This window comes from Sodalis sp. C49 (assembly GCF_046352915.1).
Classification (GTDB): Bacteria; Pseudomonadota; Gammaproteobacteria; order Enterobacterales; family Enterobacteriaceae; genus Acerihabitans.
This window is the reverse complement of sequence record NZ_CP163303.1, coordinates 3,458,186-3,515,284: the sequence shown is the minus strand read 5'-3', so window position 1 is coordinate 3,515,284 and position 57,099 is coordinate 3,458,186. Positions and strand designations below refer to the sequence as shown.

The 57,099-nt window shown below is 56.6% G+C and carries 57 protein-coding genes (1 of these 57 running past the window's edge); 22 read left to right on the top strand and 35 right to left on the bottom strand.

Annotation, left to right across the window (positions count from 1 at the left end):
• Positions 1–29: 29 nt before the first annotated feature.
• Both rph and pyrE read left to right on the top strand, forming a co-directional pair.
• Entirely contained in the window at positions 30–746 is a 717-nt protein-coding gene (gene rph, locus ABUK12_RS15805; RefSeq protein ID WP_410012750.1) for a ribonuclease PH, read from the top strand.
• A 52-nt stretch (positions 747–798) separates the two neighbouring features.
• Positions 799–1,440 (top strand): orotate phosphoribosyltransferase, encoded by a 642-nt coding sequence (gene pyrE / locus ABUK12_RS15800; RefSeq protein WP_410012749.1) that lies wholly within the window; start codon positions 799–801, stop codon positions 1,438–1,440.
• A 94-nt stretch (positions 1,441–1,534) separates the two neighbouring features.
• Here pyrE and slmA read toward each other — a convergent pair whose 3' ends face one another.
• From slmA to coaBC, 3 genes are all read right to left on the bottom strand, one after another.
• Complete coding sequence (gene slmA / locus ABUK12_RS15795; RefSeq protein ID WP_410012748.1) at positions 1,535–2,131, bottom strand: nucleoid occlusion factor SlmA; 597 nt, start codon at positions 2,129–2,131, stop codon at positions 1,535–1,537.
• 127 nt (positions 2,132–2,258) lie between these two features.
• Positions 2,259–2,717 (bottom strand): dUTP diphosphatase, encoded by a 459-nt coding sequence (dut, locus tag ABUK12_RS15790; protein WP_410012747.1) that lies wholly within the window; start codon positions 2,715–2,717, stop codon positions 2,259–2,261.
• A complete protein-coding gene (gene coaBC / locus ABUK12_RS15785; RefSeq protein WP_410012746.1) occupies positions 2,695–3,909 on the bottom strand; it encodes a bifunctional phosphopantothenoylcysteine decarboxylase/phosphopantothenate--cysteine ligase CoaBC in 1,215 nt (404 codons plus the stop codon). The genes dut and coaBC overlap by 23 nt, the downstream gene beginning before the upstream one ends.
• Positions 3,910–4,095: 186 nt before the next feature.
• On the opposite strand from coaBC, the gene radC reads away from it, so the two are divergent.
• The 4 genes from radC to mutM all read left to right on the top strand — a co-directional run bounded on the left by radC (position 4,096) and on the right by mutM (position 6,410).
• Positions 4,096–4,782, top strand: coding sequence for a RadC family protein (gene radC, locus ABUK12_RS15780; RefSeq protein WP_410012745.1), 687 nt, complete (start codon positions 4,096–4,098; stop codon positions 4,780–4,782).
• A gap of 240 nt (positions 4,783–5,022) precedes the next feature.
• Positions 5,023–5,259, top strand: a complete 237-nt coding sequence (rpmB, locus tag ABUK12_RS15775) for a 50S ribosomal protein L28 (protein WP_132924257.1) — start codon at positions 5,023–5,025, stop codon at positions 5,257–5,259.
• 11 nt (positions 5,260–5,270) lie between these two features.
• Entirely contained in the window at positions 5,271–5,438 is a 168-nt protein-coding gene (gene rpmG, locus ABUK12_RS15770) for a 50S ribosomal protein L33 (RefSeq protein ID WP_012882902.1), read from the top strand.
• 162 nt (positions 5,439–5,600) lie between these two features.
• Positions 5,601–6,410 (top strand): bifunctional DNA-formamidopyrimidine glycosylase/DNA-(apurinic or apyrimidinic site) lyase, encoded by an 810-nt coding sequence (gene mutM, locus ABUK12_RS15765; RefSeq protein ID WP_410012744.1) that lies wholly within the window; start codon positions 5,601–5,603, stop codon positions 6,408–6,410.
• A 1-nt stretch (position 6,411) separates the two neighbouring features.
• On the opposite strand, the gene coaD is transcribed toward mutM, so the two are convergent.
• The 16 genes from coaD to envC all read right to left on the bottom strand — a co-directional run bounded on the left by coaD (position 6,412) and on the right by envC (position 23,452).
• Complete coding sequence (gene coaD, locus ABUK12_RS15760) at positions 6,412–6,894, bottom strand: pantetheine-phosphate adenylyltransferase (RefSeq protein ID WP_410012743.1); 483 nt, start codon at positions 6,892–6,894, stop codon at positions 6,412–6,414.
• The gene (locus tag ABUK12_RS15755) at positions 6,894–7,673 is read right to left on the bottom strand and encodes a glycosyltransferase family 2 protein (RefSeq protein WP_410012742.1); all 780 of its coding nucleotides are present in this window, start codon (positions 7,671–7,673) and stop codon (positions 6,894–6,896) included. Before ABUK12_RS15755 ends, coaD begins: the two co-directional genes overlap by 1 nt.
• Entirely contained in the window at positions 7,674–8,942 is a 1,269-nt protein-coding gene (waaA, locus tag ABUK12_RS15750) for a lipid IV(A) 3-deoxy-D-manno-octulosonic acid transferase (protein WP_410012741.1), read from the bottom strand.
• Between the two features lie 128 nt (positions 8,943–9,070).
• Entirely contained in the window at positions 9,071–10,201 is a 1,131-nt protein-coding gene (locus tag ABUK12_RS15745; protein ID WP_410016662.1) for a glycosyltransferase family 4 protein, read from the bottom strand.
• Positions 10,202–10,211: 10 nt separating this feature from the next.
• Complete coding sequence (gene rfaQ, locus ABUK12_RS15740) at positions 10,212–11,297, bottom strand: putative lipopolysaccharide heptosyltransferase III (RefSeq protein ID WP_410012740.1); 1,086 nt, start codon at positions 11,295–11,297, stop codon at positions 10,212–10,214.
• Positions 11,298–11,353: 56 nt separating this feature from the next.
• Positions 11,354–12,358 (bottom strand): glycosyltransferase, encoded by a 1,005-nt coding sequence (locus tag ABUK12_RS15735; protein ID WP_410012739.1) that lies wholly within the window; start codon positions 12,356–12,358, stop codon positions 11,354–11,356.
• Between the two features lie 66 nt (positions 12,359–12,424).
• Positions 12,425–13,747 carry an O-antigen ligase family protein gene (locus ABUK12_RS15730; RefSeq protein WP_410012738.1) on the bottom strand — a complete coding sequence of 441 codons (1,323 nt, stop codon included), beginning with the start codon at positions 13,745–13,747 and terminating at the stop codon, positions 12,425–12,427.
• Entirely contained in the window at positions 13,744–14,751 is a 1,008-nt protein-coding gene (locus ABUK12_RS15725) for a glycosyltransferase family 8 protein (RefSeq protein WP_410012737.1), read from the bottom strand. The genes ABUK12_RS15730 and ABUK12_RS15725 overlap by 4 nt, the downstream gene beginning before the upstream one ends.
• On the bottom strand, positions 14,744–15,835 hold the full coding sequence (locus tag ABUK12_RS15720; protein ID WP_410012736.1) for a glycosyltransferase family 9 protein: 1,092 nt from the start codon (positions 15,833–15,835) through the stop codon (positions 14,744–14,746). The genes ABUK12_RS15725 and ABUK12_RS15720 overlap by 8 nt, the downstream gene beginning before the upstream one ends.
• The gene (rfaC, locus tag ABUK12_RS15715; protein ID WP_410012735.1) at positions 15,835–16,830 is read right to left on the bottom strand and encodes a lipopolysaccharide heptosyltransferase RfaC; all 996 of its coding nucleotides are present in this window, start codon (positions 16,828–16,830) and stop codon (positions 15,835–15,837) included. The genes ABUK12_RS15720 and rfaC overlap by 1 nt, the downstream gene beginning before the upstream one ends.
• Positions 16,830–17,879, bottom strand: coding sequence for an ADP-heptose--LPS heptosyltransferase RfaF (gene rfaF, locus ABUK12_RS15710; RefSeq protein WP_410012734.1), 1,050 nt, complete (start codon positions 17,877–17,879; stop codon positions 16,830–16,832). Before rfaF ends, rfaC begins: the two co-directional genes overlap by 1 nt.
• A gap of 27 nt (positions 17,880–17,906) precedes the next feature.
• On the bottom strand, positions 17,907–18,839 hold the full coding sequence (gene rfaD / locus ABUK12_RS15705) for an ADP-glyceromanno-heptose 6-epimerase (RefSeq protein WP_410012733.1): 933 nt from the start codon (positions 18,837–18,839) through the stop codon (positions 17,907–17,909).
• A gap of 142 nt (positions 18,840–18,981) precedes the next feature.
• Positions 18,982–19,899, bottom strand: a complete 918-nt coding sequence (locus ABUK12_RS15700; RefSeq protein WP_410012732.1) for a hypothetical protein — start codon at positions 19,897–19,899, stop codon at positions 18,982–18,984.
• Positions 19,900–19,906: 7 nt separating this feature from the next.
• A complete protein-coding gene (locus tag ABUK12_RS15695) occupies positions 19,907–21,124 on the bottom strand; it encodes a glycosyltransferase (protein ID WP_410016661.1) in 1,218 nt (405 codons plus the stop codon).
• Between the two features lie 95 nt (positions 21,125–21,219).
• Positions 21,220–22,152, bottom strand: a complete 933-nt coding sequence (locus tag ABUK12_RS15690) for a divergent polysaccharide deacetylase family protein (protein ID WP_410012731.1) — start codon at positions 22,150–22,152, stop codon at positions 21,220–21,222.
• Between the two features lies 1 nt (position 22,153).
• The gene (gene envC / locus ABUK12_RS15685) at positions 22,154–23,452 is read right to left on the bottom strand and encodes a murein hydrolase activator EnvC (protein WP_410012730.1); all 1,299 of its coding nucleotides are present in this window, start codon (positions 23,450–23,452) and stop codon (positions 22,154–22,156) included.
• A gap of 240 nt (positions 23,453–23,692) precedes the next feature.
• Between envC and ABUK12_RS15680 the strand changes: the two genes are divergently transcribed.
• From ABUK12_RS15680 to cysE, 5 genes are read left to right on the top strand one after another with little or no spacing between them, the layout of a single operon-like run.
• Positions 23,693–24,124, top strand: a complete 432-nt coding sequence (locus tag ABUK12_RS15680; protein WP_410012729.1) for a rhodanese-like domain-containing protein — start codon at positions 23,693–23,695, stop codon at positions 24,122–24,124.
• Positions 24,125–24,147: 23 nt separating this feature from the next.
• Positions 24,148–24,399: a glutaredoxin 3 gene (gene grxC / locus ABUK12_RS15675; RefSeq protein ID WP_331122111.1), complete on the top strand. Its 252-nt coding sequence runs from the start codon at positions 24,148–24,150 to the stop codon at positions 24,397–24,399.
• Between the two features lie 57 nt (positions 24,400–24,456).
• Positions 24,457–24,927, top strand: coding sequence for a protein-export chaperone SecB (gene secB, locus ABUK12_RS15670; protein ID WP_410012728.1), 471 nt, complete (start codon positions 24,457–24,459; stop codon positions 24,925–24,927).
• A gap of 2 nt (positions 24,928–24,929) precedes the next feature.
• Entirely contained in the window at positions 24,930–25,946 is a 1,017-nt protein-coding gene (gene gpsA / locus ABUK12_RS15665) for an NAD(P)H-dependent glycerol-3-phosphate dehydrogenase (RefSeq protein ID WP_410012727.1), read from the top strand.
• Positions 25,947–25,989: 43 nt separating this feature from the next.
• A complete protein-coding gene (gene cysE, locus ABUK12_RS15660) occupies positions 25,990–26,805 on the top strand; it encodes a serine O-acetyltransferase (protein WP_410012726.1) in 816 nt (271 codons plus the stop codon).
• Positions 26,806–26,818: 13 nt separating this feature from the next.
• On the opposite strand, the gene trmL is transcribed toward cysE, so the two are convergent.
• From trmL to cpxR, 3 genes are all read right to left on the bottom strand, one after another.
• The gene (gene trmL, locus ABUK12_RS15655) at positions 26,819–27,286 is read right to left on the bottom strand and encodes a tRNA (uridine(34)/cytosine(34)/5-carboxymethylaminomethyluridine(34)-2'-O)-methyltransferase TrmL (RefSeq protein ID WP_410012725.1); all 468 of its coding nucleotides are present in this window, start codon (positions 27,284–27,286) and stop codon (positions 26,819–26,821) included.
• 75 nt (positions 27,287–27,361) lie between these two features.
• Entirely contained in the window at positions 27,362–28,771 is a 1,410-nt protein-coding gene (cpxA, locus tag ABUK12_RS15650) for an envelope stress sensor histidine kinase CpxA (RefSeq protein ID WP_410012724.1), read from the bottom strand.
• A complete protein-coding gene (gene cpxR, locus ABUK12_RS15645; RefSeq protein ID WP_410012723.1) occupies positions 28,768–29,466 on the bottom strand; it encodes an envelope stress response regulator transcription factor CpxR in 699 nt (232 codons plus the stop codon). Before cpxR ends, cpxA begins: the two co-directional genes overlap by 4 nt.
• Positions 29,467–29,614: 148 nt before the next feature.
• Here cpxR and cpxP point away from each other — a divergent pair, with 148 nt between their 5' ends.
• From cpxP to rbsR, 10 genes are all read left to right on the top strand, one after another.
• On the top strand, positions 29,615–30,106 hold the full coding sequence (gene cpxP / locus ABUK12_RS15640; RefSeq protein WP_410012722.1) for a cell-envelope stress modulator CpxP: 492 nt from the start codon (positions 29,615–29,617) through the stop codon (positions 30,104–30,106).
• A gap of 523 nt (positions 30,107–30,629) precedes the next feature.
• Complete coding sequence (pfkA, locus tag ABUK12_RS15635) at positions 30,630–31,592, top strand: 6-phosphofructokinase (protein WP_410012721.1); 963 nt, start codon at positions 30,630–30,632, stop codon at positions 31,590–31,592.
• Between the two features lie 338 nt (positions 31,593–31,930).
• Positions 31,931–32,920, top strand: a complete 990-nt coding sequence (locus ABUK12_RS15630) for a sulfate ABC transporter substrate-binding protein (protein ID WP_410012720.1) — start codon at positions 31,931–31,933, stop codon at positions 32,918–32,920.
• A 334-nt stretch (positions 32,921–33,254) separates the two neighbouring features.
• A complete protein-coding gene (locus tag ABUK12_RS15625; RefSeq protein ID WP_410012719.1) occupies positions 33,255–36,032 on the top strand; it encodes a hypothetical protein in 2,778 nt (925 codons plus the stop codon).
• Positions 36,033–36,229: 197 nt separating this feature from the next.
• Positions 36,230–36,649, top strand: coding sequence for a D-ribose pyranase (gene rbsD / locus ABUK12_RS15620; protein ID WP_410012718.1), 420 nt, complete (start codon positions 36,230–36,232; stop codon positions 36,647–36,649).
• Between the two features lie 7 nt (positions 36,650–36,656).
• A complete protein-coding gene (gene rbsA, locus ABUK12_RS15615; RefSeq protein ID WP_410012717.1) occupies positions 36,657–38,168 on the top strand; it encodes a ribose ABC transporter ATP-binding protein RbsA in 1,512 nt (503 codons plus the stop codon).
• Complete coding sequence (gene rbsC / locus ABUK12_RS15610; protein ID WP_410012716.1) at positions 38,168–39,136, top strand: ribose ABC transporter permease; 969 nt, start codon at positions 38,168–38,170, stop codon at positions 39,134–39,136. Before rbsA ends, rbsC begins: the two co-directional genes overlap by 1 nt.
• A 23-nt stretch (positions 39,137–39,159) precedes the next feature.
• On the top strand, positions 39,160–40,047 hold the full coding sequence (gene rbsB / locus ABUK12_RS15605) for a ribose ABC transporter substrate-binding protein RbsB (protein ID WP_410012715.1): 888 nt from the start codon (positions 39,160–39,162) through the stop codon (positions 40,045–40,047).
• Positions 40,048–40,124: 77 nt separating this feature from the next.
• The gene (rbsK, locus tag ABUK12_RS15600; protein ID WP_410012714.1) at positions 40,125–41,045 is read left to right on the top strand and encodes a ribokinase; all 921 of its coding nucleotides are present in this window, start codon (positions 40,125–40,127) and stop codon (positions 41,043–41,045) included.
• 8 nt (positions 41,046–41,053) lie between these two features.
• Positions 41,054–42,055 (top strand): ribose operon transcriptional repressor RbsR, encoded by a 1,002-nt coding sequence (gene rbsR / locus ABUK12_RS15595; RefSeq protein ID WP_410012713.1) that lies wholly within the window; start codon positions 41,054–41,056, stop codon positions 42,053–42,055.
• Positions 42,056–42,188: 133 nt separating this feature from the next.
• Here rbsR and tpiA read toward each other — a convergent pair whose 3' ends face one another.
• The 6 genes from tpiA to ABUK12_RS15565 all read right to left on the bottom strand — a co-directional run bounded on the left by tpiA (position 42,189) and on the right by ABUK12_RS15565 (position 48,254).
• The gene (gene tpiA, locus ABUK12_RS15590; RefSeq protein WP_410012712.1) at positions 42,189–42,956 is read right to left on the bottom strand and encodes a triose-phosphate isomerase; all 768 of its coding nucleotides are present in this window, start codon (positions 42,954–42,956) and stop codon (positions 42,189–42,191) included.
• Between the two features lie 124 nt (positions 42,957–43,080).
• A complete protein-coding gene (locus tag ABUK12_RS15585) occupies positions 43,081–43,674 on the bottom strand; it encodes a DUF1454 family protein (protein WP_410012711.1) in 594 nt (197 codons plus the stop codon).
• Between the two features lie 46 nt (positions 43,675–43,720).
• Positions 43,721–44,467, bottom strand: coding sequence for a ferredoxin--NADP(+) reductase (gene fpr, locus ABUK12_RS15580; RefSeq protein ID WP_410012710.1), 747 nt, complete (start codon positions 44,465–44,467; stop codon positions 43,721–43,723).
• A gap of 240 nt (positions 44,468–44,707) precedes the next feature.
• Entirely contained in the window at positions 44,708–45,718 is a 1,011-nt protein-coding gene (gene glpX / locus ABUK12_RS15575; protein ID WP_410012709.1) for a class II fructose-bisphosphatase, read from the bottom strand.
• 124 nt (positions 45,719–45,842) lie between these two features.
• Complete coding sequence (gene glpK, locus ABUK12_RS15570) at positions 45,843–47,357, bottom strand: glycerol kinase GlpK (RefSeq protein ID WP_410012708.1); 1,515 nt, start codon at positions 47,355–47,357, stop codon at positions 45,843–45,845.
• Positions 47,358–47,396: 39 nt separating this feature from the next.
• Positions 47,397–48,254: an MIP/aquaporin family protein gene (locus ABUK12_RS15565; RefSeq protein WP_410012707.1), complete on the bottom strand. Its 858-nt coding sequence runs from the start codon at positions 48,252–48,254 to the stop codon at positions 47,397–47,399.
• A 504-nt stretch (positions 48,255–48,758) separates the two neighbouring features.
• Between ABUK12_RS15565 and zapB the strand changes: the two genes are divergently transcribed.
• Positions 48,759–48,998, top strand: a complete 240-nt coding sequence (zapB, locus tag ABUK12_RS15560; protein ID WP_410012706.1) for a cell division protein ZapB — start codon at positions 48,759–48,761, stop codon at positions 48,996–48,998.
• Between the two features lie 61 nt (positions 48,999–49,059).
• Here zapB and rraA read toward each other — a convergent pair whose 3' ends face one another.
• From rraA to priA, 7 genes are all read right to left on the bottom strand, one after another.
• Entirely contained in the window at positions 49,060–49,545 is a 486-nt protein-coding gene (gene rraA, locus ABUK12_RS15555) for a ribonuclease E activity regulator RraA (protein WP_162367566.1), read from the bottom strand.
• 100 nt (positions 49,546–49,645) lie between these two features.
• The gene (locus tag ABUK12_RS15550) at positions 49,646–50,563 is read right to left on the bottom strand and encodes a 1,4-dihydroxy-2-naphthoate polyprenyltransferase (protein ID WP_410012705.1); all 918 of its coding nucleotides are present in this window, start codon (positions 50,561–50,563) and stop codon (positions 49,646–49,648) included.
• Between the two features lie 93 nt (positions 50,564–50,656).
• Entirely contained in the window at positions 50,657–51,988 is a 1,332-nt protein-coding gene (hslU, locus tag ABUK12_RS15545) for an HslU--HslV peptidase ATPase subunit (RefSeq protein ID WP_410012704.1), read from the bottom strand.
• Positions 51,981–52,529: an ATP-dependent protease subunit HslV gene (gene hslV, locus ABUK12_RS15540; RefSeq protein ID WP_410012703.1), complete on the bottom strand. Its 549-nt coding sequence runs from the start codon at positions 52,527–52,529 to the stop codon at positions 51,981–51,983. Before hslV ends, hslU begins: the two co-directional genes overlap by 8 nt.
• 88 nt (positions 52,530–52,617) lie before the next feature.
• The gene (ftsN, locus tag ABUK12_RS15535) at positions 52,618–53,754 is read right to left on the bottom strand and encodes a cell division protein FtsN (RefSeq protein ID WP_410012702.1); all 1,137 of its coding nucleotides are present in this window, start codon (positions 53,752–53,754) and stop codon (positions 52,618–52,620) included.
• Between the two features lie 79 nt (positions 53,755–53,833).
• Complete coding sequence (gene cytR, locus ABUK12_RS15530) at positions 53,834–54,877, bottom strand: DNA-binding transcriptional regulator CytR (RefSeq protein ID WP_410012701.1); 1,044 nt, start codon at positions 54,875–54,877, stop codon at positions 53,834–53,836.
• A gap of 252 nt (positions 54,878–55,129) precedes the next feature.
• Positions 55,130–57,099, bottom strand: the 3' portion of a protein-coding gene (gene priA, locus ABUK12_RS15525; RefSeq protein WP_410012700.1) for a primosomal protein N'. 226 nt of this gene lie beyond the right edge of the window; 1,970 of the gene's 2,196 nt are visible here — the last part of the coding sequence; its start codon lies off the right edge, out of view — the gene reads right to left on this strand; its stop codon occupies positions 55,130–55,132.

The following is a 57,099-nucleotide window of genomic DNA, read 5'->3' as shown; positions in this document are numbered from 1 at the left end:
ATACACGAAATACCAGCCCGGAGAGAGCCATGCGTCCAGCAGGCAGAAACATTCAGCAAGTCCGTCCCGTCACCATTATCCGCCATTTTACCAAGCACGCCGAAGGTTCGGTGCTGATTGAATTCGGCGAGACCCGGGTGCTGTGCACCGCCACGGTGGAGGAGGGCGTGCCGCGTTTTCTGAAAGGCCAGGGCCAGGGCTGGATCACCGCCGAGTACGGCATGCTGCCGCGCGCCACCCATACCCGTAACGCCCGCGAGGCGTCCCGCGGCAAGCAGGGCGGCCGCACCCTGGAAATCCAGCGCCTGATTGCGCGCTCGCTGCGCGCCGCGGTGGACTTGAAGAAGCTTGGCGAATATACCATTACCCTCGACTGCGATGTGTTGCAGGCCGACGGCGGCACCCGCACCGCGTCCATTACCGGCGCCTGCGTGGCGCTGGCCGACGCCCTGGCGGTAATGCAGAAAAAGGGCCAGCTCAAGACCAGCCCGTTTAAGGGATTTGTCGCGGCTATCTCCGTCGGCATCGTGGCGGGAGAAGCGCGCTGCGATCTGGAATATGTGGAAGACTCGGTCGCCGAAACCGACATGAATGTGGTGATGATGGAAGACGGCCGCATGATTGAAGTGCAGGGCACCGCCGAAGGCGAACCCTTCAGCCAGGAAGAGCTCATCACCCTGCTGGAGCTGGCCCGCGGCGGCATAGAAACGTTAATCCAGGCGCAAAAAGCCGCCCTGGCCGGGTAAAGGCCGGTAATATCGGGCGGCGTTAGTCGCCCCGTTGTGAGGAGTGGTAGCCGTGAAAGCGTATCAGCGTGAGTTTATCGAGTTTGCTTTAAATAAACAGGTCTTGAAATTCGGCGAATTTACGCTGAAGTCGGGCCGGATAAGTCCTTATTTTTTTAACGCCGGACTGTTTAATACCGGTCGCGACCTGGCGCTGCTCGGGCGTTTTTACGCCGCCGCGCTGATGGATTCCGGCATCGATTTTGATTTGGTGTTCGGTCCGGCCTATAAAGGCATCCCCATCGCCACCACCACGGTCGTGGCGCTGGCGGAACACTTTGAGCGCGACGTGCCCTACTGCTTCAACCGCAAGGAAGCTAAGAACCACGGCGAGGGCGGCAGCCTGGTCGGCAGCCCGCTGCAGGGCAAGATTATGCTGGTGGACGACGTTATCACCGCCGGCACCGCCATCCGCGAATCCATGGCGATTATCGAGGCCCATAAGGCGCAGCTGGCCGGCGTGCTGATTTCCCTCGACCGGCAGGAAAAAGGCCGGGCCGAGATCTCGGCGATACAGGAAGTGGAACGCGATTACCATTGCCGGGTGATCGCTATCGTCACGCTGCGCGATCTTATCGATTACCTGGAAGAGAAAAGCGAATTGGCCGATCACCTGGCGGCGGTGCGCGCCTATCAGCGTCAATATGGTGTCTAAGTTAACCCGGCGGGCAAAACAGTGTAACAATCGGCTGCCGCCGGACCATGCCGCGCGCTAAGGGCTCAGCGCCGAAAAGCGCGGCTGGACCCGCTCAGCGCAGCTGGGCTACCAGCAGCGGCCAGCGCACGTCGAACTCATGCATCGGCGAATAGCGGAACTCAGTACGCACGAAACGCGACAGCATGCCCTCGCAGTACGCCAGCAGCTGGCTGGCCAGCAGGGCCTCATCCAGTTCGAACGCCTGTCCTTCCCGTAATTTCCGCTCGCGCAGCACCTGGCGCAGCTGCACTTCGATACGCTCATACAGCTGGTTAATCCGGCCCTGCAACCGGTCCTGCTCAAACATCAGCGCATGACCGGTCATGATGCGGGTCAGCCCCGGGTTGCGTTCGGCAAAACCCAGGATCAGCTGCAGAATCAGGCGCAGACGATTAAGGGTGTCCTTTTCATCTTGCAGGATCAGGTTGATACGGGAAATCAGGCTATCTTCGATAAACTCAATCAGGCTGTCGAACATCCGCGTTTTGCTGGGAAAGTGGCGATACAGCGCCGCTTCCGAAACGCCGACGGTGGCCGCCAGCTTGGCGGTGGTGATACGTTGGCTGCCGTCGCCGGATTCAAGCATTTGCGCCAATGCCTGAAGAATCTCCTCGCGGCGATTACGTTTCGTATTCTTTTTTTCTACCATGCCGAATAGGTCCCTGAGTAACAACATCAATAATGAATTAACATCAGGCATCGGCCGTAACAGCATGATGTGTTACGGCGTTAAAAGAGTGAATTGTCGATGCCGGGGAAGATCCGCCTGTTAACGCCTACTGGCGGCCGGAATGGCCGAAACCGCCTTCCCCGCGGGAGCTGGCGGTAAACTCGTCGACGACGTTGAATTCCACCTGGACGATGGGTACAAACACCATTTGCGCCAGGCGTTCTCCCGGTTCGATGGTGAACACATGCTGGCCGCGATTCCAGACGGATACCATCAGCGGTCCCTGGTAATCCGAATCGATGAGCCCCACCAGATTGCCCAGCACGATGCCGTGCTTATGGCCCAGCCCTGAACGGGGCAGCACCACTGCCGCCAGGCCGGTATCGGCGATATGTACCGCCAGGCCGGTGGGGATAAGGGTGGTTTCACCGGGCGCCAGCACCACGGCGTCGTCGATACAGGCGCGTAAATCCAGCCCGGCGGAGCCCGTCGTGGCATAGGCGGGCAAGGGGAAACGATCGCCTATGCGGCTATCGAGGATCTTAAGGTCGATTTTTTTCATCATAACGGCTGACAATCTCGTCAATTAAACGTTGACCAAGCAGGGACTTATCGCTTAGCGGTAACCGGGTATCCCCGTCTTGCCAAAACAGATGCAGCGCGTTGGTCTCGCTGTTAAAACCCTGTCCCGGCTGGGAAACATCATTGGCGCAAATCAAATCCATATTTTTCGCCGCGCGTTTGCGCCGGGCGTATTCTTCCATATTCTGGGTTTCAGCGGCAAATCCGACCACATAGGGACGATGTTGCGTTAGCGCGCCGACGCTTGCCACGATATCCGGGTTCTTGATCATCCTGATGGTGATTTCCTCACCCCGGGTTTTGATTTTTTCCTCCGCCGGCTCGGCCGCGCGGTAATCCGCCACGGCGGCGCAGCCGATAAAGATGTGCTGATTGCCGATGTCTTTCATCACCGCATCCAGCATTTCCTGCGCGGTGGTGACATTGACGCGCCAGACGCCGGTCGGCGTGGGTAAATTCACCGGGCCGGTCACCAGCGTGACGTGGGCGCCTTTCCGGGCCGCCGCCATGGCGATGGCGTAACCCATCTTGCCGGAGCTATGGTTGCTGATATAGCGCACCGGATCGAGGGCTTCGCGGGTGGGGCCGGCGGTCACCATGATATTGAGATGTTCCAACGAGCGATCGACGGTAAAATGCCGGCGCGCCAGATCGACCAGATCCAGGGGATCGAGCATCCTGCCCGGGCCGATGTCGCCGCAGGCCTGGCTGCCGATATCCGGACCCCAGAGCAATACGCCGCGGGACTCCAGGGTGCGCAGGTTGGCCTGGGTAGCCGGCGCCCGGTACATTTGCTGGTTCATGGCCGGCGCTATGGCTATCCTGGCGGCGGTGGCCAGGCAAACGGTGGTGAGCAAATCGTTGGCCATGCCCGCGGCGATACGGGCCATCAGATCGGCGCTGGCGGGGGCAATCAGGACCAGATCCGCCCATTTGCCCAGCTCGATATGGCCCATGGCCGCTTCGGCGGCGGGGTCGAGCAGATCGTCGGAAACAGTATGGCCCGATACCGCCTGCATTGTCAGCGGAGTAATAAACGCCTTGGCCGCGGGCGTCATGACCACCCGCACATCCGCGCCCCTGTCGCGCAGACGGCGCACGAGTTCAGGGCTTTTATAGGCTGCGATGCCACCGCTCACACCCAGCACAATATGCTTGCCGGCAAGTTCCGTCATTTCGGTTGTCCGCTTGTAAGCTTAAGTAAAAAGCATTTTATCATAACCCTTCCGAGAACAGGCATCTCTCTCGTCAAGAAGCACCCAGTGTTAAATTGCAGCGCCGGCCGCAACTTCTCTTTTACCGCGTCGAACCGGGCCGCGCATGGTGGCATGATAGGCGGGCGGATGAACGGAGGCGGGCGGATGGAAGAGCAGCATAAGGTGAAAGGATGGCGCGATAAACTGGCGCCGCGCGAGAAATTACTGTTGTTCGGCCCGGCAATGCTCAGCGATGCGGAGCTGCTGGCGCTGTTCCTGCGTACCGGCGTGCCGGGCATGCACGTTATGCAATATGCCGAAAGCCTGCTGGCGCGGTTCGGCTCCGTCCATAAACTCATCACGGCGGACCGGCAGACCCTTTGCGCCGTCAAGGGACTGGGCAATTCTAAATACGCCCAGTTGCAGGCCATCGGCGAGATGGCGCATCGTTTTTATTGCTCCCATCTGATGCGCGAAAACGCCATGACCAGCCCGGAGATCACCCGCGGCTACCTGCAATTATTACTGGCGCGCCGGGAGCGCGAAGTCTTCGTGGTCATGTTCCTGGATAACCAGCACCGCCTGATTAGCCATCAGGAGATGTTCCAGGGCACGGTGAACAGCGTTGAGGTGCATCCGCGTGAAATCCTGCGCGAGGCGCTTAAAGTCAATGCGGCGGCGATAATTTTAGCGCACAATCATCCGTCGGGAAAAGCCGAACCCAGCCGCGCCGATCGGGATGTAACCGATCTGGTGGTCAAAGCGTGCTTGTTCCTGGATATCCGGGTACTCGATCATTTGGTCATTGGGGCGGGAGAATACGTCTCTTTTGCCGAAAAAGGGTGGTTGTGAGACGCTTTCCTGCGATCCTCCGGGATCTTTAGTTGCGCGGGACTTGAGCACTTGCGCTTCAAAGCGTATACTACGCCACCTTTGAGAATCCTGGGTGTAGCGTTGAGAGCCTATCTCAGCAGATTTAAATCTGTTGAAAGTCTCTCCTCAGTGAATGTGCTGAGATGGGCTCTAAAGCCTGACGAGGCGGCTAACACCTTTTTACGAAGCTCGAGCTGATTAGATTTTTGGAGAATAGACATGTCCCGAGTCTGCCAAGTTACCGGCAAGCGCCCGGTGAGCGGCAACAACCGCTCCCACGCAATGAATGCGACCAAACGCCGTTTTCTGCCTAACCTGCACTCTCACCGTTTTTGGGTTGAGAGCGAAAAACGCTTTGTTACGCTGCGTGTATCTGCTAAAGGTATGCGTGTGATTGATAAGAAGGGCATCGAAACGGTCTTGACCGATTTGCGTGCCCGCGGTGAAAAGTATTAAGGAACTGAATCATGGCTAAAGGTGTTCGCGAGAAGATCAAGCTGGTTTCTTCTGCTGGTACTGGTCACTACTATACCACTACGAAGAATAAACGTACCAAACCGGAAAAGTTGGAATTGAAAAAATTCGATCCGGTTGTACGCCAGCACGTACTTTACAAAGAAGCTAAAATCAAATAATTTTAGCGGATTGCAAAAAACCCGGCCCCGGCCGGGTTTTTTTATGACGTGTTTTGCAGGCGTTTTGTTGAAAAGGGCAATTGTGCTTCGCGCTCTTTATCATCATGTTATTTTACCTGAGCAACATGTGCCTGCGCGGCATTAAAAAACAACAGGTGGTATATGCCAGAACTCCCCGAGGTGGAAACCAGCCGGCGCGGCATAGAGCCTTGGGTCGCCGGTCAGCATATTGTCCGGGCGGTGGTGCGCAACGCGCGCCTGCGCTGGCCGGTGTCCGACGAAATCATCGCCCTGCGCGACCGTCTGGTCATCAGCGTGCAGCGGCGGGCCAAATATCTGCTGCTGGAGCTTGGCGACGGCTGGATCATTATCCACCTGGGTATGTCCGGCAGCCTGCGTGTCTTGCCGCAGCCGGCGGCGCCGGAAAAACATGACCATGTGGATCTGCTGATGAGCAACGGCTGCACCATCCGCTATACCGATCCCAGGCGTTTCGGCGCCTGGCTGTGGAGCGCCGATCTGGCCACCAGCCGCGTGCTCGCGCATCTGGGGCCGGAGCCGCTGAGCGATGAATTCAATGGCCGCTGGCTGTTCGGCAAATCACGCAATAAGCGCACGCCGGTCAAACCCTGGCTGATGGATAATAAACTGGTGGTGGGCGTGGGCAATATCTATGCCAGCGAGTCGCTGTTTGTGGCGGGCATCTTGCCCGGGCGCCCCGCCGGTTCGCTGACCGAGGCCGAGTCCGGGCTGCTGGCGGAAACCATCAAGGCGGTATTGCTGCGCTCCATAGCGCAGGGCGGCACCACGCTGCGCGATTTTATGCAAACGGACGGCAAGCCCGGCTATTTTGTGCAGGAACTGCAGGTCTATGGGCGCGGGGGAGAAAGCTGCCGGGTATGCGGGACACCGATCCAGACGGCGAAGCACGGCCAGCGCAGCACCTTCTTTTGCCCCCACTGCCAGCATTGAGTCAGGGCTGCAGGCGCGCGTTGACTTCCCGGGCGATAGGGTCCGGCAGGAAATGATCGACGTTGCCGCCGTGCAGGGCGACCTCTTTGACCAGCGTCGATGAGATATAAGACCACGCCTGGGCCGGCATCAGGAACACGCTTTCCAGTTCCGGCATCAGGTGCTGGTTCATCTTGGCCAGCTGCATTTCATATTCGAAATCCGATACCGCCCGCAGTCCGCGCACCAGGATATTGGCCTGCTGCTGGCGGGCAAAGTTGGCCATCAAATCGCTAAAACCAATAACCTCGACGTTGGGCAAATGGCCGGTAACCTGCCGGGCCAGGTCGACGCGTTCCTCAAGGGAAAACAGCGGCTTTTTGCTCGGACTGTAGGCAATGGCCAGGATCACGTGGTCGAACATCTTCGCGGCGCGGGTCACCAAATCGAGATGGCCGTTGGTGAGCGGATCAAAGGTGCCCGGATAAATGGCTTTGGTTGTCATCAGGCTTCTCTCTTGATAGTGCGGCCAAGCGCCCACAGGGCGGCATACTTATTAAATGTATACTGCGCGTTCACTATTGCCAGCAACAAACCCTGCTTGCCGTCCAGAAAACCGGCGCGGAGCAGCCAGGTCTTGATAAACGCGCCGAGCGTATGTCCGATGATGGCGAAAAAACCACATTTTTTATTTTGCCGGTGGCGCTCAAGCGCCCAGGCCTCGGCATATTGCAGCTGTTTGCGCTGGAAGGCCATCAGATCGCGGCAGGTAAGATGTTGCAGGCAACCTTCAAGTTTGACGACCCGTGCGCTGCCGATATCCAGGGATTCATGCACCGGATTATCGTTGTAGCGAAAGTGTTCGCGGGCATACAGCCGTACCACCCGATCCGGATACCAGCCGCTGTGGCGCATAAAGCGGCCGAGAAACAGGTTGGAGCGCGCGCAGCTGTAAACGGTATCAGGTTGGGGGGGCAGGCGGATTATCTGTTCAATGGCGCGCTTGAGGCCGGGTGTTACCCGTTCATCGGCGTCGAGCATCAGGATAAAATCGCCGGTGGCGTACCCCTGCGCGCGCTGGCGCTGTTTGCCGAAGCCCGGCCACCCTTCGGCTTCAAAAACCCGGGCGCCGGCCTGCAGGGCGATGTGGCGCGTCGAGTCGGTGCTGGATGAGTCCAGCACCACGATTTCGTCCGCCCATTGCACCGATGCCAGGCAGTCCGGCAGCAGCCCGGCTTCGTTACGGGTAATGAGCACCACCGACAGACGCGTTTGCGACGGCATTTATTGACTCCGCTGTGGCAGGTATGGCTCCAGCAAGTGTAGCAGCCGCTGCAGGGCGCCCTGGTTTTGGTGCAACACTTCCACCGCGTGACGGCCGTAATACAGGCGATAATCTTCGTCGGTCAGCAGGGTAGTGATTTCCTTGACCAGCGTCGGGACGTCGGTCACGGTAATCAATCCCCCGGCTTCGGCAAGCTTGCCGCAGATGTCCTTGAAATTGATGGTATGGGGGCCCATCAGCACCGGGATGGCATGGGCCGCGGCCTCCAGCGGATTATGGCCGCCGCGCTCGACCAGGCTGCCGCCGACAAAGGCCAGATCGGCAATACCGTACAGCAGCATCAGCTCGCCCATGGTGTCGCCGATCACCACCTGCGTATCATGAGCGGGAATATCGCCGGAGCTGCGTAATATCGAGGTTAAACCGGCCTTTTGCGTCATTTCCCGCGCCACCGGGAAGCGTTCCGGATGGCGCGGCACCAGGATCAGCAGCAGATCGGGAAAGGCGGCCAGCAGCTGGCGATGGGCCTGCAGGAGAAGGGTTTCCTCACCTTCGTGGGTGCTGGTGGCAATCCATACCGGGCGGCGCGACGCCCACTGGCGCCGCAGCGTCAGCGCCCGCGCCGCCAGTTCCGGGGTGACTGATATATCGAATTTCAGGCTGCCGGTGACGGCCAGCTGGTTTCGTTTCAGCCCCAGTTGCAGAAAGCGGTCGCCGTCTTCCTGGGTTTGCGCGGCGATAAGCGTAATCCGCTCCATGATCCGGGCGATAAACGTGCTGAATTTTTTGTAACCGGCGGCGGAGCGGGCGGATAAACGCGCGTTGGCGACCACCAGGGGGATTTTACGTTTGTGCAGGGCTTTGATCAGGTTAGGCCAAAGTTCGGTTTCCATCACGATAACCAGCTTGGGATTCACCTGGTTCAGGAAACGGTTCATGGCCCCCGGCAGATCGTAGGGCAAATAAACATGGTGCACATCCTTGCCGAAGGCGGACTGGACCCGCTCCGAGCCGGTGGGCGTCATGGTGGTGACGGTAATGGGCAAAAATGGGTAACGGTGGCGCAGTGCGCGCACCAAAGGTATCGCCGCCAGGGTCTCGCCGACCGATACCGAATGCAGCATAATGCCGCCGGGTTTTACCTTGCCCTTGCAATATCCGTAGCGTTCAGCCCAGCGGCGGCGATATGCCGGCGCCTTACGGCTGCGCCATAATAACCGAATCCATATCAGCGGCTGGATAAGATAGATGAGTATGTTATAGATCATTATAGTTAGCTATAGTAAGGCACCGCGGCTGGTGTGCAGAGTTAATGTTTAACCAAATTATTAAAAGCGCATTTTAAGCGCGTCCATGCTAACAGATAAGTCGCTTTCCCACATTATATCAAGTGTTTTTATACGGATAACAATTGGGTGTATAGCCCGGTCAATTGCTGGGAAAGACGCGCGGGAGTACAGTCTTTCACCCGTTCACGGGCGGCCAGACCCATTCCGGGCTGGCGCTGGCGCGAAGGTATGGCGTTGGCGCACTCCGTCAGCGTTTTGATATCCAGCGCATCGCAGACAAATCCTTCTCTCCCGGCCTCGATAAACTCCGCGCCGCCGCAGCGCTCGCTGGTAATCACCGGCAGGCCGCAGGCCATGGCTTCCAGTATTACGTTTGGGAACGGATCGTAGAGGGTGGGTAAAATCAAACCGTCGGCCCCATGATAAAAGGGGAGTACGTCCGTTTGTACCCCGACAAAACGAATGCGCTGCAGGCAGCCTAATCCCTGGGCGAAAGCGCGATATTTATCCTGCTGCTTATCCTGGCCCACCACGATCAGGTAGCGATCGGTGGCGGCGATGGCGGCGATGGCCGCTTTCAACCCTTTGCGTTCAAATCCGGAACCGACATAGATCAGGGCGCAGGCCTGCTCCGGGATAACCATGCGCTCCCTGACGCGCCTGCGCTGTTCCGGCGCGGCGGGATAAAAGCGGGTCGAATCGATGGCGTTGTAAATCAGGGAAAATTTCTCTTCCGGCACTTGATAGCAACGGATAATGTCGTTTTTCACCATCAGGGAATTGCAAATGATCTTTTTTAACTTGGGCGCGTGAAACATCGCCTCTTCCGCCGCCAGCACATAACGGTGATAGCCGCTTAACGAGGTCAGCCACCGCTGGTGCGCCGGGATAATACGCGCCCGCTGCTCAAGCCAGACCCGGTGTACGCCGTCGCCGGCGCGGAAAACATCGCAGCCGGCGATACGCTCATGGCTTTGCACTAAATCGAAATGCTCATGTTGCCAGCAACGCCGGGCGGCCCGGGCAAAACCGCGCTCACGGGACACCCGGCCCCATTTGGCCGGGTTGCAGATATGCACATGCCAGTCGGGCCGGGGTTCGCCCGACCATTGCCGTGTCAGGATATTCAGTTCCAGCCCGGAATTATCCAGGGCATCCAGCGCCCGGGTAATAAAACGCTCCGCGCCGCCGTCGGGGCGGTACTTTTGCCGGACTATCGCCAGCCTGGTTTTTTTCATCATGCCCTGCTTACGGTGCTGTTGATAAATAATACCGCGCGGCGTCCAATACCGTCTCAACGGGAATGGCGTCGAGATAACGCTCCCGTGTCCGGGTATCTATGGCGTCGGGCCGCGGGATCTCGGCAAAATCGCCGGCCCAGATCACGGTGCTGTTATCGCTCCACGGCCGCCAGTGCTGCAGTTTGGTCGGGCCGAACAAGGCCACGCAGGGGGTATTGAGCGCCGCGGCCATATGCATCGGCGCCGAATCGACGCCGATAAACAGCCTGGCATGATCGATAAGCGCCGCCAGCTGGGTCAGCGTCAGCTCCCCCGCCAGGGAGACGACCTGGGGATTATGGCAAAGGGACTGGATATGCGCGATCATGTCGCGCTCTTTTTTATCCGGCCCGGCGGTGAGGATAATGGCTAATCCCTGGGATTGCAGGGCGTCGATTAACTGCGCCATCTTGGCGTCGTCCCAGCATTTGTAGGTCCAGCGCGACGTGGGCTGGATAACGATATATTCGCCGGTGACGGCGCGTTCGGCCAGCAGGCGCCGCCGGCTGGCCTCGTCGTCGGGCGAGTAGTGCATCGAGGCGCGGCGGTCGGTAATCGCGATATTCAGCGGCGCCAGGATACTGAGGTTTTGCTCAACGGTATGCAGCGCGCCATGGTTGTCGGTGGCGACCAGGCAGGTATGCGCCCTGCGCCAGATAAACGACTGCCGTTTTTGATAATTGAAGCCGATGCGCACCGGCGCCCCGCTTAATAACGTGATGGCGGCGCTGCGCCACTGATCGGCCAGGTTGATCACCAGGTCGAAATGGCGGGCGCGAATGCTTTTCAGCAGCGCCAGCTCCTGTTTAAGCTGATAGCGGATGCCTTGTTTTTTCCAGGAACGATCGATGGCATGGATAACCGCTATCGCCGGATGGTAGCGGAGTATGGCTTCGGTTTCTTTGTAGAGCAGCACATCGATTTCGCAATCAGGATAGTGCCCGCGCAGGGTATTGATAACCGGCGTGGTCAACAGCATATCGCCGTGATGGCGTAGTTTGATTAACAGAATTCTTTTTACCGGGGCGGATGGAACGGCATGGCGAATGGACATGTTGGCGCAGACCTATTGATATTCTGATAACTCAGACCATGGAATTACGCTAAAATTCAGCGCTCGCGCCACGCATAGATCCTGCGCAGCCACAGCAATAGCTGGTACCACTGCTTAATGCCGCGGGCATTGCGGATCATACGCTTATGGGTTCCGCTGGCAAAGATATCATTAATCATGATTTGCCTGGCCGCCGGGTCAGGTTCGCGGCGCAGGGAATGACAAACGGATAATGCTTCATGCGTCACCTGGAAGGCGAATTCGGGATACATTGTTATCTTGCCGCGATAGCGTTGGTTTATTTCTTCCAGGCGTTGCGCAATGCGGATGTAATGGCGCTGGTACTCAACGTTTTTCATGCCGGTTCTTTTTTGATTGCTGATGGACTGATCATGGATGTAATAGCGGTACAGCACCTCTTGGGTATAGCGCACCCGGCGGGCGTTAAACATCAGCTCCGTGGTCCAGGGAATATCCTGATGATGCAATCCCGGCTCAAAGCTGAGGTTGAGCTGTCTTATCAACGCCAGGCGATAGATGCCAAGCCATACCACATGCAGATAGCGTCTGGTCGCCAGGGCCTTGCGCAGCCAGGTCGGGCCGTCCAGCACCCCGGTGGATGTCAGGCGCTCCGGCGGTATTAACGTTTTAATGCGCTTCGAGCCAAGGAAAAAACGCTCGCCGTTACATTGGGCGACGTCAAGGTCATCCCCCTCGGCCATGTCCATGAGCGTCTGGTACAGCGCGGGATACAGCAGATCGTCGGCATCGGGGAAGGTGACATAAGCGCCGCGGGCAATGGCCAGGCCGGCATTGCGCGCGCGCGATACGCCGCCGTTGGGCTGGTTGATAACGGTAATATGCCCGTAGTCTTGCGCATATTTTTGGGCCAGGGTTTGCGAACCGTCGGTGGAACCGTCGTTGACGATAATGATCTCAATGTCATGCAGCGTCTGGGCGAGCAGCGAATCCATAAAAGCGGCAAACTTTTCGCCCGCGTTATACAGGGGGATAATGACGCTCAGCTTAACGGGGGCTACGGACGGCATGTTAGCAGTCATACAATAAACTTTCCGGCCAAAGTGACGCTATACCCCCGGGCCGTATCGGCCGATAGGCTTGCATGGTTAAACGGCATTGGTGGTCTTATCAGCGCTGTCTACCCGGCTTTTTACCGTTTCGGGGGCCGGGGCGACCTGGCGCAACAGCAGCAGATAACCCAAAACCATCATGATAAAGTAGGGCGATTCGCGATTATAAAATTGGCAGTCGACCTGGCTAAAGATAACCACCGGCAGCGACAGCAGTAAAAATGCCCCCGCGCCCGAAAACAGGACAAACGGGTAAACCAGCAGCGCCACAAACACCGCCAGCATCAAAAGCGCGCCAAAGATACCCTGTAATGAGAGCGTATCCAGCAGATCGTTATGCATGTGATATTGTACGTTATTCAATGCTTCCTGGTTTCCCGCTTCGTGCTGCTGAATATAGCGCGTTGCCAGCGCATTGCGGCTGTCCACCGATTGTCCGAACGGGTGCTCGCCAAAACTGTGCCAGGCGGATTTCCATAAGCTAAGGCGCGCTCCCAGCGAGGTGCTGTTTTGACCGTGCATATAGAGCTCCGCCTCTTGCTGGATACCGTCCAGGCGGTCCAACGCCGGGTGATAATAGGATTTGCCGTAGAGCAGGGCGCAGACGCCTAAAATCACAATGGCGGTGGCAAAAATGCGTTTATGGTTTTTTTTGCCGTAAAACAATTCATGCCCCAGGCAAAAGATCACGAATATCCCATAAAACACCAAGGCCGAACGGGTCTCGGTGGCCAACAATGTCACCAGGGTCAGGCCGATGGCCAGCAGGCAGAGCGGACGGTAGAGATGCGGCGCAAATCGGCGCAGGCAGTAGACGGCGATCATTGAAAACAGCACCAGCATATAGGCGCCCGAGGTGGCTGCATCGGCGTTGATTTTTATCCGCACGCCGGTCTTCAGGTATTGCAGCGTATCGGTAATAGCGATGAGCGCCAGCAGCGCAAACATCAGGTAGCCGGCGAGGTTGGCGGCGCGGAAGCTGAAATGCCAGGTTGTCCTGTTGCGTTCGATGCAGTAAAGCACAAAAGCCCCCAGAACCATACGCTTACCGCTAATTTGATAATGGTAGGCAACCAAGGGGAAATCGGGACTGCTGGTTAACGACAGCCACACTAATTTGCTCAGGCCCAACAGGAAAAACAAGGTCGGAAAAACGTAAAAATGAATTTTTTTATCGACTTTGAAAACCAGGATGAGGAAATGTATGACGCTGATATAGGTCAGGATGTAAAACGCATTGCGGCTCACCGGTCCTGAAAACAAAAAAAAAGCGATGGAAATACTGATGAGAAAAAAGTAGGTCAGCGAAAGAACGTGATCAACATTGCGCCAGCGATAAGCATTATTCAAAGCAATCATTTAGCGGTTCCAGCATGGAAATATTTATTTTTTATGTATCTTATCAGCCACATCAGGCTATCAGAATAACGCTTTTGAAACCAAAGCACATAAGCGTAGCGCTTCATTTCCTTATGTTTGACCGGGATATCCAAGGGTTCGGATTGCCAGGGCGTACGCAGATAATACGTACTGTAGAGATCGGCCAACGGCCCCGAGCCCCATAAATGCCAGGGTTTACATTTGCCGGTGTAGTGGATCAGCACGGTATCGGCGGGGAGTTTGGGCCGATGATTGACCTTATTGGCAATAATATCATAGATGTAGTTATATTTTTTAGGCAATAGCAGGACTTCTTTTTCCAACACCAGGTTAAGCGCATCCTGGTCGGGAAAACGGAAATAATCGCCCTTTTCGTTCAGTACCTTCAGCAAGCGCGCGGTGGTGTTACGCTCCAGCCATAGCGGGACATTGATATACAGAAACCCCGAATTAAAATAATTTCCCGAGGCCAGGCTCAGCTCCGGGCAAAGCGTAGCGCGCGCGCGTTTATTATCGTTGACCGCGCAGAGGGTGTAATTATCAAAAGAGAGATCAATCAAGGGCTTGATGCTACCAATGCACAACGTATCCGCGTCCAGATAGATCACCCGCGACACCCTGTCCTTAAGTATTAACGGAATAAAAATACGGTAGTAAATCGTTTTGGCATACCGGCCGATACAGGGCATGTCATCAAAACAGCCGCTATGGTATTTGTATAATGTCATGGCAAGCGCGCGCCCCGCCACCAGGGTAAGCAGCTTCTTTTTGACGTCATCGGCCAAGCCGTTGCTGAAAATATGGATATGAAAATAGCTATCCGGATTATTTTCCAGCAAAGAAAACAACGTTACACCCATACCGCGCGCATACTGGTTATCAACGCCAAACGCAATATGACAGACAGGTTGGGAGGCGGCCGGCAACGTATCAATGAGCATCTCTTGATGCTCAATCATGTTTGTCACGACTTTGCTATCCATTGATCACTTCCTTATGACTAAGTCTAGCAACAAAGGCGAAAATATCGTCGCGATTAGCCGGCGTTAGCGCAAATAATCTGAGCGGCGATTGTTCAAAGCGGTAAGGCGCGGAAAATACAAACGATGATGGCGCAATATCCGCCGGCGCGATGATAAGCACCTGGCCCAAAGGCCGCTGTTCGGCCATACAGCATGGGCCCGCCAGGCAGATTACCGGTACCCGCTGCGCGTCGGCGATATACACGTTGCCCGAATCCGATGCTATGTAGCAATCCATGCGCGCTATGGCGCAGGGAATTTCCTCAAGCCGCAACTGTCCGACCAGGCTAACCACATTGCCGGCGTCGCCGTTAACCTGGTAAAACTCGTCCAGGTAGCGCTGTTCATCCTGTGGCCCGAAAACATAAAAAACACAGGGCAGGGGCGCAAGGGTGGCCAGGATTTGCCCCCAGACGGCGGCGGGAATGGTTTTGGCTTTATTGCCGGCGGAGATGCTGATGCCGATTTTTATTTTCCCCGGCGCGTCAGGTATCGGCAATGCCCGCGGCGGTTGCCAGAGCGGAAACGTGGCATGTTTGGGCTGGCTGCGCCAGGTCAGAGAGCGGTCGGCAAGCTTCAGGTAGTTCTCAAGCGTCAGCGTGTCGCGGCGGTGTTCAACGCAGCCTGAGGCCGTCAGATAAAAAATGCCGTGGTACCATTTGCGCGTGTAGACGGTAAGAAACTGTTTATTGGGCGCATTGCAGACGGCGGCGTAAAACAGGTTGGTGCTATTGGGTTGCAGCAGGTAGACATTGCTATAGCGGTTAAGCAGCTTCAGCGCCAAACGCATTTTTTTTAACAAGCCGGATTTGTATTCTTCAATAAAAAAGTAGTCCGCCAGCGTGCTGTCGCGGGAGGCGAGCGGCGCCACCGTCCGGCTAAGCAGCGCGTCCGATCGGCCAAGCTGCTGCAGCAGCGGCGTGATATTGACAAAATCGCCAATCTTGGCGGTTTGGATAATTAAATTTCTACCAGTGTGCTTTTGGAATGGCTTTAGCGCTAACTTTATTGGTAGCAATAAAATAAACAGAAACACATAGCTCATTAGTTAATTCGTCCGCTTGCCTCACGCGATAACAGGGCAGCCAACTCGGCGTAAACACGCGTTGCCGGGAGATTCTCCAGCCGGTTATCCTCTGACTGCAATGCATGCTGATTATTGCCGTAACCACCAATAAGCCCGGGATCGGTGGGACCGTATAGCGTAATATTCGGCCGATCGAGCGCGGCGGCAAGATGGCTTAAGCCGGTGTCAACCGAGACCACCGCCGTCGCGCCGGCCAGCACGTCGGCCACTCCCGCCAGATTAAGCCTGGGAAGCACCACAACTGAAGGGAAATTGTCCGAAAGACGCAGGGCGCGTTCATATTCCGACGCGGTGCCCCAGGGCAGCCTGATGTCAAAACCGCTGGGCGATAACAATTCTATCAGCTCGCGCCAATGCGTTTCCGGCCAATGTTTTTCTTTCCGGGTGGTGGCATGCAAAAAAACCAGATAAGGCGCGACAGGATCATGCCGGGCGGCGGCGCCGGTAAAATGTCCGGCAATGGCATAATCCCCGGGTCCCGCCGGCACGTCATAACCGAGGCTGACGGCAAACAGCTGGCGAATGCGCTCAACGGCGTGCTGCTGGCGATCGATGTGATGGCGATGATTATAAAACCAGCTCGCAAAAGGTTCACGCGCGCTTTTGCCATCCAGTCCATGTTTTTCCCCCCGGGCAACCCGGGTCACCAGCGCGGCGCTTTTTATCAATCCCTGCGCATCGATCACCCGATCGTAGCGTTTTAGCTGCAGCTGGCGCTTAAAGTCGCAGCGTTCCTGGCGGGTTGCCGCGCCAAACCAGTTTTTGCGCCAACGCCTGATTGCCACCGGTATCACCCGGTCGACCGCCGGGTGCCATGAGGGGATCTGCGCAAAACCTTCTTCCACCACCCAATCAAAACGAATGCCCGGCAACGCATGCATGGCGTCGGTCAGGGCGGGCAGCGTATGCAGCACGTCGCCCATGGAGGAGGTTTTGACAATCAGCACCTGCATCAGCGCCCCTCATCCGCAGCGAGCAGTGTGTCCAGCTCTGCCGCCACCCGCTCGGGCTGGATATCCATCAGGCTCTGATGATAGCCTTGTGCGTCGCTCCCTTTACGGATGCGCTGATAACCGCTGATTAAACGGATCACTTTGGCATGCCGGGCCAGCGGCGGGGTAAAATCGGGACTGCTGGGGCCGTAAAGCGCCACCAGGGGTCTCTCCAGCGCGGCGGCGATATGCATCAAGCCGGAATCGTTGCTGACCACCGCCCGACAACCGGCCAGCAGGGCCACCGCCTGTTCAAGGGATGTTTGCCCCGCCAGATTGCGGCAGTGTTCGCCCGCGGACGCCTCCAGCATGCCGGTTATCTCGTCGGCGGTGGCGCGATCTTTCGCCGAGCCGAACAGCAGGACCTGATAGCCGCGGGCGATAAGCGTGCCTGCCAGCGCGGCGTAATGATAATGGGGCCAGCGCTTGGCCGGCCCGAATTCCGCGCCGGGACAAAAACCGATGGCCGGCCGTTCCGTGGTGAGGGAAAAGGCGGCGCGGGCAGCCAGGATTTCATCCCGCCGGACCTCAAGGCGCGGCCAGAGCAATGGCTGCGGTAAATCCTCCGCGCTGCGGATATCCGCTTTATCATATGCCAGCGCCACATAGCGCTGCACCATGAGGGGAAACGCGGTTTTATCCAGCACGCGCAGATCGTTTAACAGGCCGTAGCGCATTTCACCGCGCCAGCCGGTGCGCCTGGCGATGCCGGCAAAAAAAGGCACCAGGGCGGATTTGAAGGAGTTGGGCAGTACGATGGCCTGCTGATAATGCTGCTTTTTCAGTCTGAGGCCAAGCCGCCGCCGCTGCGCCAACGCCAACGCGCCATGGCCAAGCGGCATCGACAGCGCCTGCTTCACCTCCGGCATACGGTTTAGCAACGGACGGCACCAATCGGGCGCCATCACCTCTATTTCCGCGCCGGGATGAAGGCTCAGCAGGGTACGGTACAGGCTTTGCGACATCATCATATCGCCAACCCACGACGGCCCGATAACCAGTATTTTCATACCGCTGATATCATCCTTGCCTGTGCATTAATGGTTGCGATTTAACCATGCTAAATATTCGCCCACGCCTTCGGCCACGGTTTTGAACGACTTAGTGTAGCCCGCGGCCCGCAGCTGGGTCAGATCGGCCTGGGTGTAAGCCTGGTAACGCCCCCTGAGTTTCTCGGGGAAATCGATATACTCAATCTGGCCTTTTTTATGGAAATCCAGCACCGCGTCCGCTACCGCCTGGAAGGACTCCGCCCGTCCGGTGCCGCAGTTGAAAATACCGGAAACCCCTTTTTGCCAAAACCATAAATTCACCTCGGCCACATCGCCGACGTAGATGAAATCACGTTTAAAGCCTTCGCTGCCGGAAAATAATTTGGGGTTTTCACCGGCATTGATCTGGTTATTCAAATGGAACGCGACGCTGGCCATGCTGCCTTTATGACCTTCATGCGGACCATACACGTTAAAGTAGCGAAAACCGCAAATCTGGGACTCGGCTTCCGGCAATATAGCGCGAACATACTGATCGAACAGGAATTTTGAGTAGCCGTACACATTCAGCGGCTGCTCGTACTGCCGTTGTTCGATAAAATGTTCCGTCCTGCCGCCGTAGGTGGCGGCGGAGGAGGCGTACAGAAAGGGAATCGAACGCTCAAGGCAATAATGCAGCAGCTCCTTGGAGTATTGATAGTTGTTATCCATCATATACTTGCCGTCCCATTCGGTGGTGGAGGAACAGGCGCCCTCATGGAATACGGCTTCGATATCGCCAAAATCATCGCCGGCCATGATGCTGGCGATAAAATCTTCCTTATCCATATAATCGGTGATATTCGCCTCTACCAGATTAATGAATTTTGTGCCGTCCTTGAGGTTATCCACCACCAGGATATCGCTGTGCCCGAGGTTGTTCAGCGACTTAACAATATTACTGCCGATAAATCCGGCCCCACCTGTGACGACTATCATGGGATACCCTTGTTGAGCTTACGCGGAGCTGGCACTGTGTCTGCTCCTTTATGTCCACTATGATACCATTTCCTCTGTGACCTTAGTATCCGTGCGGTAAAATGCCGCCGGGTTATCGCCATGCCATGAGGAATGCATGCAGTCATAATGATTGCTTTTCATTATCAGTGAGATAGCGCACTTTTCGGGTATAATCCTGTGATTTGAACAGCAGTTCGCCATCGGGGGACGCCAGATATTTTTGCCACTCCGCCAGCGGAAAACCCCCATGCGCCCCCACTACCTGCGCTGGAATCACCGAGGGCGTGCCGCCGATTTTTTTCGACACCGGCCAATTCATCCAGTCGCCCAGGTTGATGGTGCGGATATCAAGCGTATCGAGCATGGCGGCCAGAGGCAATTGGTCGGTCGGCGGCTGATCATCGCCCAACTGCGTCCAGGTATCGATGAAAAAAGCCGTCCATATGGGACACATCCGCCGCCAGGTGCTGGCCGTAGCCGCAAGAAAAGCGCCGTTAACATGATCCAGCAGGCCCGGCCGCACGGCATCGCGATAATATGCCGGGATGCGTTCCGGCGCGGCGCGGCTGAGTTTAGCCGTCATTTTCCCCTGCCGGAAACTGGAGTAAATATGATCGTCCACCAGGCGGATAACGGGCATCCGCAGCAGGTTCAAATCGGAATCGATCATCAATATACCCTCGGTGCGGGCCTGCAGAGGCGCCTGCAGCTTGACCAGGCGGCTGAGATAGATTTGTTTATAGCGATAATCGCCGTCACGGGTTTCCAGCGCCAGGGTAACTATCCTGACCTTTTCGGGCAGCGGCGGAAATTTATGCGCCGGCTGGTCGGTGACAATCACGATTTCACGCACCTCCTGCGCATAACGCTGCGCAAAGGTGGCGCTCAGCATCGCTTCCTCAATATAATCCTCGCCCACCGAGGGGATCACGACGGACGTTACCGGCACCCAAGGCAGGGAAGCGTCTCTTTTTTCGTCATAAGCGATATTATGACGACGGACGATATGGCGATATTTGGCGTTAAGAAATTCGAACATATCTACCTCAAAGCGTTTTTATGCTGCCGAGCACGGCTTCGACACCCAGGACATATTTATCAATGGTGAAGTGGGTCTTTACCATATGGTTGGCCTGCTGGGCCAGCGTGCGGCGGTATTGGGCGTCCAGGTAAACCGTTTTCAACTGTTTGAACAGGGCCTGGGTATCGCCGTAGGGGAATAGCAGTCCGGTTTCCTGATGTTTAATCAATTCCATGGTGCCGGTGACATCGGAACCGATGACCACCGTATTCAGCAGCATGGCTTCAAGGATCACGCGCGGCAGTCCTTCGCTGCGCGACGCCAGGATGAAGGTATCAAAGGCGGCCAGGTATTCCATGGCGTTGCTTTTGAAACCGGTAAAAATCACCTTATCCAGCAGACGAAAGCCGGCGGCCATCCGGACCAATCGCTGATGCTCGGGACCCGCGCCGACGATCACCATTTTCCAGCGTGCCTCGGGGTAGGCCTGGTTGAATAAATGCAGGGCCTGCAGGGTATGGTGATGGGCCTTGCGCGGGATAAGCGAGCCTATACTGCCGAAGATAAAGGTGTGATCGTCGGCGCCAAGGGTGTGGCGCAGCGGGAGTCCGTCCGGCAGGGGCTGATCGATGTCGATACCGTTAAACACCGTATAACAGATCTCCGGCTGCACGCCGCTTTGGATCAGCTTGTCCTGCACCCCGGAGGATACCGAGATAATGGCATGGCACAGGGTATTGACCATTCTGACTATCTGGCGGCTCATCACGGGTTCGATACGGCAATGTTGCACCACGGTGGTCGATAAGCCCATGGTGGCGTAGTACCCCTCGACATTGGAGCTGGGCTGGTTGTTCATATATAAAATATCATATTGGCCCATTTCCAGTAATGAACTGATTTTATTGATATTGGGATCAATTCGCCAGATTTTGTCGATGGCGTAAATCGCGGCGAGACGAACCTTTTTATTGAAGAAAAGCAGAGTGCGCAGGATTTCCTTGCCCCATTTGGCCCAGGCAGGTTGCCGGGTCTGGGGAATGAAGAACACTTGAATCCCCAGCGCGGCCAGGACCTCGCTGACCGTTTCGTTATTATCGCGGGCATAATTATTGTAAAAACAGCAGCTGATGTCGAATTTTTCGCGGTCGATGCGTTTAAGCAATTCCAGCATGCTGTTGGTGCCGCCGCCCCATTCCTTGCCGCTGTCCAAGAGAAGAATTTTCATCCGGCTTTGTGGCATCGTCATGCATTCCCAATATTTGAATGATTATCATTTAAGGTACATTAACGCGGGCACCGCCCCGTCACTATTCCGTTATTTATTGCCGGGATCCGCTATTTTTCCGGGCGCAGCGGCGCCGGGAGCGGTTTGCCATGCTCCCCGAGCATAACCCGCCGCGTCTCATCCAGGCTAGAGAATATGGCCTTGAACATGGCGTCGGCGTACACCGGCGGCGGCGCCTGTTTCACGGTACATTGCGGGATGCCGTGGAACGGATTGCGCGGCCTGACGGGCTTCGGTTCCGGCGCGGGGGCCGGGGCGTAACGTTCATTCAATAACATGCTCGGGCGCACCAGCACAATATCCGCGGGCAGCGTGGGCAACATTTGCGCCAAGACCCTGACGGTATTGGGGTGGGGGTGACCGATGGCGATGGCTGAACCGTTACGCCGGGCCAGGGCCACGGCGCGGTTGAACTGCTGGCGAATGTCCGCTTCGTTGCTGGTATCGTCCAAAAAAACGTTGCGCCTGATGACGCTGATGCCGGTGCCCGCCGCCGCCTGGCGCGACTGGCTGTTGCCGATGGTCATGCTATCGAGAAAATAAAAGGGGTATTGTTTCAGCACCTGCATGACATTCTGCATGCCGCCAAGGCTTGAGGTCATGGCGCTGCCCATATGGTTGTTGACCCCCACGGCGAAGGGCACCTTGCCGACCGCGTCGCGCACGATGCGCGTTATTTCATCGCGGCTCATCTCGGGGCGCAGGGTATCGCGTTCCAGGGGTTGCTTGCTCAGGGGCGCCATCGGCAGGTGGATCAGCACTTCGCGCCCCTGCTGATGCGCCCTGGTGGCCATTTCCCGCGCGTAGGGCGCATTCGGCAGCACCGCAATCGAAACCGCCGTCGGCATGGCGAGTACCTGATACTCGTTATGCGGCTGATAGCCGAAGTCATCAATGACGATGGCCAGTTTGCCGGCGTCCACACCGGTGGAGGCGGCGAGCAGCGTGCAGACTAAAATGCGATGAAGGTTTTTCCTTAGCAAACTATCTTCCTAACCAGGGTAACGGATTCACCGCCTGGCCCTGGCGACGAATTTCAAAATAAAGCGCAGGAGTGCCCTGGCCGCCGCTGCTGCCCACCAGCGCAATAGGCTGGCCGGATCGGACCTGGGCGCCCACGCTGACCAGCGCGCTCTGGTTATAACCGTAAAGGCTCATATCGCCTTTGCCATGTTCAACCACCACCACCAGCCCATATCCCTGCAGCCAGTCGGCCATCAGGACGCGTCCGTCGGCGATGGCCCTGACTTCGCTGCCTTCGGCCGCGGCGATGACCATGCCCTTCCAGCGTAGTTCACCCTGCAGGGATTCACCAAACCGATGCAGCGTACGTCCCCGGACCGGCCACAGATCCTGGCCCGCCGGCTGGCCCAGGCCGCCGGTGCGGGATACCAGGGCGCGTTCGCTGGGCGAAGGTTTATACGTATCGCCTTTGCGTTTGGCCTGTTCCTGACGTTCGCGCACCTGCTGCGCCTCCCGCGCTTCACGCTCGGCCCGCGCCCGCGCTTCCCGCTCCGCCCGGGCGATATTATCCCGCAGTCGCGATTCGTTCTGGCGCAGTTCGTTCAGTGTTTGCTGATCCTGCGCGATAGACGAGTCGAGACCGGAGAGGGTTTTACGCCTGGCCGCGCGGGCTTTTTCCAGCGCATCTTGCTGCGCGTGCTGCTGTTGCAACAGGGCGGTTTGCTGCTGCTGCTTTTGCTGCAGGTCTTTTTTCTGGTCCGCCAGCGCCTGCCGGGTCGCGCCCAGGTCGCGGATGGATTTTTCCCGCGCTTCATTCAGGTAGCTGTAATAAGCGAAGATACGCTCGTTACGCTGGCTCTGCTCACCGCTCAGAATCAGCTGCATGCCCGCATTGCGGCCTTGGCGGAACGCGGCGTCAAGCTGTTGTGCCAGCAGTTTTTGCTGCTCGGCCAAACGCGCTTCCAATTGTTTGATGGACTGGTTCAGCCGGGCGATAGCCTTGTCCAGCGCCGCAAGCGTGGTCTGCGTTTCGTGCAGGATGCGGCTGGATTGGGAAACGGCGATTTCCTGCTGTTTCAACTGTCCGAGCAGTTTGCCGCGCTGCTGCTGTTGCAAATGCACGTTTTTTTCTTTTTCGGCAATGCTTTGCTGCAGGGTTTTGAGCTGTTCCTTGTTATCCTCGGCATGGCTGCTGGCAGGCAATAACATAACGCCAGCGAAGATAATGCTGGCGTACATGGTAAGTTTTCGCGCGGAAGGACGGCGCTGCGGGCCGTTTTCCCTGTGACTCAATCTGTTCAACGATGCCTTTCCCCTCATTGTCTGGATTATTCCACGTTGACCAGCCGCTTACCAGTCATCTCTTGCGGCAATACCGCGGCGGCGGCGCGCGCGGACCGGAGGAAACGGTTGATAAACCGCCCGGTTTTTAGCGACATGACGCGCATTGCAGGTAGTTTCTTCTTTCCGGTCATGTATATTGGCTGAATTTGCCGTAATGCGAGGGTATACTCGAAGGCTTTAAAGCGTGGCCACAACTAACGGGAGCTTTTACACCCCATGCAAGAAATTACGCAGTTTGTCAGCGATCACCCTATGCTATGTTTGGCGTGGGTCGCTTTATTGATCGCCGTCATCGTAACAACGTTCAAAAATCGTTTTTCCAAGGTTAATGAAATTTCCCGCGGCGAAGCCATCCGCTTGATCAACAAGGAAGACGCAGTGATCGTTGATCTGCGTACCCGGGATGATTACCGTAAAGGGCATATCGCCAACGCGCTTAACCTGACGTCGGCCGAGATAAAAAGCGGCAGCCTGGGCGAGCTTGACAAGGCCAAGACCAAACCGGTTATTGTCGTTTGCGCCACCGGCAGCACGTCTCGCGAACCGGCCGAAAACCTGAATAAAGCAGGCTTTGATCGGGTTTATGTTCTGAAAGAAGGCATATCCGGCTGGAGCGGAGAAAATTTACCGCTGGTCCGGGGTAAATAAATTATCACCTGAGAGGGGGAACCATGGCCAATATAGAAATCTACACTAAATCAACGTGTCCATATTGCCATCGCGCCAAGGCTTTACTCACCCGCAAGAACGCCGTGTTCCAGGAAATACCCATTGACGGGGACGCGGATAAACGGGAAGAAATGATTAAACGCAGCGGGCGCACCACGGTTCCACAAATTTTCATCGACGGACAGCACGTGGGTGGCTGTGATGATTTACACGCGCTTGATGCGCGCGGCGGCCTGGATCCCCTGCTGAAATAGACGGGGCCGGCTGACGTGCGCGGGCGCATGCAGCAAATTAACCATAGGGTTTTTTTAATGTCAGAACAAAATAGTACCGAGATGGCGTTTCAGATCCAGCGTATCTACACCAAAGACGTCTCGTTTGAAGCGCCGAACGCGCCGAAGGTTTTCCAGCTGGAATGGCAGCCGGAAATCAAACTGGATCTGGATACCGCTTCCAGCCAGCTGGCGGAAGGCATCTATGAAGTGGTGCTGCGGGTTACCGTCACTGCCTCGCTGGGCGAGGAAACCGCGTTTTTATGTGAAGTCCAGCAGGCGGGGATTTTCACCATCTCCGGCATCGACGGCACGCAAATGGCCCATTGCCTGGGCGCGTACTGCCCGAATATCCTGTTCCCGTATGCCCGTGAATGCATCACCAGCCAGGTTTCGCGCGGCACGTTCCCGCAGTTGAACCTGGCGCCGGTAAACTTTGACGCCTTGTTCATGAACTACCTGCAACAGCAGTCGGAAAGCGAAGGAAGCCAACCGGCGCAGGAAGCCTGATAATGCACGCTAACGCCTCAATGATTGTTATCGGTGCCGGTTCCTACGGTACGGCCCTGGCTATTACCCTGGCACGCAACGGTCATGAGGTGGTGCTGTGGGGGCACGATCCGCAACATATCCAGGCGCTGCAGGCGGCGCGGTGCAACCAGGCGTTCTTGCCCGATGTGCCTTTCCCGCCCTCGCTGCGCCTGGAGAGCGATTTATCGCTGGCGCTCGCCGCCGGCCGCGATGTGTTGATCGTAGTCCCCAGCCACGTGTTCGGCAGCGTCCTGACGCAGCTTAAGCCGCACCTGCGGCCGGATGCGCGGGTGGTCTGGGCGACCAAGGGCCTGGAGACGGAAACCGGACGGTTGCTGGCGGATGTCGCGCGCGACGTGCTGGGCGACGCTATTCCCCTGGCGGTCATCTCCGGACCGACCTTTGCCAAGGAACTGGCGGCGGGCCTGCCCACCGCTATCGCCCTGGCCGCCACCGACGCCGTTTTTTCGGCGGATTTACAGAATTTACTCCACTGCGGCAAAAGTTTCCGGGTCTATGGCAACCCTGATTTTATCGGCGTCCAGCTCGGCGGCGCGGTTAAAAATGTCATTGCCATCGGCGCCGGCATGTCCGACGGCATCGGTTTCGGCGCCAACGCCCGTACCGCCCTGATTACCCGCGGACTGGCTGAAATGACCCGCCTCGGCACGGCGCTGGGCGCCGATCCGAGCACGTTCATGGGCATGGCCGGTTTGGGCGACCTGGTATTGACCTGTACCGACAATCAATCCCGTAACCGGCGTTTCGGCATGCTCCTGGGCCAGGGCATCGATGTGCAGTCCGCGCAGGATACCATCGGCCAGGTGGTGGAAGGTTACCGTAACACCAAGGAAGTACTGGCGCTGGCCGGGCGCGCAGGGGTGGAAATGCCGATCACCGAGCAAATCTACCAGGTGCTCTACCGGGATAAAAATGCCCGGGAAGCCGCCCTGACCTTGCTGGGCCGGGCGCAGAAAGATGAGAAAACCGGCGGCTGACGCCGGTATGTCAGAAGATAGCCATCCGCGGAAGGTAGTGAGTATGTCCACTGAAGAATTGGAATTAGTCTGGAATAACATTAAAGCTGAAGCACGTTTGCTGGCGGATTGTGAACCCATGCTGGCCAGTTTTTTTCATGCGACCCTGCTCAAACATGAAAACCTCGGCAGCGCGCTCAGCTATATGCTGGCCAATAAGCTCGCCAACCCGATTATGCCGGCCATCGCCATCCGGGAAATCGTCGAAGAGGCCTACAGCGCCGATCTGCAGATGATTATTTCGGCCGCGCGCGATATCCACGCGGTGCGCCTGCGCGATCCGGCGGTGGATAAATTTTCCACCCCGCTGCTGTATCTCAAGGGGTTCCACGCCCTGCAGGCCTATCGCATCGGCCACTGGTTGTGGCGCCAGGATCGCAAGGCGATGGCGATCTATTTCCAAAACCAGATTTCGGTTTCCTTCGGCGTCGATATCCATCCGGCCGCCAATATCGGCTGCGGCATTATGCTCGATCATGCCACCGGTATCGTTATCGGTGAAACGGCCGTTGTGGAAAACGATGTCTCCATCCTCCAGTCGGTCACGCTCGGCGGGACCGGAAAAACCAGCGGCGATCGCCACCCCAAGATCCGCGAAGGCGTAATGATTGGCGCCGGCGCAACTATACTTGGCAATATCGAGGTCGGGCGGGGCGCCAAAATCGGCGCGGGTTCCGTGGTGCTGCAATCGGTGCCGCCCCATACCACCGCCGCCGGCGTGCCCGCAAGGATTGTCGGCCGGCCGGATAGCGATAAGCCCTCCATGGATATGGACCAGTTCTTCGGCGGCCATGGTTTTGAATATGGCGACGGCATTTGACCGGCGTTAACGGCTACGGGCGCGCGCTTTCATACCCTAATTGGCGCCAGGCTTCATAAACCACCACTGCGACGGCATTGGACAGATTCATGCTGCGGCTGCCGGGTTGCATTGGAATGCGGATTTTATGATCCCCGGGCAGGGTATCGAGAATGGCGGGCGGTAAGCCGCGCGTTTCCGGACCGAACAGCAAATAATCTCCCGGCTGATAGCTCACCGCGCTGTGGGCGGGACTGCCCTTGGTGGTCAGGGCAAACAACCGCCGCGGCGCCTGCGCGGCCAGGAAGGCGCCATAATCATGGTGACGCCTGATATCGGCGAACTCATGGTAATCCAGCCCGGCGCGGCGCAGGCGCTTATCATCCCAGGTAAACCCCAACGGCTCGATCAGATGCAGCTGAAACCCGGTATTAGCGCACAGGCGTATGATATTGCCGGTATTTGGCGGGATTTCCGGCTCGAATAAAACGATGTGTAGCATGGTGCCCCCTTGACGAGGGCGAAGGATAGCAAATAAAACGCCGCCATGCCGCAATTGCCCACTTCCGGCCGCGTCTTATTTGCTCTCGGCTTTGTTCTCCGTGCCCGCCGCCGGGCGCCGGTGATGCAACGGTAGCCACATGACCAGCCGCAGCCCGCCAAGCGGGCTGTCTTGCGCTTTAACCCAGCCGTGATGCTGCTCCACCGCTTTTTCGACAATGGCCAGGCCCAGTCCCGAGCCGCCGGATGCGCGATCGCGCGCTTCATCGGTGCGATAGAACGGGCGAAAAATCTGTTCGCGATCTTCAGCGCTGACACCCGGCCCGTCGTCATCGACGATAATGGTGACCCCCTGCTGATCGGCGGTAAACGTCACCGAAATTTGCTGATTCGAGTAACGCAGGGCGTTGCGCACCACATTTTCCAGCGCGCTGTCGAGCGCGGCGGGATTGCAGACCAGCATCCAATTGCCGGGAGGCGAGGCGATGCGCAGGGTTTTGCCCATCTGTTCGGCTTCGAATTTGGCATCGTCCAGCACATCGTTCCACAAATCGCCGGCCGTGACGTATTCGCGGGTCAATTCGTTCTTATGCTGATTGCGCGACAGCACCAGCAAATCATTAATCATCGAGTCCAGACGCTGCGCCTCGGTCTCGATACGGGCCAGTTCATGGCCCTCGCCATGTTTACGCCGCATCAGGGCGGTGGCCAGCTGTAAACGCGTCAGGGGGGTGCGCAGTTCGTGGGAAATATCGGACAGCAGGCGTTGCTGGGCATTAACCATTCTTTCCAGGGCGCTGACCATCTGGTTGAAGCTTACGCCGGTGGCCAGAAATTCTTGTGGACCGGCTTCCAGCTCGGGATGCTGGCGCAAATTGCCCCGGGCCACCTCATCGGCGGCATGCTTGAGTTTACGCGCCGGTTTTGCCAGGCTCCAGGCCAGCCAGAGCAGCAGCGGGATGCTGATAAGCATGGTGACAATCAACAGCAGCAGCGGCCGGTCGAACATCAGGCTGATGAAGTCCGACTGTGAATTGCCGGCGGGGCGGATTTGATACAGCTGATAGTTATCCTCGCCGTCCCGCACCGGGAACGGCCCCACCAATTCCACGCGGCCATATTTTTTCTTTTGCGGATGATCGGAGTTGTCGGACTGGCCGATAAAATTACGGATAACCTGCATTTCATTACGCTGGGCGCCGATGACCCGCCCTTCGCTGGTGACCAGAATCAGCCGCTGCCCGGGAGGCGCCCATTTATCGATGGAGCGGAACAGCCGCCGCCACCACATCAGGTCGTTGGCAGGATCTCCCGCCAGCTCCGCTTCCACATGCTGTTGCAGCATAATACCCTGGCGCTGTTCGCTGTCGAGCAGCGGCGTCAACTGACGGGAATCCAGCTTGGGCACCATCAGCACCAGCATCAGCACCAACGCCAGGGTCAGCCAGAAAATGGCGAAGATCCTGGCGGTTAAACTGTTTATCATGCGGCGGATACCATCAGGTAGCCTCGTCCCCGCAGGGTTTTAAACCACGGATGCCCGTCCCTGCGTTCCGGCAGTTTACGCCGCAGGTTGGAGATATGCATATCGATCGCCCGGTCGAACGGCGTCAGGCGTTTGCCCAGCACCTCCTGGCTCAGGTGTTCGCGGGAGACCACTTGGCCAAGATGCTGGGCCAGCAGGTAAAGCAGCGTAAACTCGGTACCGGTCAGCTCCAGCGCAACGCCGTCGAAGGTGGCTTCCTGACGCCCCGGATTCAGGCGCAGAAAATCCACCTCCAGCGCGGGCGTGCCGGCATCGCCGACCTGCTGCTGCTCGGTCCAGTGCGAACGGCGTAAAATGGCCCGGATACGCGCCACCAGCTCGCGATCGTTGAACGGTTTGGGCAGATAGTCATCCGCGCCCAGCTCAAGCCCCAGCACCCGATCCAGTTCGCTGCCGCGCGCGGTCAGCATAATCACCGGCGTTTGATGCTGCTGGCGCAGCTCCTTAAGCGTATCGATACCGTTTTTGCGCGGCATCATCACATCAAGCAATAGCAAATCCACCGAGCTGTCCAGCATGTTCAGCGCCTGCTCGCCGTCATAGGCGACCAGGACTTCAAAGCCTTCCATCTCGAGCAATTCTTTTAATAATGCTGTTAATTCGCGATCGTCATCAACCAAAAGGATTTTATTCATTTTTATTCACCTCATGATGCAAAATACGTCAACAATCACTACCAATCCATGACTTTACGTAGCTTTACATCCCCTGACGCATGTTTGCAGCGGCCTCAGTAGAATGACTTCATGGTTAAGCAACAAAGAAAGAGTCAAGGGGTTAAGGATGCACAAGCTTAACGTATTGGTCATCGCCGCCGCCCTGGTAACAGGAAGCACCCTGGCCGGCGAGCAGACCGCTACGGAAAGTTGGCATCACGATGATATCGCCAGTCGGCTAAGCGATAGCCATTACAGCATGTTTGACGGCGTCAGGCTCACCGAACAACAGCGGCAACAAATGCGTGATTTAATGAGTCAGGCCCTGCTTGCCACTCCTCGCTTTAATATTAGCGAAATGGAACGGCTGCATACATTGGTGACGGCGGAAAATTTTGACGAACCGGCAGTGCGGGCCCAAACGGAAAAAATGGCGCAGCAGCAGGTGATCCGTCAGGTTGAAATGGCCAAAGTACGCAACCAAATGTACAACCTGCTGACCCCGGAGCAAAGACAAATTTTGAATCAAAAACATCAGCAGCGTATCGCCGAGATCCAGCTGCAGATGGCGGAAATGACCCAAACTTCGTCCCAGAAGCCAGCGTTGAGTAACGAGTAGCAACGCCCAGTGTAGTGATGTGAGATGTGAAAAGTTGTGATGAGTACCGTAACGCGTAAGTAAGTAAATAGTGCATTCCCATTTTTCCTTGCCATAGACACCATCCCTGTCTTCCCCACCGAAAGGTGGGGTTTTTTTTGCCTGAAGATCCTGGATGCGACCCGCTCGGAAAAACCGGGCGTCGGCCATATGGCATCGGAGGCCTACAGCGAGACGGTAACATCTGTTATCAACTGCAATGCTGCATTCATCCGGCGGCGGCATTATGGTATTACGCGGCTGCGTTTATCGGCACCCCATATCCTTTTTGTGGCGAAAAAAAGCGCGGGCAAGCGGAAATGCAATGCATTATCATATGGCTTAAAACCAGCAGATAGTCGGATGTTGCCTGACCTGAATCAATTCAGCAAATCGGATTTGAGATACTATTTTTACCATAAGCCAAGGGCCTTAGTGCAAATGGGACCCGATATTCAGCCGGCATAGTGTATTCTACAATTATATTTAAAGTTCAGAGGTAGTCATGATTAAGAAAATCGGTGTACTGACAAGCGGCGGTGATTCACCAGGCATGAATGCAGCGATCCGGGGCGTGGTGCGCGCCGGCCTGTCCGAGGGATTGGAAGTGTACGGCGTCTATGACGGCTACCTCGGCTTGTTTCAGGATCGGATGAAGAAGCTGGACCGTTATAGCGTGTCGGATATGATTAACCGTGGCGGCACCTTCCTCGGCTCCGCCCGCTTTCCAGAATTCCGGGAAGAGGGTACCCGCGCGATAGCCATAGAAAATATGAAAAAGCGCGACCTTGACGCCCTGGTGGTCATCGGCGGCGACGGTTCCTATATGGGGGCGAAACGCCTTACCGAAATGGGTTTCCCCTGTATTGGCCTGCCCGGCACCATCGATAACGACGTCGCCGGCACCGATTATACCATCGGCTATTTCACCGCGCTTGAAACGGTGGTCGAGGCGATAGACAGGCTGCGCGATACGTCCTCCTCGCACCAGCGCATCTCCATCGTCGAAGTTATGGGGCGCTATTGCGGCGACCTGACTATGTCCGCGGCTATCGCCGGCGGCTGTGAATTCATCGTGCTGCCGGAAGTGGAATTCAAACCAGACGATCTGGTGTATGAAATCAAAGCCGGGATCGCCAAAGGTAAAAAACACGCCATCGTCGCCATTACCGAACATATCTGTAATGTTGCCGAGCTGGCGCAATATATCGAAAAAGAGACCGGCCGCGAGACCCGCGCCACGGTTTTAGGGCATATCCAGCGCGGCGGCAGCCCCGTGGCCTACGATCGCATCCTCGCCTCGCGCATGGGCGCGTTTTCGATTGAGCTGCTGCTGCAAGGCTACGGCGGGCGTTGCGTCGGGGTGCAAAACGAAAAACTGGTTCACCATGACATCGTCGATGCCATAGAAAATATGAAGCGACCATTTAAAAGCGATTTGCTGGAATGCGCTAAAAAACTGTATTGATATCCGCGCCGCAAGCCGATGGCCACGGCGCCGCCAAAGGACAAGGCCTTGGTTCTCACGGATGAGAACGCCATTGCGGCGTTTCCCGGCGCCCTTAGAATAATACCCGGCCTTTCTTGCCTCACCCGCCTTTACTCCGCCCAACCTCTCGTAGACGCCAATCCCAGAGCACGCCCGTTACGCCGCCGTTCCTTTGCCGTGCCGTTGCGGCACATTCACTGGTTATCTCTTTTGATTATATAAATTACGTTTTTATTCTTTAAAACACGCAGCGATTTCTGACACTCTCTGGTTAAGCACTATTCACATGACAAAAAATTCTCTTGGGGAGTGGAACGATGTCGAAATGGCAAGCAGGGCTGTTGTTGATGCTGTTATCTGGAAGCGCACTGGCAAAGGATGTTCAATTATTAAACGTATCCTATGACCCGACGCGTGAGTTATACCAGGATTATAACGTGGCTTTCAGTAAGTATTGGCAGGACAAGACCGGAGATAAGGTGACGGTGCGCCAGTCGCACGGCGGCTCCGGCAAACAGGCCACTTCGGTTATCAACGGACTCGACGCGGATGTCGTAACCCTGGCGCTGGCATACGATGTGGATGCGATTGCCGAGCGCGGCAGCATCGATAAAAACTGGATAACCCGCCTGCCCGATAACTCCGCCCCCTACACCTCCACCATTGTCTTCCTGGTGCGTAAAGGTAATCCTAAACAGATCCATGACTGGCCGGATCTGATTAAACCGGGTATTTCGGTCATTACGCCAAACCCGAAAACCTCCGGCGGCGCGCGCTGGAATTACCTGGCTGCCTGGGGTTACGCCCTGCATCATAATAATAACGATCAGGCGAAGGCCCAGGACTTTGTCAAAGCCCTGTTTAAAAACGTCGAAGTACAGGATTCCGGCGCGCGTGCCTCTACCAATACGTTTGTGGAACGCGGCATCGGTGATGTGCTGATCGCCTGGGAAAACGAAGCGCTGCTGGCCGTCAATGAAGTCGGCAAAGATAAATTCGATATCGTGGCGCCAAGTGAATCCATCCTGGCTGAGCCTACCGTATCGGTGGTTGACAAGGTGGTCGACAAGCGGGGCACGCGTGACATCGCGACCGAATATCTGAAGTATCTTTATTCAACCGAAGGTCAACGTATCGCCGCCAAGAATTATTATCGCCCGCGCGATCCGGCAATCGCCAAAGAGTTCGCCAAGGAGTTTCCGCAGATTAAATTATTTACCCTTAAGGATGACTTCGGCGACTGGCAGAAAGTGCAAAAAGTCCATTTCTCCACCGGTGGCAGTTACGATCAAATCAGCCAGCGTTAATTATAAATTAACTCAATACGAAGTTTTATCTTAAAAAAATGCCGTGCGGCGACACCGTACGGCATTTTTATGATTTGTATGACAGCCGTTTAAAATATCCCGCAGCGCGGTCTGCCGCCGGCACAAGGGCTGGCCGCTTCGTTAATCTATCGTTAACCCACTGTATTCCATATTTTAATTATCTCCCGCTAATTTTTTATGCAACATATGGATAACAGCACCAAATTCTCAATTAATGAACACCCGGCTTGTCATGATTAAGGGTTTTTTGCCTTGGCAAAGGTCATTGCGACTTGAATAACATCATGATAGAGGGAGGGAAGGGATTCACATTATGCCATCATCCGCTATTCAGCACAGGGAACATATCGGACGCTACCACAGCCAGACTCACGATTATGTCAGTAATAAAAAAATCCAGCAAAAATTGAACGGCATGGCCGCGTCGCCAGGCGATGGGGTCGTGGGCGCCAGGGCGCATCTCATGCTTCAGGCGCTCACGCTGGCCACCAATATATCAGTGAGCCTGGCGCCGGCAGCCGTGCGGCCATCCGGGCGCGCCGTTTCTCCGTTGCTTTCTCGCCAGGCCGCGCCCGCAGGCCCGGCGGCGGCGCCACCCGCAAACAGCATCCATGAAATGAAGGGCAAGGCACCACAACGGCTACTGTTTAACATGTTAAGCGCGGGACAAGGCTATGCGGAGCATGGCATCGGTCAAGACGCGATTGCGTTTATGTATATTTCGTCAAAAAAGGATAAGTCTTTTAGACAGAAGCGAATATCTTTAGATATCTCAGTCGGTCTGCAAGAACAGGATTACCGGGATTATATTGAAAAGAATTGCCATATCAGGACCAAAACCAACCAAGGGAAAGTATTGGGGGATAGTCTGCTTGTCACCGGCGAATATATCAGGAATCCCGTTCGTGGTTTCGCCGAAAAACTTAAGGAGTGGATCTGGGGTAATGGTGAACTTTCTGAAATAGGAGCCATACTGTTTGAAGTTGTCAATCTTGGTCATGACATCATTTTCGGGATTTACACTATTGGCGCGTACCCGATTATAAAATATACTTCGGCAAAAGCCTTGTCTGTATCAGGCCATTCCATCAATGGTGACAGCAACTGCGTCAGGAACGAATTTTCGGCTGAGGAAATGGCCAATCTGCTGTTCAATACCGAGGTTGGCATTACCGACCGCAGGGCTTTTTCAAATCCACTGTTACATCACAAACCACGGGAATTGCAAAAGGCTAATGCCTTTGATCCAGACGGGGTATTTGTTCACGAAAAATATCCGACCGGTATCAATACTGTCAAACATCTTGCCGTTGACCTAGATGGCGCCATCCAGCGTGTTCGGCAAACAGAAGCGGGTGAATACATTATTCCAACTGGGCAGCAGGGTAATAACGCTAAAACTGGCCGGAAAGTTTTTTATGACGCGATAAATGATAAGATCCATATCGGCGGAGATGTGCCTGAAGGGCAGGGAGTTGATTATACAGTACAAAACGGTAAGAAATTTATTAAATTATATGGCGAGAATTATGAACTTAAGTATAGCGCGGTGAAAAGAACGCACGAAGTGAAATTGCGGAACCATGACGGAACGGAATCCCGGATTCCGGTATATCATGAAAAAATCAGCCATTCTTGGCATCTTGGCACACACAATAACAAACCTGCCTTCACGTTTAGACAAGAGAAAAGAATTAAGTCGTTCAAGATGAGGTTTGACGGCGCCTATGAATATATTCAGGTTGATAACCTTAATCCCAAACACTATGGTGCCGGTAAAATTATTGAAGTCAGGTCAAAAGACACAATGGCTATGGGTGATAATGTCATAATGAGGGTGGTTGAGCTGAAGGGAGAATTAGTGCCTGTGCGCGCGGCGGTAGTGCCCAAAAGAGGCCTTAAATATGAAATTTTTAATCGGGCTATGCCTGGCCGTCGCGGCCATCCCGTCGAGTTTGACGGTCGCCGCTGGTTGTTTGAAGCGCCGACGTCAATCCATGTCGCCAAAACGCTGCGACGCGCCATTGCCAAGGATATTGTCGGGGAGAGCGTCAACGCGTTCGATTTGTCCACGCCTGATAAGCTTGGCCTGCGCTGGGATATAAATAATAATTCATATCTGAAAATTAAAAATAAATATTTTAAAGTAAAAAGGTATCCGCAAACCGCATACAAGTTTTTTCTGATGAATAATCATCGAAAAATCAACCTTCGCTTCAAGAAAAATAAATTTCATGTCGAAAATTTTAGGGAAAGGATTAACGATCTCCGTAAGATTGGCATGAGCGGCCGGGCGGGACTCAGGCCGCGTAAGCATGCTGTGGATATTCTCAAGGACCTGGATGGGTTCGACCTTGAACAGGCCAAAACACTGCTGTCTCAATACCATTTCCCCCAGGAGGGACTGTTTAACGAATATTCGTTTGCCTTGCATATTGAACAGTTTAGTGAAATTCCTCCCTGGGCAAAACGGTTTAAAATTGATGAAAGCGCCGTCAATGTGGCGCCGGCGCAAGGGCGGAAAGTGCCTGTGTTTGATCCCGATGACGAATCCGTTAACCTTGAACTCCTGCTCGGTACGCAGATTGGTGAAGGTGATTACGGTATCGTTTTCCAGGATGGCCAGGATCCCAATTGGTATATCAAGATGATGCGACCACATCCGGATGGCGACGCCGATATAGATATTGAAATGTTGGCGGAAAAGGAGGCTGAAAGCTTTCGTTTATATTATGGCCCGGAATCGGCAAAGGTATTTGCTGATAATGATGGTAATTTTTATAACAGAATGTACAAAATTCCCGGCATAACGTTAGATTCACTTCCCGAGGGCTCCCTGCCGCACGATGCAGTTGAACGCTTTGTCGATATGCTGGAAAAACTAAATAATGTCAATATGATACACGCTGATCTCCATGGGGCGAATATGTTGTGGGATGCAGAAAGTGAAATGTTTTTCCCCATTGATATCATTGATATTAAAAAAGATTTTTTTCGCAGCGGCAACGACTATAAACACAGTCTAAACATGCGTGGCGAAGAAAGATGGGACGATGTGATTTATGAGATCAAACAAAAGATGGCGCCCTGAGGCCATGGCAAGGATGCGGCCGCTCTTTATCCGGCGATAATGAACAACGCGCCGGTGGTCACGCCAGCCGCCGCCGTGCCGCCTGGTCCAGCGAAACGTTTCGATGGCGATCACATTTTTGATGTTTCCCGCTTGTGGCTTGGCCCGTTTGTGATTATTTTCAGCCCAGCGAAACGTTTCGCTGGGAGGATCTGCCAATGAAAAAAGGATTACTGCTCAACGCCGAGGTTTCCGCGTTGATTTCCCGCTTGGGGCATACCGATGAAATCGTCATTGCCGATGCCGGGTTGCCCATACCCGCGACAGCCGCCAGGATCGATCTGGCGTTGACCCAGGGCGTGCCGGGCTTTTTACAGGTGTTCGACGTCGTGGCCAGTGAGATGCAGGTGGAAAGGGCGATAATCGCCAGCGAAATGGCCGCCCATAATCCCGCGCTGCACCAGGCGTTGCTGGCCGGGCTGTCCCAGCTGGAGCAAGCGCAGGGCAATACCATCGTCATCGACTATATCAGCCATCAGGCATTCAAAGCGCAGACCGCCCACAGCCGGGCCGTTATTCGCAGCGGGGAGTGCTCGCCCTTCGCCAACGTTATCCTCTGCGCCGGCGTCACCTTCTGAGGCATTTATGCAACCCTTACTGCAACTGAGCGGGATAGACAAGTCGTTTCCGGGCGTCAAAGCGCTTTCCGGCGCGGCGCTGACCGTGTATCCCGGCCGCGTGATGGCGCTGGTGGGGGAGAACGGCGCCGGTAAATCCACCATGATGAAGGTGTTGACCGGGATTTACAGCAAGGATGCCGGTACGCTCATATTTATGGGAAAGGAAGTTGCCTTCAGCGGCCCCAAGGCGTCGCAGGAGGCCGGTATCGGTATCATCCATCAGGAACTTAACCTGATCCCTGAACTGACGATCGCCGAAAATATCTTCCTGGGGCGCGAATTCCTTAACCGTATCGGCGGCATCGACTGGAAGCGGATGTATCGCGAAGCGGACCGACTCCTGGGCCGCCTGAACCTGGCCTATAGCAGCCACCGGTTGGTGGGGGAATTATCGATTGGCGATCAGCAGATGGTGGAAATCGCCAAGGTAATCAGCTTTAAGTCGCAGGTGATCATCATGGACGAGCCCACCGATGCGTTAACCGATACGGAAACGGCATCGCTGTTCAGTGTGATAAACGAACTGAAGCAGCAGGGGTGCGGCATTGTCTATATCTCCCATCGGCTAAAGGAAATTTTCGAGATCTGCGACGATGTCACGGTGATGCGCGACGGGCAGTTTATTGCCGAACGGCCGGTAAACGAGCTGCAGGAAGACAGGCTGATTGAAATGATGGTGGGCCGCCGCCTGGAGGAACAGTATCCGCGCGTCACGCAGCGTCCGGGCGAGGAGCGCCTGCTGGTCAGCCACCTGTCGGGCCCCGGGGTGCATGACGTCAGTTTCTCCCTGCGCCAGGGGGAAATCCTGGGCTGCGCCGGGCTGATGGGCGCCGGCCGTACCGAACTGATGAAAACCCTCTATGGCGCCGCCAGGCGCACCGGCGGCAGCGTGACGCTCGACGGACGTGCCGTGGTCGCCAGGTCGCCCCAGGACGGGCTTGCCAACGGCATTGTCTATATTTCCGAGGATCGCAAGCGCGACGGACTGGTGCTGGGCATGTCGGTAAAGGAAAACATGACTTTAACCGCCCTGCGCTACTTTAGCCATCAGGCCGGTTGGCTGAAACACGCCGACGAGCGGGTGGCTGTCGGGGATTTTATCCGTTTATTTAATATCAAAACGCCGTCGATGGAGCAGCCTATCGGCCTGCTGTCCGGTGGCAACCAGCAAAAAGTCGCCATTGCGCGCGGCCTGATGACACGCCCTAAGGTGCTGATCCTGGATGAGCCGACCCGGGGCGTCGACGTGGGCGCCAAGAAAGAGATTTACCAGTTGATCAACCAGTTTAAACAGGAAGGGCTCTCCATCATCCTGGTGTCCTCCGAGATGCCGGAGGTCCTTGGCATGAGCGATCGCGTCATGGTGATGCATGAAGGCCGCTTAAGCGGCATATTCCCCATCGAACAGGCCACCCAGGAAGTGCTGATGGCCGCGGCCGTCGGCAAGCTTTATCGTACCCAGCAGGAGAATCAGTAATGAATTCCCGGACTATCCCCGTTAAACGCGGCATCAGCAAAGCCTGGCTGCTGGAGCAAAAATCGTTGATTGCGCTGCTGGTGCTGATCGCCGTGGTTTCTTCAATGAGCGCCAATTTTTTCAGCCTCAACAATCTGTTCAATATTCTCCAGCAGACCTCGGTCAACGCCATCATGGCGGTGGGTATGACGCTGGTGATCCTCACCGCAGGCATTGACTTGTCCGTCGGGTCCCTGCTGGCGCTGACCGGCGCGGTAGCCGCCTCGGTGGTGGGGCTGGAAATGAATGTCATGGTGGCGGTGGGCGCCTCCCTGGCGCTGGGCGCGGCCATCGGCGCCATCACCGGCCTGATTGTGGCGAAGGGCAGGGTACAGGCCTTTATCGCCACCCTGGTCATGATGCTGCTGCTGCGCGGTATCACCATGGTGTATACCAACGGCAGTCCGGTAAACACCGGTTTCAGCGATACGGCCGACGCGTTTGGCTGGTTTGGCATCGGTCGTCCCCTTGGCGTGCCCACGCCGGTATGGATCATGGCCGTGGTGTTTCTTGCCGCCTGGTACATGCTGCATCACACCCGCCTGGGCCGTTATATCTATGCGCTGGGCGGTAATGAAGCCGCCACCCGGCTGTCCGGCATCAGCGTCGATCGGGTCAAGGTCATCGTCTACGCGCTGTGCGGGTTGCTCGCGGCGTTGGCGGGCGTTATCGAAGTGGCGCGCCTGTCCTCGGCGCAGCCCACGGCGGGTACCGGCTATGAGCTGGACGCCATCGCCGCGGTGGTGCTGGGCGGTACCAGCCTGTCCGGCGGGAAAGGGCGCATCATGGGGACGCTGGTCGGCGCGCTGATCCTGGGCTTTCTTAATAACGGACTGAATTTATTGAGCGTTTCCTCCTACTACCAGATGATTGTTAAAGCCGTGGTGATTTTGTTGGCGGTGCTGGTAGATAACAAAAGCAGTAAATAACCTCTCCCGCAGGAATGATAAAGATGAAAATGAAAAAATTAGCTTTTTTGATGTCCGCCGTGGCGTTAAGCGCCACTCTCAGCGCCAATGCCCTGGCGAAAGACAGCATCGCGCTGGTGGTGTCCACGCTGAATAATCCGTTCTTCGTTTCCATGAAAGACGGCGCCCAGCAGGAAGCGGATAAATTGGGTTATCAGCTGGTGGTGCTCGATTCGCAAAACAACCCGGCCAAGGAACTGGCCAATGTGCAGGATCTGACGGTGCGCGGCGTTAAGCTTTTGCTTATCAACCCAAGCGATTCCGACGCGGTGGGCAACGCGGTCATTATTGCCAACCAGGCCAAGATCCCGGTGATCACCCTCGATCGTAAGGCCAGCAAAGGGGCCGTCGTCAGCCATATCGCCTCCGACAACCGGGTCGGCGGCAAAATGGCCGGTGATTTTATCGGTGAAAAACTGGGCCAGAACGCCAAGGTTATCCAGCTGGAAGGTATCGCCGGCACGTCTGTTGCGCGTGAGCGCGGCGAAGGGTTTAAACAATCGGCCGATCAGTATAAATTTACTATGCTGGCCAGCCAGCCCGCCGATTTCGATCGCACCAAAGGGCTTAACGTGATGCAGAACCTGCTGACCGCGCATCCGGCGGTGCAGGCGGTATTCGCGCAGAACGACGAAATGGCCCTGGGCGCCATGCGCGCCCTGCAAACCGTGAATAAAACCGATGTGCTGGTGGTGGGTTTTGACGGCACCGCCGACGGCATCAAAGCGGTGCAAAGCGGTAAACTTGCCGCCACCGTGGCGCAGCAGCCCGACCAGATCGGTATAATCGGCGTGGAAACCGCAGACAAGGTTCTGAAAGGCGAAAAAGTGGATGCGGTGATCCCGGTTGCCCTGAAGCTGGTCACCAAATAAGCCCGTAAAACCTCGACAGCAGCGCCTTGTGTTATCGCCGCGCGCCGGCGATAACGCTTCTAACCAGGATACAGGCTATGGCAATAAAAAAGCTGGTGGTTCTCGGCAGCATTAACGCGGATCATATACTTAATCTACAACAATTTCCCCGTCCCGGTGAAACGGTAATTGGCGGCAGCTATCAGGTGGCGTTCGGCGGCAAAGGCGCTAATCAGGCGGTGGCCGCCGGCCGCAGCGGCGCCGATATCGCCTTTATCGCCTGCGTGGGCGAGGATGCTATCGGCGCGCAGATTCGCCGGCAGCTGCAGGCGGACAACATTGATATTCTGCCCGTGGAACCCAGCCCTGGCGCCAGCACCGGCGTCGCGCTGATTTTTGTCAACGCGGAGGGTGAAAATGTCATCGGCATCCATCCAGGCGCTAACGCCGCGGTAACGCCGGCCTACCTGGCCCGCTATGAGCAGTTGGTCATCCATGCCGCGGCATTATTGATGCAGTTGGAATCCCCCCTTGATACCGTGATCGCCGCCGCCCGCCTGGCGCGCGATCACCAGACCCAGGTGATATTAAACCCGGCCCCGGCGCGTCAGCTGCCGGACGAATTGCTGGCCTTGGTAGATATTATTACGCCCAATGAAACCGAGGCGGAGCAACTGACCGGCGTCGCCGTCACCGATGACGCCAGCGCCGCCCGCGCCGCGCGGATTTTGCATGATAAGGGCATCGCTACGGTTATCATTACCCTTGGCCGCCGCGGTGTGTGGCTGAGCGAACGTGGCAATCGCAAGCGGGTGCCCGGATTCAAGGTCAAGGCGGTGGATACCATCGCGGCGGGCGATACGTTTAACGGCGCGCTGATGACCGCGCTGCTCGAAGACCAGGACCTGGATAACGCCGTCAGGTTCGCCCATGCCGCCGCCGCGTTGGCGGTAACCCGTCCGGGGGCGCAGCCGTCAATTCCCTGGCGTGATGAAATCGACGCTTTTCTGCAGGGTTAGGAGCTTATTTGGCCACCATGAAGGATGTTGCCCGTCTGGCGGGCGTTTCCACTTCCACCGTATCGCACGTGATCAATAACAACCGGTTTGTCAGCGATAGGGTGCGCGCTAAAGTGCTGGCGGTGGTGGAACAGCTCAACTACGCGCCGTCGGCTCTGGCCCGCAGTTTAAAGATCAACCAGACGCGCACCATCGGCATGCTGATTACCTCCAGTAATAACCCGTTTTACGCGGAGGTGGTGCACGGCGTCGAACGCAGTTGCTACGAGCGGGGCTACAGCCTGATCCTGTGTAATACCGAAGAGGATGCCGATCGCATGAGCCGTAGTATGGAGACGCTGCTGCAAAAACGCGTCGACGGGCTGCTTATCATGTGTACCGAAAATAACCGGCCTTCCCGCCTGGCGCTGCGCCGCTACCCCTCGCTGCCGATTGTCATGATGGATTGGACGCCGTTTGAGGACGCGCTGGATATTATCCAGGATAACTCGTTATTGGGCGGGTGCCTGGCTACCGACTATCTGATTGCGCGCGGCTACAGCAAAATCGCCTGTATATCCGGCCCGCAGGATAAAACCACCGCCCGCCATCGCCTGCAGGGGTATCGCCTCGCCATGGCGCGCGCCGGGCTGGCGGTGCCGGCCGGTTATGAAGTTTTCAGCGATTTCGAATTTGGCGGCGGCGTAAGCGCGATGCAACAACTGCTGTCCCTCGGCGAGCCGCCCCATGCGGTATTTACCGGCAACGATGCGGTTGCGGTGGGCGTCTACCAGGCGCTGTACCAGGCCGGGCTGTCGGTGCCGGGAGATATGGCGGTCATCGGTTATGATGATATCGAGCTGGCAAAATACCTTACCCCGCCGCTGACCACGATTAACCAGCCGAAAGACTCGCTTGGCCAATTGGCGATCGACACCCTGCTTTACCGGTTAGAACATCCCGATACCGAACCCCAGGTGCTGGTGCTGACCCCCGAGCTGGTGGAGCGGGCGTCGGTCGGCCGTCGCTGAGTTGTGCCGTGGGTTTAATCATGGCGAAAAAAAAACCGCAAACACGGGGGATGAGACCCGGTTTACGGTTCAGGGCGACGATAACGAGGGGGCGGGACGGTTAACGCGTCGTGAACCCGCCCGTGGCGTTATCTCAGGCCTGTTTGGCCTGCGCCGCCGCTTTGACGATCACCGCAAAGGCGTCGGCTTTCAGCGAGGCGCCGCCTACCAGCGCGCCGTCGATATCCGGCTGGGTAAACAGTTCCGCCGCGTTGCCGGCATTCACCGAGCCGCCGTACTGAATAATAACCTGTTCAGCCACCGCGGCGTCGTGTTTGGCGATATGGCCGCGGATAAATTTATGAACCGCCTGCGCCTGCGCCGGGGTGGCCGATTTGCCGGTACCGATGGCCCAGATAGGTTCGTAGGCGATAACCGCGTTGTCAAAGGCCTTAGCGCCCATGGCGTTTAATACCGCGTCCAGCTGGCGGGCACAGACCGCTTCGGTCTCACCGGCTTCGTTTTCGGCTTCGCTTTCGCCGATACACAATACCGGGATCAGGCCCGCTTCTTTCAGAACCGCGAATTTCTCGGCGATAAGTTCGTCGCTTTCTTTATGATAGGTGCGGCGCTCGGAGTGGCCGATGATGATATATTTGGCGCCAATATCCTTTAGCATCTCGGCGGACACTTCACCGGTAAACGCGCCGGAGAGATTGGTATCGACGTTTTGGGCGCCCAGCGCCAGTTGGCTGCCGGCAAGCTGGCGCTTAGCCTGCTCCAGATAGACGACCGGCGGCGCAATAGCCACGCCACAGCCGGTCACGCCGTTTAATTCCGTGCGCAGCGCGGCGATCAGATCGTTAACCAAACGCTTGCTGCCGTTCAGCTTCCAGTTACCCATCACTAACGGATATCGCATTTTAAAATCTCCAATAGGGAACGCGAAATAAAAAATTGACTGTCCCGGGGACAGCATTACCTGTCCCCAGTATAGAGAGAAAGCGCCGCGGTGGCTTTGTTTTTTGTCATGAAACCGCGGCCGCTCAGGGTTCGGATAAGGCGAGCTTAACCGGCTCTATGGCAAAAGTGAGACCTTTATCACCATTATCGGCCACCACATAACGCAAGGCTCCCCAGGACTGCTGGAAAAAGCGCGAGCCTTTCCCTTTGGCCAGCAGGTCGGCCACCCGGGCGTTACTTTGCGCCGCCGTCAATGCCGGCTCGAACTCCCGCAGCAGCGCGGCCATATAACTCACGGCCACGGCGCGCGCCGCTTTTTCGCTGCCGCCTTCCACCGCCAGATAGGTCAGTTGCAAGGTCTTGATCTTGCCGCTGCCCTTTTCCAGGGCGGTGGACGCATACAGGGTGCCGTTGATTTTACTGGCGGCGCGCGTGAGATTCATGCCGTCGCCACGGCTGTCGATAGCCCGGAACTCGCCTATCTGCAGCGCGGGATTGTGCGCATTAAACTGCTCGCGGAATGTCACCACCGTCAGATCAAAGGTGGGGGCGCCGGCCAGCAAATAAGGCGCGGGGGCGGGCGTGTCGGCGGGGTTTTCCGCCGCCGCGCCCATCGCCGCCGGGAACAGCAATGCCAGCAACAGGGCCGGGATAACGAAGCGGATTTTGCTGTTCACAGTGCGTAGATTCCCAGTGATCTTAACCAGTAAATTCGCATGGCGCTTACCAGTAGTGCTCGCTGGTAATATGGCCCGGCTTGCGCCGCAGATGTTTACGCATTTCGCGGGTATCTTTTAATATCTGCTGGGTGTCCCTGACCATTTGCGGATTACCGCATAACATCACATGGCCGGTTTGGGCATTTAACGGCAGCCCAACCGCGGCTTCCAGGGACCCGTCGGCTATCAGGGCGGGAACGCGGCCGGTCAGCGAGCCGGGAACCTCCTCGCGGCTGACCACCGTCTGCACATGCAGCTTGCCGTTAAAACGCTGCTGCAGTTCCAGCATCAGGGGCAGGTAGCTGAGGTCACGGGCAAAACGCGCGGCGTGTACCAGCACGATATCCTTAAAGCGCTCCAGTCCCTCCCCCTGCTGCAGGATGGACAGAAAAGGCCCCAGCGCCGTGCCGGTCGCCAGCATCCATAGCGTTTCACATTCCGGGATTTCATCAAGGACAAAAAAGCCGGCGGCCTCTTTGGTGATCATTAACGAATCCCCAGGCTGCAAGGCGTGGAGCGGCGGGCTAAGCTTACCCTCCGGCACCGTCACCAGGTAAAATTCCAGGTTATCGCTGTGCGGCGCGTTGACGTAGGAATACGCGCGCTGGACACGCTCGCCGTTGATCTCCAGGCCGAGTTTGGCAAACTGTCCGGCGGTAAAAGGATCGACGGGGGCGTTAACGGTTAAGCTAAACAGGCTCTCCGTCCAGTGTTCCACATGTATGATTTTCCCGGTCACCCATTCTGCCATAACTCACTTTCCCCTTGGTCTTTCCGGCCGGTACCCGGACCGGCTAACGATTCTCCACTCTGTCACAGCGGCTGGTGATGATAGCGGATCCGGTAAGCGCCGGCATGGTTGCCTGCGCGACCTTTTTTGTTACGCCGCGAACGCGTCATTATCGGCTAATTCAGCCTTGGCATCCAGCGGGACGACTGTAATTGTTAACAATACGTTTTGCAATTGATGCCATGGCGCGAAATCCGCAGGTTAAAGAATAAAGGGGTGCAGGGCGGCATCCTTGCGATCAAGGTAATGGGTTGAGGCGATACGCCTGATGGTGCGGCTGTTGCCGCGGATCAACAAGGTTTCAGTGGTGGCCAGGTTGCCTTTGCGGGTGATGCCGTTTAACAGATCCCCTTTGGTAATGCCGGTGGCGGAAAAGACCACGTTGTCATTGCGCGCCATATCGTTAAGCGTCAGCACGGTATTGGCGCTGATGCCCATGGCGGCGCAGCGCGCCAGCTCATCGTCGCCTATCAGGCGGTTGGCCGCGGTGTCGCCTTTGACCTGATGGCGGGGCAACAGCCGGCCCTGCATATCGCCATCCATCGCGCGGATGGCCGCCGCCGAGATAACCCCTTCAGGCGCGCCGCCTATACCGTACATCACGTCCACTTCGCTATCCGGCATGCAGGTAAGCAGGGAGGCGGCCACATCGCCGTCGGGAATGGTAAATACGCGCACGCCAAGCCGCTGCAAAGCGGCAATACAGTCGTCATGACGGGGTTTGGCCAGAATGGCCACGGTCAGCTGCGAAAGCGGCTTATTCAGCGTATGGGCAATATTACGCAGGTTTTCGTCCAGGGGCAGGCTGAGGTTAATGGCGCCTTTGGCATCTGGGCCGACCACCAGCTTTTCCATATACATATCAGGCGCATGCAGAAAAGCGCCTTTTTCACCCACCGCCAATACCGCCAGCGCATTTGCCTGGCCCATGGCCGTCATACGGGTGCCTTCGATAGGGTCCACCGCGATATCCACCGCGTCTCCCTGGCCGGTGCCGACGGCTTCGCCGATGAAAAGCATCGGCGCTTCGTCAATTTCGCCTTCGCCAATCACAATCCGGCCGTCGATCTGCACCTGGTTGAGCATAATGCGCATGGCCTGAACCGCCGCATTGTCGGCCGCGTTCTTATCGCCGCGGCCCAGCCAGCTATAGCCCGCCAGCGCGGCGGCTTCGGTCACCCGGGAGAATTCGATGGCTAATTCACGTTTCATGCTTAAACCTTGCGTATCCACTTAAGAGAAGTTTATCGCAAAGTTTATCACACCTGGCGCGCATTCCGGGCGCGGGGACCGCGGCGCAATGCGGCCAGGGTAAAAAAACGTGCCGGCCGGGGTATTATTCGTCCGAGCGTTCTTCCCATGAGCGGGCGCGCTCAACCGCTTTTTGCCAGCCGCTATAGCGAACGTTGCGTTCCACCGTTTCAATGCTTGGGCGGAATTCTCGCTCGATAATCGCCTTGCTCCTGACCTCCTCCAAATCGCTCCAGAAGCCTACCGCCAGGCCGGCCAGATACGCCGCGCCCAGTGCGGTCACTTCCCGTACTTCGGGACGCTCGACGCGGGTGCCGAGGATATCGGACTGGAACTGCATCAGGAAATTATTGGCCACGGCGCCGCCGTCAACCCGCAGGGACTGCAGGCGGGCGCCGGAATCGGCCTGCATGGCGTCAAGAAGATCGCGGGTCTGGAAGGCGATGGATTCCAACGTGGCGCGAATAATATGATTCGCATTAACGCCGCGGGTCAAACCGAATATCGCGCCGCGCGCATAGGGATCCCAATACGGCGCGCCCAGGCCGGTGAACGCCGGCACCACGTACACCCCGTTGGTATCCTTCACCTTGCTGGCGAAATACTCCGAATCGGTAGCGTCGCTTATCAGTTTCATTTCGTCGCGCAGCCACTGGATGGCGGCGCCGGCAACAAACACCGCGCCCTCCAGGGCGTAATTGACTTCCCCACGCGGTCCGCAGGCGATGGTGGTCAGCAGGCCGTGTTTCGATTGCACCGCCTTGGTGCCGGTATTCATCAGCAGGAAGCAGCCGGTGCCGTAGGTATTCTTGGCCATACCAGGCTGGACGCACAGCTGTCCGAACAACGCGGCTTGCTGATCGCCGGCAATACCGGCGATGGGAATACGGGTCCCGCCTTTACCGCCGATATTGGTCTGGCCGTACACTTCGGACGAGGGACGGACCTCGGGCAGCATGGAGCGGGGAATATCCAGGATTTCCAGCAGCTTGTCGTCCCATTGCAGGTTATGGATGTCATACAGCATGGTACGGGAGGCGTTGGTATAGTCGGTAACGTGCACGCGACCCTGGGTCATGCGCCAGATAAGCCACGTATCTATGGTGCCGAACAGCAGTTCGCCGCGTTTGGCGCGTTCCCGGGCGCCCTCGACATTATCCAGGATCCATTTCACCTTGGTGCCCGAGAAATAGGGATCGATAACCAGCCCGGTGGTTTTGCGTACGTACTCCTCATGGCCATCGCGTTTAAGCTTTTCACACATATCCGAAGTACGGCGGCACTGCCAGACGATGGCGTTGTAAACAGGCTTGCCGGATTCCTTATCCCAGACCACCGCCGTTTCACGCTGGTTGGTAATGCCGATGCCCGCGATCTGGTCGGAGCGGATGTCGGCTTTAGCCAGCACTTCCACCAGTGTCGAGCTTTGCGATGCCCAAATTTCCATCGGGTCGTGCTCTACCCAGCCTGGTTTGGGATAAATCTGGGTGAATTCGCGCTGCGAAACGCTGACGATATTGGCGTCATGATCCATGACAATGGCGCGTGAGCTGGTCGTTCCCTGATCGAGAGCCACAATATATTTTTTATCTGATGACATAATAGATTCCTGCAAAAGTTAACATTGGCACAGTAAGCATTACGCTTTGCGTTCGGATTTTGCTGTGTTTGCCGAGCGGGTCTCTTCCAAACCATCCTCGATAATATTAGAAGGAAGGTAAGGGCTGATCAGCGAGCGATAGATAAAGGCGCCAAGGCAGCCGCCGATGATCGGTGCAATCAGCGGCACCAGGAAGTAGGGAATTTCACGGCCGCCGGTAAAGGCTACCTTGCCCCAGCCCATCAGGTAGGCGAATACCTTGGGACCGAAATCACGGGCGGGGTTAAGGGCGAACCCGGTCAACGGCCCCATGGATGCGCCGATGACCGCGATAAGGATACCGATCAGCAGCGGCGCCAGCGGGCCGCGGGGAATGCCATTGCCGTCGTCGGTCAAGGCCAGGATCAGGCATAACAGAATGGCGGTAATCACCGTTTCCACTAAAAACGCCTGGATCACGGAAATATGCGGGTTAGGATAGGTTGAGAATACCCCGGCCAGCTGGAGGCTTTCCACGCTGCCGCGGACCATATGGTTTGCCTGCTCGAAGTCGATGAACAGGTTGTAGTAAAGACCGTAGACCACCGCTGCGCCGCAGAAGGCGCCGAGCATTTGCGCAACGATGTAGGGCACCACCTTGCGGCGCTCGAAATTGGCGAACAGCCATAGCGCGATGGACACCGCGGGGCTGAGATGCGCGCCGGAAACGGCGGCGGTAAGATAAACCGCCATGGCGACGCCAAAGCCCCAGATGATACTGATTTCCCATTGGCCGAAGCTGGCGCCGGCCAGCTTCAGTGCGGCAACGCAGCCGGCGCCGAAGAAAATCAGCAAGGCGGTGCCCAGAAATTCAGCGATACATTGGCCTTTCAGTGTTGGAGTTTTTTGTTGGCTCATAATCTTTTCCTGCTGGCGAAAAGTGGGGTAGCAGTGGTGGACATGTCTGCTTACCGAATCAAATCTTACCTAGTAAGGCATGTAGGTATGTTGTAAATTTATCGTTAACGAGCAGAAACGAGAAATATCGAAATCAAATTGTGTGCAGTACGTCATAAAAATGAGCGTATTCGCTTAATTTAGGCTGTTATGGGCAAAATTTCTGTGTGCTGGCTATCACCTTTTTTAACAAAATGTGTTAATTGCTAAAACGAGCATCTCATCGCCGGCAAAACTTTCCGCTGCACGTTGGGTTCATAGCGTACAATAACCGACTCATTCGGCCGTTTAGACGATTGCGGCTGGACACTGGGGGAGGCGCTACATAAAATCCCCTCTCCAGGCTGTACCCGGGGCAATGTGATACGCGCCTGTAGCGGTGCTGACGCCAAGACGATTTAAGGGCTACACGCCGGCGTGTAGCTCCCATTCATGATTACACCTTGTAGGCTTAAGGGGGCTGAAATGGCTTTTGAAGTATTTGAAAAATTAGAAGCGAAGGTACAGCAGGCGATAGATACCATCACGCTGTTGCAAATGGAAATTGAAGAATTGAAAGAGAAGAATAACAGTCTGGCTCAGGAAATTCAGCAAGCGTCCAGCAACCGCGAGTCGCTGGTTAACGAAAATGAGCAGTTGAAGCAGGAGCAGGGCGTGTGGCAAGAGCGTTTACGCGCATTGCTCAGTAAGATGGAGGAAGTGTAACGCCGGCTTGCGGGCAACAACAAGGGCGATGCCAGATCGCCCTTTTGCGCGTTGCCGCCAATTACTCAAGATCTAGCGCGTCTTCCGACAGGATAATACCGGTATTGTCGGCGTAAAGATGATCGCCGGAAAAGAAGGTTACCCCGCCAAAATTGACCCGGATATCGCTCTCGCCTATGCCTTCGCTCGCGGCGCCGGCAGGCGTGGCGGCCATGGCCTGGATGCCTAGGTCAAGCTCTTCAAGATCGTCCACCTGGCGCACCGCGCCGTAAACCACGATACCTTCCCACTCGTTTTGCACCGCAAGCGTGCCCAGCTCGGCATTAATCAGCGCGCGCCTGACCGACCCGCCGCCATCAACGACCAACACGCGGCCAAGGCCGTTTTCTTCAAGCACGTCATAAAGCAAACCATTATCCTCGAAACATTTCACGGTAACGATTTGCCCGCCAAACGATGTCCTCCCGCCGAAATTGCTGAAGAGAGGTTCGACAACATTCACGTCTTCATGATAAATGTCGCATAGTTCTGAAGTATCGTATTTCATAGGATTTACGTCGGTTTGCCGCTGGAGCGGAAAGTATATCGCGTTCTCGCGCCAGTTGCCAAAACCATCAATTGTTAACTTGATGCGCGTCAGAAAACGTTTAGCTAAACAGCAGCCCCACGGCAAACAGGATATTGATCAGCAGCGCGCATTTTACGGTTTTTTCCAGCATGGGACGGATGCCTGACGGGTCTGGCTCGTGCAGGACATAACGCGCCTGCATATACAGCGCCGGCACGGCCAGGGCGAACAGCCAGCCTACCAGGTTGCGCAACTCAAGCAGGGTGAAAACGGCCAGGCACAACACCGCGCACGCCAGCAGGCCCGCATGATAATAACGCGCCCGCAGCGGCCCGAGACGCACCGCGAGCGTGTTCTTCCCGGTCAGGCGATCGGTTTCGATATCCCGCAGATTATTGATATTCAACACGGCGGCCGCCAATAGCCCACAGGCGGTAGCCGGTAGCATCACGATGGTATGGAAGGCGCCGGTTTGCAGATAATAGCTGCCGCCGACGCTGAGCCAGCCGAAAAAAATCAGCACCGACAGATCGCCCAAGCCCATATAACCGTAGGGGCGCGTACCCATGGTATAAGTAATGGCGGCGATAATCGACAGTACGCCGAGGGCCAGGAAACCCAGGATATCGGCGGGTTTTTCGCAGGCCACGGCAATAAGCGTTGCGCCGGAAATCAGCGACAGGGCGATGGCGATAATCAACGCCAGTTTCATCTGCCCGCGGGAGATAACGCCCATCTGCATACCGCGCAGCGGCCCGATGCGGCCGTGATCGTCGCTGCCTTTCACTGAATCGCCATAATCGTTGGCCAGATTGGACAGGATTTGCAGCAGCGCGGCGGTAAGCAGCGCCAGCAGCGCGACGCCGGGTTTAAAATGGCCTTGCCAGCCGGCAATCGCCGAGCCGGTGACGATAGAGGCCAGCGCCAGCGGCAGCGTGCGCAGGCGCAGGCTGACCATCCAGGCTTTGGTCGGGCTGATGGTGACGGTTTCGCTCATAATTAACGAATCTTATGTGTAATACCCGGTTTTGGCAAAAAAAAAACGGGAGGCCGGAGCCTCCCATTGCGGATGTCGTTTACCCCTTGGCGCTTACAGGATAAATCGGCTCAAATCTTCGTCAGATATTAGCTCATCCAGATGGCTACGAACATAATCTGCATCAATTGAAATTGTTTTACCATCCCATTCGCTGGCGTCATAGGAAATATCTTCCATCAGGCGCTCAAGCACGGTATGCAGGCGACGGGCGCCGATATTCTCGGTGCGTTCGTTGACCTGCCAGGCGGCCTCGGCGATGCGTCGGATGCCGTCGGCGGTAAATTCGATGCTGACGCCTTCGGTGGCCATCAGCGCTTTGTACTGAATCGTCAGGGAAGCGCTGGGTTCGGTCAGGATACGCTCGAAATCGTTGGTCGTCAGGGCTTCAAGCGCGACGCGGATCGGCAGCCGGCCTTGCAGCTCCGGAATCAAATCGGACGGGCTGGACACCTGGAACGCGCCGGAGGCGATAAACAGGATATGGTCGGTTTTTACCATGCCGTGTTTCGTCGAGACGGTACAGCCTTCCACCAACGGCAGTAAATCCCGTTGCACGCCCTCGCGGGAGACATCCGGGCCGGACGTTTCGCCGCGTTTGCAGATTTTATCAATTTCATCGATAAATACGATGCCGTGCTGTTCGACGGCTTCGATAGCCAGCTCTTTCAGCTCTTCCGGATTGACCAGCTTTGCCGCCTCTTCCTCGACCAGCAGCTTCAGCGCTTCCTTGATTTTAATCTTGCGTGGTTTTTGTTTTTGCCCGGCCAGGTTTTTGAACATCGATTGCAGCTGATTGGTCATCTCCTCCATTCCCGGAGGCGCCATAATCTCGACGCCCATCGGCGCGGCGGCCAGGTTTATCTCGATCTCTTTATCGTCCAGCTGGCCTTCGCGCAGCTTTTTACGGAAATTCTGACGCGCCGCCGACGGTTCGGCGGTCTCCTCCGGCTGGCCCCAATTATTTTTCGGCAGCGGGATCAGCACATCCAGCACGCGTTCTTCCGCTAATTCTTCGGCGCGCTGGCGGTTTTTATCCATGGATTGCAGGCGCACCATTTTTACCGCCGCGTCGGTGAGATCGCGGATGATTGAATCCACTTCTTTGCCGACGTAACCGACTTCGGTAAATTTAGTGGCTTCCACCTTGATAAACGGCGCGTTGGCCAGTTTTGCCAGACGGCGGGCGATTTCTGTTTTACCGACGCCGGTCGGGCCGATCATCAGGATATTTTTTGGCGTCACTTCATGACGCAATGCTTCGTCCAGCTGCATGCGGCGCCAGCGATTGCGCAGCGCGATGGCAACCGCGCGTTTTGCATTATGCTGTCCGATAATATAGTCGTCGAGTTCGCTGACGATTTCGCGTGGAGTCATCTCAGACATTTTCAGGCTCCTTCACTTTGGAGGTGATTTCTTTAATCGTGTGGAATTGATTGGTGTAAATGCAGATGTCTCCCGCGATCGTCAATGCTTTCTCCACGATATCCCGCGCGCCAAGCTCGGTGTTATCAAGCAAGGCGCGCGCGGCGGCCTGGGCATACGGCCCGCCGGAACCAATGGCGATCAGATCGTCTTCCGGCTGTATAACATCGCCATTGCCGGTAATGATAAGCGACGTCTGTTCATCCGCCACCGCCAGTATGGCCTCCAGCTTGCGTAACATGCGATCCGTACGCCAGTCCTTAGCCAACTCCACGGCCGCCTTGGTCAGATGGCCTTGATGCAGTTCCAGCTTACGCTCGAACAGTTCGAATAAGGTAAAGGCATCCGCGGTGCCGCCGGCAAAACCCGCTATCACTTGATCATGGTAAAGCGTACGGACTTTGCGCACATTCCCTTTCATCACGGTATTACCCAGGGTAGCCTGGCCGTCGCCGCCGATGGCCACACGGCCATTGCGGCGTACGCTTACGATTGTTGTCACGTGCAACCCTCCGGTAACTATAGATTCAAGCGTCTCATAATGAGTATGAGACATATTGAATTTATAGATGGGGTGGGATTAAGGGTTTTCAACCCCCACTGGCAATGGGAATGCAATTTGACACCCCGGACGCGCGTAAATTTTGCAGCGACTTATCGGCGCCGGCGCGGGTGGAATAGGGGCCCAACATGACGCGGTTCCAGCCGCCATTGCTGGTGATCCGGCTTTCAATGCCGCCGAAGGCGAGCTGGGCGCGGATAGACTCGGCCTGATCCATCGCTTTAAACGAACCACACTGGATCAGCCAGCGTTGGGCTTTTTCCGCCGGTTCTTTTTCCGCCTTCGCTTCGGCCTTGGGTTCGGCGCGGGCTTCCGTTTTCGTCTGGGGCGCCGGTTGTATGGCAGTCACCGGCGCCTGATGAGGCTGTTGCACCTGCTGTGCGGCCGGCGCCTGGCGCGGCGGCTGTTGAACCTGCTGTGCGGCCGGCGCCTGGCGCGGCGGCTGTTGCACCTGCTGTGCGGCCGGCGCCTGGCGCGGCGGTTGTTGCACCTGCTGTACGGCCGGCGCCTGGCGCGGCGGCTGTTGCACCTGCTGTGCGGCCGGCGCCTGGCGCGGCGGCTGTTGCACCTGCTGTACGGCCGGCGCCTGGCGCGGCGGCTGTTGCTCAACCGGCGCGGAGAAAACCTGGCGCGGTTGTACCGGCGTGGCGGCAGGCGTTGGACGCGGCGCAGGCGTCGTCTGGAATGATTGCTGGTTCTGCTGGTTACGGGCGTGATTTGCCGCCGACGATTTCACCTGGTCGTTATAAGGCACTTCGTTGAGGTGGGTCGGCTGCTGGCGCATGTCCGCTTGCATCTGCTCAAGCAACTGGCGCTGCTCGTCGGTCAACTGGGCGGGTGTTTGCACCTCGCCGCCCGCGGTGGGCTCGGTAGGCGTTTGCACCCCTATCTGGCGATTTTCCAGCTCTTTAATATAACGCCAACGCTCTTCCGGTTTAGGCGGCAGGCCGTTGCTGGTATGGTTGCCGTGGCTCGGCAGAATGACTGCCTCCTCCGTCTTATTGTGGGCAATAAAGTAGAGACCGCCAATAAACGTAATCAATACGGCAACGGCCAATGCGATCATGGTCTTTGAGATGCCGGAAGAGGTGCGTTTTTTTCGACTGTTGGTTTTTTTGCGCCGCGTGTTTGTCCTTCCACGGCCTACATAGTCTCTTTGTGCCACTGTCGTTTCGCTAAGTTTGAGAAAGTAACCAGCCCGTCATGTTACTGAAGGCAATAATATTTGACCAGCGCCTGTAGTCCTAAAGCGCATTTCGTTTTATGCGGGGCATGGCGGTACTGCCCCGGACGATCAGTTTGCTATCCAATAGCAGGGAGGTATTCGCTACCGCCTGTTGCCTGAGCTGCTGCAAGAGTAACAATAACGCCTCTCGGCCAAGCTGGTAGCTCGGCTGGGCCACGGTAGTCAACGGTGGGTCGCAGAATTTCGCAAGCGTTATATCGTCGAAGCCGACCAGGGACAAATCCCCCGGCACGTCCAGCCCAATTTTCTTCGCCTGGGATAAAACGCCAAACGCTATGATATCACTGTGACAAAAGATAGCAGTAGGCGGATACGTTCGCGAAATTAATGCATTAAGTCCCGCCGCGCCTGCCTCGTAACTCACGTCGCCCTGGATGACAATATGATCTTCGGGCGGGATGCCATGACGTCGCAGCGCCTGAATATACCCCTGTACCCGATAATGACAAAGCATCAGATGCTCCGGGCCGCTAATGCAGGCGATACGCTGGTGGCCAAGGCTGAACAGATAATCCACCGCCTCATAGGCCGCGGTAAGATTATCGATATGCACCGTGGGCAATGCAAGCTCCGGAACAAACTCATTGACCATCACCATCGGCGGCAGGTTTTGCTGCTCTGCGATATCAATGGCAAATGGCGGCTCGGACCCGAGCAGCAACATACCATCTATCTGCCTGGCAATGATCAAATCACTGAAGCTTTTTTTATGTGGGCGCTGGTGGGCGTAGTCGGCAATCAGGACCAGATAGCCGTTTTCATCGGCGGTTTCCTCAATGCCGCGCAGGATTTCAGAGAAAAAGGGATCGCAGATATCCGGCACCAGGGCCAGCAGGTTGCAGGTTTCATTTCGTTTTACCTGGCGGCCGAGAGGCTGCGGGGAATAGCCGACATCGCTTACGGCGAGCTGGACTTTTCTACGCGTGGTGACGGAGACTTTCTCCGGATTCATGAGCGCCCTGGAAACCGTGGCTGTCGACACGCCGGCTTTTTCCGCCACATCCTTCATGGTCGCCAGGCCGGCAAACTTTTTAGATTCCACATCTTTCTCCTGATGTCAGCGCAATAGGCACGTTTTATCGCGCATGTTCCATACGGTGTTCCGGTGCGACCCTCAACACCAGCGCCCGGAAAGATGCCGGCCGCGCGTGGCGGCACGGGACGATCCCAGTGTCCCCTGGCCCGTCTTTTCTATCAGATAGTGCGTTACTTGAGTGACTAAAAAGATCGTTCCGGTACAAACTTTGAATATTATCCGAATGTGATGCGCAAAATACTGATAACCCCGTCAGGATTAAATATCCACCGGATCCACATCCAGCGACCACTTTACCTTGCGCGCCTGGGTCATGGTGCCCACCAGCGGCAGGCTGGCGGCGACCAGTCGTTGCAATTGCGCGCGCGAAGGGTGTTGCAGCAGCAGTTGCCAGCGAAAACGTCCGCCGCGTTTGGGCTGCAGCGCTGGGATAGGTCCCATCAGCCACAGGGACTCATCGCGTAACGGGCTGGCATCCAGCAACTGGCGCAGTCGCTCCAGGAACTGCCTGGCCTGTTGGTTATCGTGGTCTTCCGCCCGAAACAGAATATGGCTGGTAAAGGGCGGCAACAGCACCGTCTGGCGTTCGGCCAGCGCCTGTAGCGCAAAAGCCATATACCCTTCATGCAGTAATACCTGCAATAACGGATGATCGGGATGATGCGTTTGCAAGAACACTTCGCCCGGTTTACCGGCGCGCCCCGCGCGTCCCGAAACCTGGGTATAGAGCTGCGCGAACCGCTCCGCCGAGCGGAAATCGGCCGAAAACAGCGCGCCGTCCACATCCAGCAGCGACACCAGCGTGACGTCCGGGAAATGGTGCCCTTTCGCCAGCATCTGGGTGCCGATTAAAATACGGGCGCCGCCTTTATGCACTTCGGCCAAATGGTGTTCCAACGCGCCTTTGCGCGACGTGGTGTCGCGATCGACACGGGTAATGGGGGTGGTGGGGAATAATGCCGTCAGCGTTTCTTCAAGCTGCTCGGTACCGAGGCCGACCGGCACCAACTGGGTTGAACCGCACTGCGGGCATTGATTGGGGATCGGTCGCTGGCTGTCGCAATGATGGCAACGCATCAGGCGCTGCTGCTGGTGAAGGGTATAATAATGATCGCAGCGCTGGCATTCGGCGATCCAGCCGCATTCGTGGCATAACAGCGCCGGGGCGAAGCCGCGCCGGTTCAGGAACAGCATCACCTGGTTGCCGGCATCAAGATGGGTACGCATTTTTTTCAACAGCGGCTGCGACATGCCGTTGGTCAGCGCCAGTCCCTTCAGATCCTGCAACTGCTGCGTGGCGGGCCTGGCGTTGCCCGCGCGTTTGCCAAGCGTCAGGTTGCGGTATTTTTTCAGTTGGACGTTATACAGCGTTTCCAGCGCGGGCGTCGCCGACCCCAGCACAATGGGAATGTTTTCTTCGCGCGCGCGGAATACCGCCAGGTCGCGGGCATGATAACGCCAGCCCTCGTGTTGTTTATAAGAGCTGTCATGCTCTTCGTCGATAACGATAATGCCCAGGCGGGCAAAGGGCGTAAACAGCGCCGATCGGGTGCCGATGACAATCGCCGTTTCGCCGCTGCGCGCGTTCAGCCAGACCGCCATGCGTTCACTGTCGTTTAAACCGGAATGCAGCACCTCCACCGGCGCGTGAAAGCGTTCACGAAAGCGGGCAATCGTCTGCGGGGTCAGGCCTATTTCCGGCACCAGGATCAGTGCCTGCTTGCCTTTGGCCAGGATATTTTCCAGCACCGTCAAATAGACTTCTGTCTTGCCCGAGCCGGTAACCCCGGCCAGCAGCCAGGCGGCGAACCGATCGTCTTCGCTGCGGATGGCGCCGACGGCGGTGGCCTGTTCGGTATTAAGCCGCAGTCGTTCCCCCTCGACCCGATAACTCTCGCGCCAGTCGCCGACGGCGGCGGGGCTGGAACGTAAATCACTCAACCCCTTGGCGCGCAGGGCCTGCAGCGCGCTATCGGCCAGCATGAGTTCCCCAACCTGATGCCGGTAGACAGGGCCTTGCAACAGGGCGGCCAGCGCCTGCTGCTGTTTCGGCGCCCGTTTCAGGGTGTCAAGCGCCGTCGCGCGTCCCTGTTCGGTGGCGAACCATTGCCATAACGGCGCCGTTTCCGCCGCTTTGCCCTGGCGAATCAATACCGGCAACGCGTGGAACAGCACTTCCCCGACCGGGTAATGATAATAACCGATGGCCCAGTTCAGAATCCGCCACA

Coding starts and splice junctions, on each gene's coding strand:
- rph (WP_410012750.1), top strand. CDS start 30: ATGCGTCCAGCAGGCAGAAACATTCAGCAAGTCCGTCCCGTCACCATT.
- slmA (WP_410012748.1), bottom strand. CDS start 2,131: ATGGTAGAAAAAAAGAATACGAAACGTAATCGCCGCGAGGAGATTCTT.
- dut (WP_410012747.1), bottom strand. CDS start 2,717: ATGATGAAAAAAATCGACCTTAAGATCCTCGATAGCCGCATAGGCGAT.
- coaBC (WP_410012746.1), bottom strand. CDS start 3,909: ATGACGGAACTTGCCGGCAAGCATATTGTGCTGGGTGTGAGCGGTGGC.
- radC (WP_410012745.1), top strand. CDS start 4,096: ATGGAAGAGCAGCATAAGGTGAAAGGATGGCGCGATAAACTGGCGCCG.
- rpmB (WP_132924257.1), top strand. CDS start 5,023: ATGTCCCGAGTCTGCCAAGTTACCGGCAAGCGCCCGGTGAGCGGCAAC.
- rpmG (WP_012882902.1), top strand. CDS start 5,271: ATGGCTAAAGGTGTTCGCGAGAAGATCAAGCTGGTTTCTTCTGCTGGT.
- mutM (WP_410012744.1), top strand. CDS start 5,601: ATGCCAGAACTCCCCGAGGTGGAAACCAGCCGGCGCGGCATAGAGCCT.
- coaD (WP_410012743.1), bottom strand. CDS start 6,894: ATGACAACCAAAGCCATTTATCCGGGCACCTTTGATCCGCTCACCAAC.
- ABUK12_RS15755 (WP_410012742.1), bottom strand. CDS start 7,673: ATGCCGTCGCAAACGCGTCTGTCGGTGGTGCTCATTACCCGTAACGAA.
- waaA (WP_410012741.1), bottom strand. CDS start 8,942: ATGATCTATAACATACTCATCTATCTTATCCAGCCGCTGATATGGATT.
- ABUK12_RS15745 (WP_410016662.1), bottom strand. CDS start 10,201: ATGAAAAAAACCAGGCTGGCGATAGTCCGGCAAAAGTACCGCCCCGAC.
- rfaQ (WP_410012740.1), bottom strand. CDS start 11,297: ATGTCCATTCGCCATGCCGTTCCATCCGCCCCGGTAAAAAGAATTCTG.
- ABUK12_RS15735 (WP_410012739.1), bottom strand. CDS start 12,358: ATGACTGCTAACATGCCGTCCGTAGCCCCCGTTAAGCTGAGCGTCATT.
- ABUK12_RS15730 (WP_410012738.1), bottom strand. CDS start 13,747: ATGATTGCTTTGAATAATGCTTATCGCTGGCGCAATGTTGATCACGTT.
- ABUK12_RS15725 (WP_410012737.1), bottom strand. CDS start 14,751: ATGGATAGCAAAGTCGTGACAAACATGATTGAGCATCAAGAGATGCTC.
- ABUK12_RS15720 (WP_410012736.1), bottom strand. CDS start 15,835: ATGAGCTATGTGTTTCTGTTTATTTTATTGCTACCAATAAAGTTAGCG.
- rfaC (WP_410012735.1), bottom strand. CDS start 16,830: ATGCAGGTGCTGATTGTCAAAACCTCCTCCATGGGCGACGTGCTGCAT.
- rfaF (WP_410012734.1), bottom strand. CDS start 17,879: ATGAAAATACTGGTTATCGGGCCGTCGTGGGTTGGCGATATGATGATG.
- rfaD (WP_410012733.1), bottom strand. CDS start 18,839: ATGATAGTCGTCACAGGTGGGGCCGGATTTATCGGCAGTAATATTGTT.
- ABUK12_RS15700 (WP_410012732.1), bottom strand. CDS start 19,899: ATGTTCGAATTTCTTAACGCCAAATATCGCCATATCGTCCGTCGTCAT.
- ABUK12_RS15695 (WP_410016661.1), bottom strand. CDS start 21,124: ATGCCACAAAGCCGGATGAAAATTCTTCTCTTGGACAGCGGCAAGGAA.
- envC (WP_410012730.1), bottom strand. CDS start 23,452: ATGAGGGGAAAGGCATCGTTGAACAGATTGAGTCACAGGGAAAACGGC.
- ABUK12_RS15680 (WP_410012729.1), top strand. CDS start 23,693: ATGCAAGAAATTACGCAGTTTGTCAGCGATCACCCTATGCTATGTTTG.
- grxC (WP_331122111.1), top strand. CDS start 24,148: ATGGCCAATATAGAAATCTACACTAAATCAACGTGTCCATATTGCCAT.
- secB (WP_410012728.1), top strand. CDS start 24,457: ATGTCAGAACAAAATAGTACCGAGATGGCGTTTCAGATCCAGCGTATC.
- gpsA (WP_410012727.1), top strand. CDS start 24,930: ATGCACGCTAACGCCTCAATGATTGTTATCGGTGCCGGTTCCTACGGT.
- cysE (WP_410012726.1), top strand. CDS start 25,990: ATGTCCACTGAAGAATTGGAATTAGTCTGGAATAACATTAAAGCTGAA.
- trmL (WP_410012725.1), bottom strand. CDS start 27,286: ATGCTACACATCGTTTTATTCGAGCCGGAAATCCCGCCAAATACCGGC.
- cpxA (WP_410012724.1), bottom strand. CDS start 28,771: ATGATAAACAGTTTAACCGCCAGGATCTTCGCCATTTTCTGGCTGACC.
- cpxR (WP_410012723.1), bottom strand. CDS start 29,466: ATGAATAAAATCCTTTTGGTTGATGACGATCGCGAATTAACAGCATTA.
- cpxP (WP_410012722.1), top strand. CDS start 29,615: ATGCACAAGCTTAACGTATTGGTCATCGCCGCCGCCCTGGTAACAGGA.
- pfkA (WP_410012721.1), top strand. CDS start 30,630: ATGATTAAGAAAATCGGTGTACTGACAAGCGGCGGTGATTCACCAGGC.
- ABUK12_RS15630 (WP_410012720.1), top strand. CDS start 31,931: ATGTCGAAATGGCAAGCAGGGCTGTTGTTGATGCTGTTATCTGGAAGC.
- ABUK12_RS15625 (WP_410012719.1), top strand. CDS start 33,255: ATGCCATCATCCGCTATTCAGCACAGGGAACATATCGGACGCTACCAC.
- rbsD (WP_410012718.1), top strand. CDS start 36,230: ATGAAAAAAGGATTACTGCTCAACGCCGAGGTTTCCGCGTTGATTTCC.
- rbsA (WP_410012717.1), top strand. CDS start 36,657: ATGCAACCCTTACTGCAACTGAGCGGGATAGACAAGTCGTTTCCGGGC.
- rbsC (WP_410012716.1), top strand. CDS start 38,168: ATGAATTCCCGGACTATCCCCGTTAAACGCGGCATCAGCAAAGCCTGG.
- rbsB (WP_410012715.1), top strand. CDS start 39,160: ATGAAAATGAAAAAATTAGCTTTTTTGATGTCCGCCGTGGCGTTAAGC.
- rbsK (WP_410012714.1), top strand. CDS start 40,125: ATGGCAATAAAAAAGCTGGTGGTTCTCGGCAGCATTAACGCGGATCAT.
- tpiA (WP_410012712.1), bottom strand. CDS start 42,956: ATGCGATATCCGTTAGTGATGGGTAACTGGAAGCTGAACGGCAGCAAG.
- fpr (WP_410012710.1), bottom strand. CDS start 44,467: ATGGCAGAATGGGTGACCGGGAAAATCATACATGTGGAACACTGGACG.
- glpX (WP_410012709.1), bottom strand. CDS start 45,718: ATGAAACGTGAATTAGCCATCGAATTCTCCCGGGTGACCGAAGCCGCC.
- glpK (WP_410012708.1), bottom strand. CDS start 47,357: ATGTCATCAGATAAAAAATATATTGTGGCTCTCGATCAGGGAACGACC.
- ABUK12_RS15565 (WP_410012707.1), bottom strand. CDS start 48,254: ATGAGCCAACAAAAAACTCCAACACTGAAAGGCCAATGTATCGCTGAA.
- zapB (WP_410012706.1), top strand. CDS start 48,759: ATGGCTTTTGAAGTATTTGAAAAATTAGAAGCGAAGGTACAGCAGGCG.
- rraA (WP_162367566.1), bottom strand. CDS start 49,545: ATGAAATACGATACTTCAGAACTATGCGACATTTATCATGAAGACGTG.
- ABUK12_RS15550 (WP_410012705.1), bottom strand. CDS start 50,563: ATGAGCGAAACCGTCACCATCAGCCCGACCAAAGCCTGGATGGTCAGC.
- hslU (WP_410012704.1), bottom strand. CDS start 51,988: ATGTCTGAGATGACTCCACGCGAAATCGTCAGCGAACTCGACGACTAT.